9 protein-coding genes and 1 pseudogene (2 of these 10 only partly in view) are annotated in these 57,671 nt (G+C 73.9%); 9 read left to right on the top strand and 1 reads right to left on the bottom strand.

Annotated features, from left to right (window positions below; all coding sequences use genetic code 11):
* From FHU34_RS20805 to FHU34_RS20775, 7 genes and pseudogenes are all read left to right on the top strand, one after another.
* On the top strand, nt 1-10,459 hold the 3' portion of the coding sequence (locus FHU34_RS20805) for a type I polyketide synthase (RefSeq protein WP_145783132.1). Its footprint begins 203 nt before the window's first position; only the last 10,459 of its 10,662 coding nucleotides appear in the window; its start codon lies beyond the left edge, outside the window; it ends in the stop codon at nt 10,457-10,459.
* Nucleotides 10,456-15,312 (top strand): type I polyketide synthase, encoded by a 4,857-nt coding sequence (locus FHU34_RS20800; protein ID WP_425280542.1) that lies wholly within the window; start codon nt 10,456-10,458, stop codon nt 15,310-15,312. Before FHU34_RS20805 ends, FHU34_RS20800 begins: the two co-directional genes overlap by 4 nt.
* A gap of 29 nt (nt 15,313-15,341) precedes the next feature.
* On the top strand, nt 15,342-24,590 hold the full coding sequence (locus tag FHU34_RS33395) for a type I polyketide synthase (RefSeq protein ID WP_145783128.1): 9,249 nt from the start codon (nt 15,342-15,344) through the stop codon (nt 24,588-24,590).
* 88 nt (nt 24,591-24,678) lie between these two features.
* A pseudogene (locus FHU34_RS20790) lies at nt 24,679-28,458 on the top strand (type I polyketide synthase); the annotation flags it as partial.
* 13 nt (nt 28,459-28,471) lie between these two features.
* Nucleotides 28,472-29,233 carry a thioesterase II family protein gene (locus tag FHU34_RS20785; RefSeq protein ID WP_145783124.1) on the top strand — a complete coding sequence of 254 codons (762 nt, stop codon included), beginning with the start codon at nt 28,472-28,474 and terminating at the stop codon, nt 29,231-29,233.
* A 43-nt stretch (nt 29,234-29,276) separates the two neighbouring features.
* Entirely contained in the window at nt 29,277-30,047 is a 771-nt protein-coding gene (locus FHU34_RS20780; protein WP_145783123.1) for an ABC transporter ATP-binding protein, read from the top strand.
* A complete protein-coding gene (locus FHU34_RS20775; protein WP_145783121.1) occupies nt 30,032-31,987 on the top strand; it encodes a hypothetical protein in 1,956 nt (651 codons plus the stop codon). Before FHU34_RS20780 ends, FHU34_RS20775 begins: the two co-directional genes overlap by 16 nt.
* Nucleotides 31,988-32,044: 57 nt before the next feature.
* On the opposite strand, the gene FHU34_RS20770 is transcribed toward FHU34_RS20775, so the two are convergent.
* A complete protein-coding gene (locus FHU34_RS20770; protein WP_145783119.1) occupies nt 32,045-33,286 on the bottom strand; it encodes a cytochrome P450 in 1,242 nt (413 codons plus the stop codon).
* 237 nt (nt 33,287-33,523) lie between these two features.
* Between FHU34_RS20770 and FHU34_RS20765 the strand changes: the two genes are divergently transcribed.
* Both FHU34_RS20765 and FHU34_RS33810 read left to right on the top strand, forming a co-directional pair.
* A complete protein-coding gene (locus FHU34_RS20765) occupies nt 33,524-50,116 on the top strand; it encodes a type I polyketide synthase (RefSeq protein ID WP_145783117.1) in 16,593 nt (5,530 codons plus the stop codon).
* Between the two features lie 28 nt (nt 50,117-50,144).
* Nucleotides 50,145-57,671, top strand: partial view of a type I polyketide synthase gene (locus FHU34_RS33810; RefSeq protein ID WP_244311758.1) — the start only. The gene runs 8,076 nt beyond the window's last position; 7,527 of the gene's 15,603 nt are visible here — the first part of the coding sequence; it begins with the start codon at nt 50,145-50,147; its stop codon lies off the right edge, out of view.

Raw genomic sequence — 57,671 nt, 5'->3', positions numbered from 1 at the left:
GTTCCCGGACGACCGGGGTTGGGACCTGGACGCCCTGTTCGGTGACGGCACCGGCGCGGCGGGCACCTCCGACGCCCGCCAGGCCGGCTTCGTCTACGACGCGGCCGACTTCGACGCGGCCTTCTTCGGCATCTCGCCACGAGAGGCCACAGCGATGGACCCGCAGCAACGGATGCTGCTGGAGGTCACCTGGGAGGCCCTGGAGCAGGCCGGGATCGACCCGGTCACGCTCAAGGGCAGCCAGACCGGTGTCTTCGCCGGCACCGCCGGCCAGGACTACGGCACGCTGCTGCTGGGCGCCTCCGAAGGGCTGGAGGGACACCTGCTCACCGGCAACGCGGCGGCGGTCGTCTCCGGACGAATCTCCTACTGTCTGGGGCTGGAGGGTCCGGCGGTCACCGTCGACACCGCGTGCTCCTCGTCGCTGGTGGCGTTGCACCTCGCCGCGCAGGCCCTGCGCCAGCAGGAATGTGGGCTCGCGCTCGCCGGTGGCGCCACAGTGATGGCCACCCCGGGCGCGTTCCTCGAGTTCTCCCGCCAGGGCGGTCTGTCCGGCGACGGGCGGTGCAAGGCGTTCGCCGCCGCGGCCGACGGCACCGGCTGGGCGGAGGGCGCCGGTGTGCTGGTCCTGGAACGGCTCAGCGACGCGCAGCGCAACGGTCACCCCATCCTCGCCGTGATCCGCGGTTCGGCGGTCAACCAGGACGGCGCGTCCAACGGGCTCAGCGCCCCGAACGGCCCGGCGCAGCAGCGCGTCATCCAACGGGCGCTGGCCAACGCCGGCCTCACCCCGAACCAGATCGACACGGTCGAGGCGCACGGCACCGGCACCAGCCTCGGCGACCCGATCGAGGCGCAGGCGCTCATCGCCACGTACGGGCAGGACCGCGACCCGCAGCGCCCCCTGTGGCTCGGCTCGATCAAGTCCAACCTCGGCCACACCCAGGCCGCCGCGGGCGTCGCCGGGATCATCAAGATGGTCCTCGCGATGCGCGCCGGCGTCCTGCCGCAGACACTGCACGTCGACGAGCCGACCCCGCAGGTCGACTGGTCCGAGGGCGCCGTCGAACTGCTCACCAGCCGGCAGCCGTGGCCACGGACCGACGAGCCGCGCCGGTCGGCGGTCTCCTCGTTCGGGGTCAGCGGCACCAACGTGCACGTGGTCCTCGAACAGGCCCCGGAGGTTGCCGACGACACCACGCCGGCGGCCAGCACCGCACCGGACGGACCGTGGCTGCTGTCCGGGCGTACCGAGCGGGCGCTGCGGGCGCAGGCGGCGAAACTGCTCGCGCGGGTGGCCGGCGACGACCGGGTCGACCTGCGTGACGTGGCGTACGCCCTGACGGCCGACCGCAGCACGTTCGACCACCGGGCCGTGATCCTGCCCGGTGACCGCGCCGACCTGGTGCACCGGCTCGCGGCGCTGGCGGAGGGGCGCCTCGACACCGGAGTGCTCACCGGCCAGCGGCAGCCCGCGCGTACCGCGTTCCTCTTCTCCGGCCAGGGTTCCCAACGCACCGGCATGGGCAGCGACCTCGCCGCCACGTACCCCGTCTTCGCCGCTGCGTTCGACGAGGTCTGCGACGCGCTCCAGCCGCACCTGGAGCAGCCGCTGCGTCGGGTGATAGCGGAGAACCCGGACGGTCTGCTGGACCAGACCGCCTACACCCAGGCCGGTCTCTTCGCCGTCGAGGTGGCGTTGTACCGGCTGGTCGAGTCCTGGGGCATCGTCCCCGACCACCTGATCGGCCACTCGATCGGCGAGCTGGCCGCCGCGCACGTCGCCGGTGTGCTGTCCCTCGCGGACGCGGCGACACTGGTCGCCGCGCGCGGCACCCTGATGCAGGCGTTGCCCGTCGGCGGGGTGATGGTCGCGGTGCGGGCCACCGAGGCGGAGGTGCTGCCACTGCTGACCGACGGCGTCTCGATCGCGGCGGTCAACGGTCCACGCTCGGTCGTGCTCTCCGGCGAACAGCAGGCGGTCGAGGCGGTCGCCGCGACCTTCGGCAGGACCAAGCGGTTGACCGTCAGCCACGCTTTCCACTCGGCGCTGATGGAGCCGATGCTCGACGACTTCCGCCGGGTCGCCGAGAGCGTCACCTATCACGAGCCGCGCATCCCGATCGTCTCCAACGTCACCGGCCGGCTCGACGAACGGCTGGACGCCGCCTACTGGGTGCGCCACGTCCGCGACGCGGTCCGCTTCGCCGACGGCATCGCCGCCCTGGTCGACGCCGGCGTCACCGCACTAGTGGAGATCGGCCCCGGCGGTGTCCTGACCGCCCTGGCCGAGGACTGCCTGACCGGCGGTCAGGTGGTCGTCGCCGCGTTGCGCAAGGACCGCCCCGAGCCGGCGGCGCTGCTCGCCGCGATCGGTCGCCTGCACGTGCACGGGGTGTCCCCGGACTGGCGTGCCGTGCTCCCCGCCGGACGGCCGGTCCACCTGCCCACGTACGCCTTCCAGCACGAGCGGTACTGGCCGGACACCTCCCGCCGGTGGACCGGCGATCTGACCAACGTGGGCGTCCGCCCGGCGGGGCACCCGCTGCTCGGCGCGGCCGTCGCGCTCGCCGACGGCGGCGGCTTCCTCTACACCGGCCGGCTCAGCCTGGAGCAGCACTCCTGGCTCGCCGACCACGCCGTGCAGGGCACCGTGCTGGTGCCCGGCACCGGCTTCGTGGAGCTCGCACTGCGCGCCGGCGAGCAGGTCGGCACCGGCCACCTGCGCGAACTCACCCTCCAGGCGCCACTGGTGCTGCCCGAGCGCGGCGACACCGAACTGCAGGTGTCGGTCGGCCCGGCGGAGGACGACGGCTCCCGCGCCGTCACCATCCACTCCCGAGCGGTCGACTCCACCGACCCGGACAAGCCGTGGACCTGCCACGCCGTCGGCGTGGTCCAGGCCGTCGAAGCGTCCACCACGGACTGGCGGGACTTCACCATCTGGCCACCGGCCGACGCCCGCCCCGCCGACCTGACCGGGTTCTACGACCGGCTCGCCGCGCAGGGCTTCACCTACGGGCCCGCGTTCCAGGCTCTCCAGCGGGCCTGGGTGGCCGGCGAGTACGCGTACGCCGAGGTGCGCATCCCGGACGGCAGCGGCACCGACCCGGCCGACTTCGGCCTGCACCCGGCGCTGCTCGACGCGGCCATGCACGCCACCGGCCTGCTGCCGGCCCGGACCACCGAGCAGGGCAACCGGCTGCCGTTCGCCTGGAACGACGTCGCGCTGCACTCGCCCGGCGCCACCGACCTGCGGGTCCTCGTCCGGATCGCGGAGAACGCCGACGTGAGCGTCGCCGTCGCGGACGCCACCGGCGAGCCGGTCGCCGAGGTGCGGATGCTCACGCTGCGTCCCATCTCCGCCGACCAACTCGCCACCACCGACGACACGCTCTTCCACGTCGACTGGCCGGCCGTCACGACCACCGCCGGCGACCCCGGCCGGATCGCGATCCTCGGCGACGACCTGCCCGAACTCGCCGACATCGCCGCGGACCGCTACCCGGACCTCGCGGCCCTCGGGGTCGCCCTGGCCGGCGGCGCGGACCGCCCGGACCTGGTCCTGGCCGGCTGCGCCGGAACGGACTCCGATCCCCGGTCCACCCACGCCACCACCATCGCCGCGCTGGTCACCGCGCAGCACTGGCTGGACGACAGGGCGTTCGAGGGGGCCCGGCTGGTAGTGGTCACTCGCCAGGCGATCGCCACCGGCCCGGACGAGGACGTGACCGACCTGTCCGCCGCCCCGGTCTGGGGCCTGATCCGCTCGGCCCAGTCGGAGAACCCGGAGCGGTTCGTCCTGGCCGACCTGGACGGGCACCCGGCAAGCGCGGGCCGGCTGATCGAGGCGGTCACCTCCGGCGAACCGCAGGTCGCCGTCCGCCGCGGCACGGTACGGGTGCCCCGGCTGGCCCGGCTCGCCCCGCCCCGGGAGCCGAACCCCCCGCTCGACCCGGACGGCACCGTCCTGATCACCGGCGCCACCGGCACCCTGGGCGGCCTGCTGGCCCGACACCTGGTCACCCGGCACGGCGTACGGCACCTGCTGCTCACCAGCCGCCGGGGCAGCGCCGCCGAGGGCAGCGCCGAACTCTGCGCCGAACTGACCACACTGGGCGCCGCGGTGACCCTGGAAGCCTGCGACACCGCCGACCGTGCCGCAGTGGCCGCGCTGCTCGCCTCCGTGCCCGCCGAGCACCCGCTGACCGCCGTGGTGCACGCCGCCGGGGTCTCCGACGACGGCGTGGTCAGCGCGCTCACCCCGGGCCGGGTCGGCGCGGTGCTGCGACCCAAGGTCGACGCCGCCCACCACCTGCACGACCTGACCCGGGACGCGAACCTCAGCGCGTTCGTCCTGTTCTCCTCGCTCGCCGCGACCCTCGGTGGCGGTGGCCAGGGCAACTACGCGGCGGCGAACGCCTACCTGGACGCGCTCGCCCAGCACCGACGGGCGGCCGGGCTGCCCGGGGTGTCCCTCGTCTGGGGCCTCTGGGACGCCCGCAGCGGCATGTCGGAGCACCTCGACGACACCCACTTCTCCCGCATCGCGCGCGGCGGCATCGTCTCCATGCCGTCCGCCGACGCGCTCGCGCTCTTCGACCGGGCGATCGCCGCGTCGGTGCCGGTGGTAGCGCCGGCCCGGCTGGACTTCGCCACGCTGCGGGCCCAGAGCGCCCAGGGCGGCGTACCGGCGCTGCTGCGCGGGCTGGTCCGGGTGCCGGGAGGCAAGCCGGGTGCCAAGACCCGCGCCGGCAACGCGTTCCTCACCCACCTCGCCGCCCTCGCCGAGGCGGACCGGGAGCGGGCCCTGCTCGATCTCGTACGCGGACAGGCAGCCGCCGTCCTGGGCCACGGCGGGCCGGCGGCCGTCCCGCCGCAGCAGCCCCTCTCCGAACTCGGCGTCGACTCGCTCACCGCCGTGGAGATCCGCAACCAGTTGGGCGGCGCGACCGGGCTGCGCCTGCCGGCCACCCTCATCTTCGACTACCCGACCCCGCAGGCCCTCGCCGGATACCTGCACGAACAGCTCGGCGGCATCGAGGCACCGACGGCGGCGAGCACCGAGGCCGCGCCGGTCGCGGCCGACGAGCCGATCGCCATCGTCGGCATGGCCTGCCGCTACCCCGGCGGTGTGCGGACGCCGGAGGACCTGTGGCAGCTAGTCGACCTCGGCGCCGACGGCATCACCGGCGTCCCGGAGGACCGGGGCTGGGACATCGCCGGTCTCTACGACCCGGAGGCGGACCGACCGGGCGGCTTCTACGTGCGTGAGGGCGGCTTCCTCGACGGCGCCACGGACTTCGACGCCGCGTTCTTCGGGATCAGCCCCCGCGAGGCGGTCGCGATGGACCCGCAGCAGCGGGTGCTCCTCGAGGTCTCCTGGGAGGCGATCGAGCGGGCCGGTATCGACCCGGTGTCGCTGCGCGGCAGCCGGACCGGTGTGTTCGCCGGCACCAGCGGCCAGGACTACGGCGGCGTCCTCGGCCGTGACCCGTCCAGCGTCGGCGGCTTCGGCCTGACCAGCACCACAGCGAGCGTCATCTCCGGGCGGGTGTCGTACGCGCTCGGGCTGGAAGGGCCATCGCTGTCGGTGGACACCGCCTGCTCGTCGTCGCTCGTCGCCCTGCACCTCGCGGCCCAGGCGCTGCGGCAGGGGGAGTGCTCCCTCGCGCTGGTCGGTGGCGTGATGGTGATGGCGACCCCGGCAGCGTTCGTCGCGTTCAGCCAGCAGCGCGGACTGGCCCCGGACGGGCGCTGCAAGTCGTTCGCCGGATCCGCCGACGGGATCGGCTGGGCCGAAGGCGCCGGCGTCCTGGTGGTGGAACGGCTCTCCGACGCGCGGCGCAACGGCCACCACGTCCTGGCCGTGGTCCGCGGCAGCGCGATCAACCAGGACGGCGCCTCCAACGGCCTGACCGCCCCGAACGGCCCGTCGCAGCAACGCGTCATCCGCGCCGCCCTTGCCAACGCGGGCCTGAACAGCGCCGACGTCGACGTGGTGGAGGCGCACGGCACCGGCACGGTGCTGGGCGACCCGATCGAGGCGCAGGCGCTGCTGGCCACCTACGGTCAGGGTCGGCCGGCGGACCGGCCGCTGCGGCTCGGCTCGATCAAGTCGAACATCGGCCACGCGCAGGCCGCCGCCGGTGTCGCCGGGATCATCAAGATGGTCGCGGCGATCCGCCACGAGACGATGCCGCGCACCCTGCACGTGGACGAGCCCACACCCGAGGTGGACTGGTCGGCCGGTGCAGTCGAGCTGCTCACCGACGCGAGGCCGTGGGAGACGTACGGGCGGCCACGGCGGGCCGGCGTCTCGTCCTTCGGGGTCTCCGGCACCAACGCCCACGTGATCATCGAGGAGGCGCCGGCTACGCCGGCCGACGAGTCGACAGTCGTGTCGCCGGACGTGCCATGGGTGCTGTCCGGGCGTACCACCAAGGCCGTCGCCGATCAGGCCCGCCGACTCGCCGGCCTGGAGTCGGAGGCCGCCGAGGTCGCCCACTCGCTGCTGGGCCGATCCGAATTCGTCCAGCGGGCTGTGGTGCTCGGCCCTGATCACCGTGCCGGTCTGGCCGCGCTGGCCGACGGGTTGCCGTCCAGCGCTGTGGTGTCCGGTGTGGCCCGTTCCGCCGGTGTGGTGTTCGTCTTCCCCGGTCAGGGCTCCCAGTGGGTCGGGATGGCCGCCGGGTTGTTGGAGTCCGAGCCGGTGTTCGCGGCCCGGATCGCCGAGTGTGCGGCGGCGCTGGCGCCGTTCGTGGACTGGAACCTCCTGGACGTGCTGCGCTCCGACGATCCGTTGGAGCGGGTGGACGTGGTGCAGCCGGTCCTCTGGGCGGTGCATGTCGCGTTGGCCGAGGTGTGGCGGTCCAAGGGTGTGACCCCCGATGCGGTGATCGGTCATTCGCAGGGTGAGATCGCTGCGGCCTGTGTCGCCGGAGTCTTGTCGCTGAGTGACGCGGCGAAGGTCGTGGCGTTGCGCAGTCAGGCGCTGCTCGCGCTGTCGGGCAGCGGCGGGATGGTGTCGGTCAACGCCGGCCTGGACGTGGTCACCCCGCTGCTGACCGACGGGGTCAGCGTCGCGGTGGTCAACGGCCCGACCAGCGTCGCCGTCGCCGGTGCCGACCTGGAGCCGTTCCTGGCCGCCGCCGAGGCGGCCGGGGTGCGGGCGAAGCGGGTCAAGGTCGATTACGCCTCGCACTGCGCTCTGGTCGAGCCCGTGGAGGCGGAACTGGCCCGACTGCTCGACGGGGTGCGACCGCTCCCGGGCTCGGTGCCGGTGTTCTCGACCGTCGAGGGCGGCGGGGAGATGGACGCCGGTTACTGGTACCAGAACCTGCGCCAGCCGGTCCGGCTCGACCAGGCCGTGCAGGCCGCGTACACCGCTGGGCACCGGATCTTCGTGGAGATCAGCGCGCATCCGGTGCTGACCGGGGCGATCGCCGACAGCGTGGACGCTCCGGCCGTCGGGACGCTGCGTCGAGGCGAGGGCGGCCCCGCTCAGATCGTGCGGGCCCTGGCCGAGGCGTGGGTGCAGGGCGCACCCGTCGACTGGACCACGGCCATCCCGGCAACGCGGACCGTCGACCTTCCCACCTACCCCTTCCAACACCAGCGGTTCTGGGTCGACGAGGTCAACCTCCCGATCAGCGCCGACATCGCCACCGCCGGCCTCAACGCGGCGAGCCACCCGATGCTCGGCGCCGCCATCCCGCTGCTCGACTCCGACGCGGTCCTCTTCACCGGCCTGCTCTCCGTCGAGGCCCACCCCTGGCTCGGCGAACACAAGGTGATGGGTGCCAACGTCATGCCCGGCACCGCCTTCGTCGAACTCGCCCTGCACGTCGCGGGTCAGACCGGATGCCGGCGGCTGGAAGAACTCACACTGCTCACCCCGCTGATCGTTCCCGAGCGCGGCGCCCGCCAACTACAGCTCTGGGTGGGACCGCCGGACGGCAACGGCCGGCGCGCCATCAACGTCCGCTCCCGCTCCGACGAGGGCGAGGCCGGCGACCCGTTGGACGCCACCGGCTGGGTCCACCACGCCACCGGCGCGATCAGCACCGCCGCCGACCCGACCGGGCCGGCCGACCTCACCACCTGGCCGCCACCCGGCGCCCGGCCGGTCGACCTCTCCGAGTTCTACGAGGCCGTCAGCCGAACCGCGTTCGACTACGGGCCGATGTTCCAGGGCCTGCGCGCCGCCTGGGTCACCGAGGACGACGTCTACGCGGAGCTGTCCCTGCCCGAGTCCGGCCGGGCCGCCGCAGGCGCGTACGGCATGCACCCGGCCCTGCTCGACGCCGGCCTGCAGGCCATGTCGCTGAACACCTTCCTGACCCGGATGGGCGACGGCGAACCGGCCGAGCGCAGCCGCCTCCCGTTCGTGTGGAGCGGCATCTCCCTGCACACCACCGGCTCCTCCAGCTTCCGGATCCGACTCAAGCCGGCCGGCGCCGTCGGCGTCTCGTTCACCGTCGCCGACAGCACCGGCGCCCCGGTCGCCGAGATCGACTCGCTGATCATGCGGCCGGTGTCGGCGGACCGGCTGGCCAGCGCCCGCGGCGGCGACCACGAGTCGCTGTACCGGCTGGACTGGACCCCGGTGCTGCCCGGGACGGCCCCGGCCACCGCTGTCGTCGGCGTCGACCCGTACCAGCTCACCCGCGTCGCCGGGACCGGATACCCGGACCTGGCCGCGTTGGCGGACGCCCCGGCCGTACCCGACCTGGTCTTCGTGACGCTCGAAGCGGATCCGCAGGCGGCGGCCGAGCCCGGCGTCGGCGCGCGGCACCGCACCACCCTCGCGCTCGACCTGGTGCAGCGATGGCTCGCGGAGCCCGCGTTCGGGGCGTCGCGACTGGTCGCCGTCACTCGGGGCGCGGTCGCGGCGAACACCGGCGACCCGGCCGGTGACCTGGCCGCAGCCGCCGCGTGGGGCCTGATCCGCACCGCGCAGGCGGAGAACCCGGACCGCTTCGTCCTCCTCGACCTCGACGACGATCCCACCTCGCTGACCGTGGCCGTCCCGGCGGTCGCCTCCGGTGAGCCGCAGGTGGTCGTCCGTGCCGGTCGGCCGCTGGCCCCGCGACTGGCACCGGTCCCGGTGGCCCCGGAACCGCGTACCGACATCGCCGGCGGCGACCCGGACGGCACCGTTCTGATCACCGGTGGCACCGGCACCCTCGGCGGGCTGCTCGCCCGACACCTGGTCACCGAGCACGGGGCCCGGCGGCTGGTGCTGACCGGACGTCGCGGACGCGCCGCCGACGGGGTGGACGCCCTGGTCACCGACCTGACCGAGCTCGGCGCCCAGGTCGTCGTGGAGGCCTGCGACGCCACCGACCGGGACGCCCTCGCGGCGGTCCTCGACCGGATACCCGCCGACCAACCACTGACAGTGGTGCACGCGGCAGGCGCACTGGACGACGGCGTCGTCACCGCGCTGACCCCGGACCGCATCGACGCCGTGCTGGCACCGAAGACCGACGCCGCGTGGAACCTCCACCTGCTGACCAGGGACCGCAAGGTCGCCCGGTTCGTGCTCTTCTCCTCGGCGGCCGGCGTCCTCGGCGGCGCGGGACAGGGCAACTACGCGGCGGCCAACGCCTTCCTCGACGAGCTGGCCCGGCACCGGCGGGCGCTCGGCCTGCCCGCCGAATCCCTGGCCTGGGGCCTGTGGGAGCAGGCCAGCGGCATGACCGGGCACCTGGACGGCGCCGATCTGCGCCGGGTGGCACGCGGCGGCGTCCGTCGACTGCCGACCGCCCGTGCGCTCGCCCTGTTCGACACGGCAGGCGTACTCGACGAGCCGTTGCTGGTCCCGGCGGACCTGGACCTGGCCGGGCTGCGCCACCAGCCGGCGGAGACCGTGCCGGCGCTGCTGCGCGGTCTGGTCCGAGGCGCGGCCCGGCCGGTCGCCGAACCGGCCGGCGGCCCGTCGGTCGTGGGCCTCGCCCAGCGGCTCGCCGGTCTCGCCGACGAGGACGCCGACGCCCTGGTCCTCCAGGTGGTACGCGCCAACGTCGCCGCCGTCCTCGGCTACCCGGGCCCCGACGACGTGGACCCGACCCTGCCGTTCAAGGAACTGGGCTTCGACTCGCTGACCGCCGTCGAGCTGCGCAACCGGCTCAACGTCGCGACCGGCCTGCGGCTGCGCGCCACCCTCGTCTTCGACTACCCGAACGCCCACTCGCTCGCCGCGTACCTGCGGGCGCAGGTGGTGCCGGACGAGGCCGGGGCGGCCGAGCCGCTGCTGGCCGAGCTGAGTCGGATCGAGGCCGCCGTGGCCACGTTGCCCGGCGACGGATCGGTACGCGAGCAGGTGACCAGCCGCCTGCGTGACCTGCTGGCCGGGCTGGAGCCCACCGGCGCCGCGGACGTGACGCAGGACCTCGAGTCGGCCACCGACGACGAGATGTTCGAGTTCATCACCCGAGAGTTCGGAGTGTCGTGATGGCAGACGACGAGAAGCTTCGCCATTTCCTCAAGAAGGTCACCACCACCCTTCAGGAGACCAAGCAGCAGTTGCACGAGGCCGAGAACCGTGACCGGGAGCCGATCGCGATCGTCTCGATGAGCTGTCGGTTCCCCGGAGGCGTACGCGGGCCGGACGACCTCTGGCAGATGCTCATCGGCGAGCGCGACGCGCTCGGCCCCCTGCCCGCAGACCGGGGCTGGGACCTGGAGTCGCTCTACAGCCCGGACGCGGACGCACCCGGCCAGAGCTACGTGCGGGAGGGCTCGTTCCTGGACGACGCCGCGGACTTCGACGCCGCGTTCTTCGGGATCAGCCCGCACGAGGCGCTCGCCATGGACCCGCAGCAGCGGCTGCTGCTGGAGGCGTCCTGGGAGGCGATCGAACGGGCCGGCGTCAACCCGCAGAGCCTGCGCGGCAGCCAGACCGGCGTGTTCGTCGGCATCACCCAGCAGAACTACGGCACCGCGTTGCACGAGGCCCCCGAGGGCGTCGACATGTACCTCGGCACCGGCACCACCACCAGTGTCGCGTCCGGCCGGATCGCGTACAGCCTGGGGTTCGGCGGCCCGGCCGTCACCGTGGACACGGCCTGTTCGTCGTCGCTCGTCGCCATGCACTGGGCCGTCCAGTCACTGCGGTCGCGCGAGTGCGACCTGGCCCTGGTCGGCGGCGTCACGATCATGGCGGCACCGGGCGCGTTCATCCTGTTCAGCAGGCAGAAGGGGTTGGCGGCGGACGGGCGGTGCAAGCCCTTCGCCGAAGCCGCCGACGGCACCGCCTGGGGAGAGGGCGTCGGCATCATCATGGCCGAGCGGCTCTCCGACGCACAGCGCAACGGCCACCCGATCCTGGCGATCGTGCGCGGCAGCGCGACCAACCAGGACGGTGCCTCCAACGGCCTCACCGCTCCCAACGGGCCGGCCCAGGAGCGGGTCATCCGGGCCGCGCTCGCCAACGCGCGACTCACCCCGGACCAGGTCGACACCGTCGAGTCGCACGGCACCGGCACCACCCTCGGCGACCCCATCGAGGCGCAGGCGCTGCTGGAGACGTACGGCCGGGGCCGGCCGGCGGAGAACCCGCTCTGGATCACCTCGGTCAAGTCGAACATCGGGCACACCCAGTCGGCGGCCGGTATCGCCGGGCTGATCAAGGCAGTCCTCTCCATCCAACACGGGATCCTGCCGAAGACACTCAACGTCGACGCGCCCACCTCACACGTGGACTGGTCGACGGGTGCCGCGCAGGTCCTCACCGAGACGATTCCGTGGCCGGAGACCGGGCACCCGCGCCGGGCCGGGGTGTCGTCCTTCGGCGTCTCCGGCACCAACGGGCACATCATCCTGGAGCAGCCGCCGACCGAGGCCCCCGTCGACACCACCGACATGACCGACGGTCCGGTCGCCACCTGGCCGATCTCGGCACGCACCGAGGCCGGCCTCGTCGCGCAGGCCCGCCGCCTGCACGACCACCTGACGCGGCACCCCTCGCTCACGCCGTCGGACGTCGGCCACTCCCTGTGGAGGACCCGGGCCACCTTCGACCACCGTGCCGTGGTCGTCGGCGCCGACCGGGACGAGATGCTGACCAGCCTCGCCGAGTTTCCCGACGGCAGCGCACCCCGCGCCGACCGGCAGCTCGCCGGCAGACCGCTCTTCGTCTTTCCCGGCCAGGGCTCACAGTGGCTCGGCATGGCGACCGAACTGCTCGACCAGGAGCCGGTCTTCGCCGCCCGGATCGCCGAGTGCGCCGCCGCCCTCGAACCGTACGTCGACTGGTCGCTGCTGGACGTGCTGCGCTCCACCGACCCGACCGCGCTGGACCGCGTCGACGTGGTGCAGCCCGCGCTCTGGGCGGTGATGGTCTCGCTCGCCGAAACCTGGATCTCCCGTGGCGTACGACCCGGCGCGGTCGTCGGCCACTCACAGGGCGAGATCGCCGCCGCCTGCGTGGCTGGCGCGCTGTCGCTGACCGACGCCGCCAAGGTGGTCGCCCTGCGCAGCCGCGCCCTGCTCGCACTGTCCGGCACCGGCGGCATGGTCTCGGTGAACGCCCCACTCGCCACCGTCGAACCGCTGCTCACCGACGGGATCGCCGTCGCGGCCGTGAACGGCCCGTCCAGTGTGGTCGTGGCGGGCGCCGACGTCGCGGCCTTCCTGACCGCAGCCCAGGCGGCCGGGGTCCGCGCCCGGCAGGTGCAGGTGGACTACGCCTCGCACTGCGCCCAGGTGGAACCGATCGAGGCCGAGCTGGCCCGGCTCCTGGACGGGATCACGCCGACCACCGGCACCGTGCCGATCATCTCCACGGTCGCCGGCACGCCGATCGACGGCACCGCGATGAACGCCGCCTACTGGTACGACAACCTGCGCAACCCGGTCCGCCTCGACCTGGCCGTGCACACCGCACTGGAAGCCGGTCACGCCCTGATCGTCGAGATCAGCCCGCACCCGGTGCTGATCGCCGGGCTCACCGGCCTCGCCGAGGACCACGGCGGCGACGCCGTGGTCCTGGGCACGCTGCGGCGCGGCGACGGCGGGCTCCGGCGGTTCACCCACTCGCTGGCCTCCGCGTACGTGCACGGTGCCGCAGTCGACTTCGCAACCGTCCACCCGCAGGGGCGCACCGTGCCGTTGCCGACCTTCGCGTTCCAGGGCCGGCCGTACTGGCTGGGCGGCCAACGGCCCCCGGCTCCCGCCGTCGTGGCCGCGAGCACTGACGACGCGGTCTTCTGGAACGCCGTCGAGCAGCAGGACGCGGACGTGCTCGCCGAGACCATCGGCGTCGACCCGGCGGCGGTGGGAGACCTGCTCCCGGCGTTGTCGTCGTGGCGGCGGCAGCGGCAGACCGGCTCGAAGCTGGACAGCTGGCGCTACCGCGACGAGTGGGTCCGCGTCCCAAACCAACCGGCCCGTCTCACCGGCACCTGGCTGGTCGCCGTACCGGCCGGGATCGACTCGCCGCTGCCGGCCGAGGTCAGCTCGGCTCTGCGAGTCGGCGGCGCGCGGGTGGTGCCGGTGGAGATCGACCCGTTCGACGTCCACCGGACCGCGTTGGCCGCCCAGCTCACCCTGGCCCTCGACGCGGCCGACTGTGACCGTCCGGACGGCGTGCTGTCCCTGCTCGCCCTGGACGAGCGGGTCCTGGCCCGGTACCGCTCCACGCCGCGCGGTTTCGCCGCCACCGTCGTCCTGGTGCAGGCCCTCGGCGACCTCGGCATCGGCGCGCCCCTGTGGTGCGCGTCCCGGGGCGCGATCGGCACCGGACCGGACGACCCCCTGGCCAACCCGGCCCAGGCGCTGCTCTGGGGCTTCGGCCGGGTGGCCGCCCTGGAACACCCGGAACGCTGGGGCGGGCTGGTGGACCTACCCGCGACCCTCGACGAGCGCGGTGCCAACCTGCTCTGCGCCCTGCTCTCCGGCGCGACCGGCGAGGACCAGACCGCGATCCGTGCGCCCGGCCTCCTCGGCCGGCGGCTGATGCGCGCCCCGGTCGGAGGCCGCAGCCCGGCCCGCCGCTGGCAGCCGCGCGGCACCACTCTCATCCTGGGCGGCACCGGCGGTCTCGGTTCCCAGCTGGCCCGATGGTTGGCCGCGCACGGCGCCGAGCACCTGCTGCTGGTCAGCCGCCGCGGCCCGGACGCACCGGGCGCCGAGGCATTGCGCGACGACCTCACCACGTTGGGCGCGACGGTCACGGTGGCCGCCTGCGACGCCGCCGACCGCAACGCCCTGGCCGCGCTGATCGACGCGATCCCCGCCGAGACACCGCTGACCACAGTGGTGCACAGCGCCGCCGTCCTCGACGACTGCGTGATCGACGCCCTGGAGACCCACCGCGTCGACGGCGTCCTGCGCGCCAAGGTGGACTCCGCGCGCCACCTGCACGAGCTGACCCGGGACCTGGACCTGGACGCGTTCATCACGTTCTCCTCGTTCGCCGGCACGGTGGCCAGCTCCGGCGTCGGCAACTACGCTCCCGCGAACGCCTACCTGGACGCCCTGGTGCAGCACCGTCGCTCGCTCGGCCTGCCGGGCACCGCGATCGCCTGGGGCGCCTGGGGTGGCGGCGGCATGGCCGACGGGGAGTTCGGTGAGCTGCTGACCCGGCACGGCGTCGCCGAAATGGCACCCGAGCTGGCGATCACCACCCTGCGCCAGGCGGTGGAGCACGACGAGCCGTTCCTCACCGTCGCCGACATCCGGTGGGAACGGTTCTTCGTCGCGGTCACCGCGACCCGACCCAGCCCCCTGGTCAGCGCGATCCCGGAGGCGCAGCAGGTGCTCGCGGCGATCGCCCGCGACGGCGACGGAGCCGGCGAGAGCGCCGCCGCGCGCCTCGCGGGCCTGCCGCCGGCCGAGCGAGCCAAGGCCCTGCTCGACACGGTACGGGCGCAGGTGGCCACGGTGCTCGGGTACGCCTCCGCCGACGAGGTGCCGCCGAAGAAGGCGTTCCAGGAGTTGGGCTTCGACTCGGTGACCGCCGTGGAACTGCGCAACCGCCTGGGTGCCGCCACCGGGCTGCGGCTGCCCGTCACGCTGGTCTTCGACTATCCGAACCCGACAACGCTCGCCGCCTTCCTGGACAGCCTGTGCGGCGGGACGGGGGACACCTCCGCGGTGGACGACCTGGACCGCCTGGAAGCGGCCCTGGACAGCCTCGAACCGGACGACGTCACGTACGTCCGGCTGATGACCCGCATGCAGGCGCTCGTCGCGGACTGGAAGCACGGACGCGCCGAGCCGGTGGAGACCGCGGGCGAAGCCCTCGCCGACGCCACCGACGAGGAGATGTTCGACCTCCTCGGCAAGAAGTTCGGCATCGCCTGACCCGCACGCTCACAAGGGGAGACCTACCGATGGCCAACGAAGAGCGGTTGCGCTACTTCCTCAAGCGGGTCACCGCCGACCTGGAAACCGCGCAGGAGCGTATCCGGCACCTGGAGGTACGCGCCGACGAGCCGATCGCGATCATCGGCGTGGGCTGCCGGTTCCCCGGCGGCGTGGACTCTCCGGAGTCGCTGTGGAACCTGGTCGCGGGGGACGGGGACGGCATCACGCCGTTCCCGTCCGACCGGGGCTGGGACACCGAGGCGCTGTTCGACCCCGACCCGGACAACCCCGGGACGTCGTACGCCGCCGAGGGCGGGTTCCTGAGCGGGGCGGGTGACTTCGACGCCGGCTTCTTCGGGATCAGCCCCCGCGAGGCCCTGGCCATGGACCCGGCGCAGCGGCTCCTGCTGGAGGTGTCCTGGGAGGCGATCGAACGGGCCGGCATCGACCCGGCGTCGCTGTCCGGGTCGCGTACCGGCGTGTTCGCGGGCACCAACGGCTCGGACTACTCGGCCATCCTGATGGGCGCGTCCGAAGGGCTGGAGGGCTATCTGGCCACCGGCAACGCGGGCGCTGTCATCTCCGGCCGGGTGTCGTACTCCCTGGGTCTGGAGGGGCCGGCGGTCACCGTCGACACCGCGTGCTCGTCGTCGCTGGTGGCACTGCACCTGGCGGCGCAGGCGCTGCGGGCCGGTGAGTGCTCACTCGCGCTGGCCGGCGGTGTCACGGTGATGGCCACCCCGTCGCTGTTCGTCGGCTTCTCCCGCCAGCGTGGCCTGGCGGCGGACGGCCGGTGCAAGGCGTTCGCGGGTGCCGCCGACGGCACCGGCTTCGCCGAGGGCGCTGGGGTGCTGCTGGTGGAGCGGCTCTCCGACGCGGTCCGCAACGGTCACCGGGTGCTCGCCGTGGTGCGCGGAAGCGCGGTCAACCAGGACGGCGCGTCGAACGGGTTGACCGCCCCGAACGGGCCGTCGCAGCAGCGGGTGATCCAGGCCGCGCTGGTCGACGCCCGACTGTCGGCGGCGGACGTCGACGTGGTCGAGGCGCACGGCACCGGCACCACCCTGGGCGACCCGATCGAGGCGCAGGCGGTCCTGGCGACCTATGGCCAGGACCGGCCCGCCGGTCAGCCGCTGTGGTTGGGGTCGGTGAAGTCGAACATCGGGCACACCCAGGCAGCCGCCGGTGTCGCCGGGATCATCAAGGTGGTCGAGGCGCTGCGTCATGAGACGTTGCCGCGCACGCTGCACGTGGACGAGCCGACACCGCAGGTGGACTGGTCGGCCGGTGCGGTGGAGCTACTGACGTCGTCCCGGCCGTGGACGGTGGGGGAGCGCCCGCGTCGGGCCGGGGTGTCATCGTTCGGGGTGTCCGGCACCAACGCCCACGTGATCATCGAGGAGGCGCCGGCCACGCCCGTCGACGAGCCGGTCGTGACGGAGTCGAACGTGCCGTGGCTGTTGTCGGCGGCGGCGCCGGAGGCGCTGCGCGGGCAGGCCGAGCGGCTGTCGCGGGTGACGGCGGATCCGGGGGCGGTGGCGTACTCGCTGCTGTCCACCCGATCGGTGCTGAACCACCGGGCGGTCGTGCTCGGCCCGGACCACGGCGCCGGCCTGTCCGCCCTCCGGGACGGCCTGCCGTCGGGTGCGCTGGTGGCCGGCTCGGCCCACCCGGACGCGGGTGTGGTGTTCGTCTTCCCGGGCCAGGGCTCCCAGTGGGTGGGGATGGCGGTGGGTCTGCTGGACGCCGAGCCGGTGTTCGCGGCCCGGATCGCCGAGTGCGCGGCGGCCCTGGCGCCGTTCGTGGACTGGAACCTCCTGGACGTGCTGCGCTCCGACGATCCGTTGGAGCGGGTGGACGTGGTGCAGCCGGTCCTCTGGGCGGTGCACGTCGCGTTGGCCGAGGTGTGGCGGTCCAGGGGTGTGACCCCCGATGCGGTGATCGGTCACTCGCAGGGTGAGATCGCGGCGGCCTGTGTCGCCGGGGTGCTGTCTCTGAGTGACGCCGCGAAGGTCGTCGCCCTGCGCAGTCAGGCCCTGCTGGCGATCGCCGGTAGTGGTGGGATGGTGTCGGTCAGCGCCGGCCTGGACGTGGTCACCCCGTTGTTGACCGAGGGTGTCAGTGTCGCGGTCGTCAACGGTCCGACCAGTGTGGTGGTGGCCGGCGCGGACCTGGACGCGTTCCTGGCCGCCGCCGAGGCGGCCGGGGTGCGGGCCAAGCGGGTGAAGGTCGACTACGCCTCGCACTGCGCGTTGGTCGAGCCGGTGGAGGCCGAGCTGGCCCGCCTGCTCGACGGGGTGCAGCCCATGGCCGGCGCGGTGCCGGTGTTCTCGACAGTCGAGGACGGCGGTGTCATGGACGCCGCCTACTGGTACCGGAACCTGCGTCAGCCGGTGCGCCTGGATCTGGCGGTGCAGGCCGCGCAGGCGGCGGGGCATCGGATCTTCATCGAGGTCAGCGCGCACCCGGTGCTCACCGGTGCGATCGAGGCCACCACCGTCGGCACGCTGCGCCGCGACGAAGGCGGCCCCGAGCGGTTCGTGCGGTCGCTGGCCGAGGCATGGGTGCAGGGCGCACCCGTCGACTGGACCACCGTCATCCCGGCCACCCGGACCGTCGACCTGCCCACCTACCCCTTCCAACACCAGCGCTACTGGCCCACCCCCGGCGGCGCGACGAGCCTGGCGGACCCGGTGGACAGCGAGTTCTGGCGGGCCGTCGAGAACGGCGACCTCACCCCGCTGGGCATCACCGGGGACGGCACCGAGCTGCTGCCCGCACTGACCGCCTGGCGTCGCCGCACACGCCAGCACCACATCCTCGACGACTGGCGGTACCGGATCACCTGGCAGAGCCGGACCACACCGGCCGAGAGCACCCACACCGGCACCTGGCTGGTTCTGCGCCCCACCGGCGAACAGTGGTCGGACGCCGTCGAGGACGCCCTCCGGCAGGCCGGTGCCCGGACCGTACCGGTGACCATCGAAGAAGGCCCGATCGAGCGGACCACCGTCGCCGACGCGGTCGCCACCGCCGTTGCGGGAACGCCTGTCGACGGAGTGTTGTCCCTGCTCGCGCTGCCCTTCGCCGAGGCGACCGCCGCCGACGCGGTGCACGACACGTCCACGGTGCTGCACGGGCTCGCGGACGCGGGCGTCACCGCCCCGCTCTGGCTCGCCACACGGTCCGGTGTCCGGGTCGGCCGATCCGACGCCGCCCCGTCACCCACACCGGCGGCGCTCTGGGGCTTCGGCCGGGTCGTCGCCCTCGAGGAGCCGCACCGCTGGGGTGGCCTGGTCGACCTGCCCGCGCAGCCCGACCCCCGCTCGGCCACCCGGCTCGTCGCGGCACTCACCGCCGGCGACGACGAGGACCAGTTCGCCGTCCGCGCCTCGGGCCTCTACACCCGCCGGCTGACCCGCGCCCCGCAGACCGGCGCGGCCGGCTGGTCGCCGTCCGGCACCGCGCTGGTCACCGGCGGCACCGGCGCGATCGGCGCGCACACGGCCCGCTGGCTGGCCCGCAACGGCGTCGAGCACCTGGTGCTCGTCAGCCGCCGTGGCCCCGACGCCCCCGGCGCCGACGACCTGCGCGCCGAACTGGAACAGGCCGGCGTCCAGGTGACGATCACCGCCTGCGACATCGCCGACCGGGACGCCCTGCGCACAGTGATCGACGGCCTGGACGACCTGACCTCCGTCTTCCACACGGCCGCCGTCCTGGACGACGGCACCCTCGGCAGCCTCGACCGGGACCGGATCGACCGGGTCCTGGCCCCGAAGGCCGTCGCCGCCCAACACCTGCACGACCTCACACGGGACCGGGACCTGAGCGCGTTCGTGCTGTTCTCGTCGTTCGCCGGCACCCTCGGCAACGCGGGACAGGGCGCATACGCCGCCGCCAACGCGTACCTCGACGCCCTCGCCGAGCAGCGGGCCGCCGACGGCCTACCGGCGACCTCGATCGCCTGGGGCCGTTGGGGCGACGGCGGCCTCGCCGAGGAGGCCGTGCGTCGGGAGCGGCTCAGCCGAGGCGGCCTGGGCGCGATGGACCCGGAGTTGGCCCTCGCCGGTCTCGCCCAGGCGATCGGCGGCGGTGAGCCGGTCCTGGCCCTGACCGACGTCGACTGGGAGCGGTTCGCCCCCGGCTTCACCGCGGTACGCCCCAACCCGACCCTCGCCACCATCCCGGAAGCCGCCGCGACCACCGCTACCGACCCGTCCGGCGACCTGACCCGACAGCTGCGGTCGATGACCCCCCGGGACCGCGCCACCGCGCTCGTCGACCTGGTCCGCGGGCACGCCGCCGCGGTCCTCGGCCACCCCGACGCGGACGGCGTGGAAGCGGAACGCGCCTTCCGTGACCTCGGCTTCGACTCGCTCACCGCTGTCGAGCTGCGCAACGCGCTCGCCGCCGCCACCGGCCTGCGGCTACCCGCCACCCTGATCTTCGACCACCCGAGCGCGCTCGCCCTCGGCGGCCACCTCAGCGGCCTGCTCGGCGCCGACAGTGACACCGAGCCCGCTACCGCCGACCAGGGCGTCTCCGTCGGCGCTGCCGACCCAGTCGGCGCTGCCGACCAGGACGACCCGATCGTCGTGGTGGGCATGTCGTGCCGCTTCCCCGGCGGCGCCGACAACCCCGACCAGTTGTGGCAGCTCGTGCGCGACGACGTGGACGCCATCTCCACGTTCCCCGCCGACCGTGGCTGGGACGTCGACAGCGTCTACGACGCCGACCCGGACAACGCCGGCACCAGCTACGTCCGCGAGGGTGGCTTCCTCTACGGGGCCGCCGCGTTCGACCCGGAGTTCTTCGGCATCTCGCCGCGCGAGGCCCTGGCCATGGACCCGCAGCAGCGGCTCCTGCTGGAGACCGCCTGGGAGGCGTTCGAGCACGCCGGCATCGACCCGTCGACCGCCCGCGGCGAGCAGGTCGGCGTCTTCGTCGGCTCGAACGGCCAGGACTACGGCGCGCTGCTCTACGGCTCCACCGAGGGCGTCGAGGGGCACACCATGACCGGTAACGCCGGCAGCGTCGCCTCCGGCCGGATCTCCTACGCGCTCGGTCTGGAGGGCCCGGCCGTCACCATCGACACCGCCTGCTCGTCGTCGCTCGTCGCGCTGCACCTCGCCGCCCAGTCGCTGCGCCGGGGCGAGTGCCGGCAGGCGCTGGCCGGCGGCGTCACGGTGATGGCCACCCCGGGCCGGTTCGTCGAGTTCAGCCGCCAGCGCGGGCTCGCCGCCGACGGTCGCTGCAAGGCGTTCGCCGACGACGCCGACGGCACCGGCTGGGGCGAGGGCGCGGGCATGCTGCTGCTCGAGCGCCGATCCGCGGCGCTGGCCGCCGGTCACCAGATCCTCGCCACGGTACGCGGCAGCGCGATCAACCAGGACGGCGCGTCGAACGGGCTGACCGCCCCCAACGGGCCCGCCCAGCAGCGGGTCATCCGGGCCGCCCTCACCGACGCCGGCCTGCGACCCTCCGACGTGGACCTCGTCGAGGCGCACGGCACCGGCACCCGACTCGGTGACCCGATCGAGGCCCAGGCCTTGCTCGCCACCTACGGGCAGCACCGACCCGCGGACCGCCCGCTGCGGCTGGGCTCGATCAAGTCGAACATCGGCCACACCCAGGCCGCCGCCGGTGTTGCCGGGGTGATCAAGGTGATCCAGGCGATGCGGTACGGGGTGCTGCCCCGAACGCTGCACGTGGACCAGCCGAGCGCCGAGGTGGACTGGGAGTCCGGTGCGGTCGCGCTGCTCGACAGGTCCCTGCCGTGGGAGGGCGACGGACCACGCCGGGCCGCCGTCTCGTCGTTCGGCATCAGCGGGACGAACGCCCACGTCGTGTTGGAGGGCGACCCGATCCCGGCAGCCCCGGACCCCGCCACGAACCCGCAACGGCCCTGCGTCTGGCTGCTCAGCTCGCGTACCGAGGAGGGGCTGCGGGACCAGGCCGAGCGGCTGCTCGGCCACCTGGACGAGCACCCGGAGCTGGACCCCTACGACGTCGGGTTCTCCCTCGCCACCACACGTACCCCGCATCGGCACCGGGCCGCGGTGTTCGGCCGTGCCGAGCTGGCGGCGACGGCCGCCGGATCACCGGCTCCGATCACGGGGTCGATCGTGCGGGGCCGGACGGCGTTCGTGTTCTCCGGTCAGGGCTCACAGCGGCCGGGGATGGGCCTGGAACTGGCCACCACCTACCCGGTCTTCGCCGACGCGTTCGACGCGGCCTGCGCCGAGTTGGACCTGCATCTGGACCGACCGCTGCGTTCGGTGATCGCCGACGGCGACGAGCTGGACCAGACGGTCTACACCCAGGCCGCGTTGTTCGCGGTCGAGGTCGCGCTGTACCGCCTGGTGGGCGCCACCCCCGACTACCTGGTGGGCCACTCGATCGGCGAGATCGCCGCCGCCCACGTCGCCGGTGTGCTGACCCTGGCCGACGCCGCGAAGCTGGTCACGGCGCGCGGCCGCCTGATGCAGGCGTTGCCCGCCGGCGGGGTCATGGTCGCGGTGCGGGCCACCGAGGCCGAGGTGGTGCCGCTGCTGGTCGACGGGGTTTCCGTCGCGGCCGTCAACGGTCCCCGTTCGGTGGTGCTGTCCGGTGCCGCCGACGCGGTGGCAGCCGTCGCCGCGCACTTCGCGAAGTCCAAGCGGTTGACGGTCAGCCACGCGTTCCACTCGGTGCTGATGGAGCCGATGCTGGCGGAGTTCGCGTCGGTCGCCGCGACGTTGACGTACGCGCAGCCGCGGATTCCGATCATCTCCAACGTGACGGGGCAGGTCGCCGAGACACCGGACGCGGCTTACTGGGTGCGGCACGTGCGGGAGGCGGTCCGGTTCGCCGACGGCATCACCACCCTGGAAGGCCTCGGCGTCAGCACCTTCGTGGAGATCGGCCCGGATGGGGTGCTCTCCGCGATGGGCGCGGACTGTGTGTCCGACGCGGTGTTCGTACCGCTGCAACGATCCGACCGCGACCAACCGACCGCCCTGCGCGCCGGGCTCGCCCAGCTCCACGTCCGCGGCGTCGCGGTGGACTGGGTCGCCGTGCACCCCGGGGCGCGGCGGGTCGAGCTGCCCACCTACGCCTTTCAGCGGCAGCACTACTGGCCCGGGTCGGTTTCCTGGGCCCTGCCGGCCGCCGCGTCCGACGACGCGCACCTGTGGGACCGCATCGAGCGCGCGGACCTCGCCGGCATCGGCGCCGAACTCGCCCTGCCACCGGACGCCACCCTCCCGGCGGTCGTCCAGGCGCTCTCCGTCTGGCGGCGACAGGCCCGGCGGAGCTCGACGATCGACGGGTGGCGGTACGGCGTCCGCTGGCGGCCCCTGTCCTCCACCGGGACGCCCACGCTGACCGGCACCTGGCTGCTGGTCAGCACCCCTGACCATCCCACCGCCGAACTGGCCGCCGTGCTGCGCAGGCACGGCGCGGCGACCGGATCCGTCACGCTGACGCCGGCGGACCTGACCCGCGCCGGCACCGCCGCGCGGCTCAGCGCGGCCCTGGACGAGTACGGCCCGGTGCACGGCATCGTGTCCCTGCTCGCCCACGACGAGGCCCCGCACCCCACGCACCCGATCCTCACCAGGGGTGTCGCCGGCACTGTGACGCTGGTCCAGGCGCTCGACCAGCTCGGGGCCACCGCTCCGGTGTGGAGCGTGACCCGCGGGGCCGTCGCGATCGGCGGCTCGGAGCGGGTCGCCGCGCCCGCCCAGGCGCAGGTCTGGGGTCTCGGCCGGGTCGCCGCCCTGGAGCAGCCGCGACTGTGGGCAGGTCTGGTCGACCTGCCGCCCCAGCTCGACGACCGGGCCGGCTCGCGGCTCTGCGCCGTGCTGGCCGGCGCCGGTGCCGGCGGCGGTGAGGACCAGGTGGCGATCCGCGCCTCGGCGATCTTCGGCCGCCGGTTGGTCCGCCATCCCCGCGGCACGACCCCCGGGCCACAGTGGCGTCCCCGCGGGACGGTCCTCGTCACCGGCGGCACCGGAGCGCTGGGCGGGCGGGTCGCACGCCTGCTCGCCGAACGGGGCGCCGAGCACCTGCTCCTGCTCAGCCGCCGAGGCGCCGACGCACCAGGCGTAGCCGATCTGACCGGTGAGTTGACCGCGCTCGGTGCCCGGGTGACAGTCGAGGCCTGTGACGTCGCCGACCGGGACGCGCTGGCCGGCGTGCTCGACCGCGTCCCCACCGACCTGCCGCTGACCGCCGTGGTGCACGCCGCCGGCGTCGGCACCCCCGGATCGCTGCGGGACACCGGCCTGGACGAGTTCGCCGCCGTGGTCCGCGCCAAGATCGCCGGCGCGGTGCACCTGGACGCGCTGCTCGGGGAGCGACAGCTCGACGCGTTCGTGCTCTTCTCCTCCATCGCCGGGATCTGGGGCAGCGGCGGGCAGGGCGCCTACGCGGCAGCCAACGCGTACCTCGACGCCCTCGCCGAAGCCCGACGAGGCCGCGGCCTCGCCGGCACCGCCGTGGCCTGGGGGCCGTGGGGCGACGGTGGCATGGCCGAGGGGCCGGCCCAGGAGCAGTTGCGCCGCCGCGGCCTGCCCGTGATGAACCCGGACTCGGCGATCGACGCGCTGGCCGCCGCCATCGACGACCGCGAGGTGGCGCTCGCCGTCGCCGACGTCGACTGGGCCCGGTTCGCGCTGCCGTTCCAGGCGGTCCGCTCCGGCCGGCTGCTCGACGAGATCGACGAGGCGCGGGCCGCGCTCACCGCCGGTACGCCGGGGGCCGAGAACGACGCCGACGCCGACGCCCTGCGACGCAGTCTGACCGGCCTGCCGGCAGCCGAGCGGGAGCGGGTCGTGCTCGACCTGATCCGCAAGAACGCCGCCACCGTCCTGGGGCACACCGCCCCCGGCGGTGTCGACGTCGACCGCGGATTCCTGGAACTGGGCTTCGACTCGCTGACCGGTGTGGAGCTGCGCAACGCGCTCTCCGCCGAACTCGGCCTGCCGTTGCCCGCGACCCTGATCTTCGACTACCCGTCACCGCTGGTCCTGGCCGAGCACGTCCTCGACCAGTTGGCTGGCCCGGAGGCGGCGGGGGACCCGGAGGAGCAGCAGGTCCGCGAGGTCCTGTCCCGGATCCCGGTGGAGCGGCTGCGCGCGGCCGGCCTACTGGACACCCTGCTCGGCCTGGCACAGACCGGGCCGGAGGCGCCGGACGCGCCGCCGGCCACCGACGACGACGGTGAGGACCTGGCGGAGCTCGACGTCAGCGAGCTGGTCCGCCTCGCCCTCGACGGCACCGAGAGCTGACGGGGAGTAGACGATGGCCACGAGTTACGACGAGGTGGTGGCGGCGCTGCGTGCGGCGCTCGCCGACAACAAGCGGCTCAAGCAACGCGCCGCAGCCCCGGCGGCCCCGCCCGCGCCCGAACCGATCGCGATCGTCTCGACGGGCTGCCGGCTGCCCGGTGGAGTCCGGGGCCCCGATCAGCTCTGGGACCTGGTGACCGAGGGCCGGGACGCGATTGGTGAGTTCCCGTCCGATCGCGGTTGGGACCTGGCCGCCCTGTCCGAGCTCAGCACCGCGGGCTCCGGTGCCTTCCTCTACGACGCCGGTGACTTCGACCCCGGCTTCTTCGGCATCTCGCCGCGCGAGGCGATCGCCATGGACCCGCAGCAGCGGCTGCTCCTGGAGATCGCCTGGGAGACCTTCGAGCGGGCCGGGATCGACCGGGTCGCCGCCCGGGGCAGCCGTACCGGAGTCTTCGCCGGCACCAACAACCAGGACTACACGGGTGTGCTGGTCGCCGCCCTGGCGCAGGGCTTCGACGGGCACCTCGGCACCGGCAACTCGGCGAGTGTGGTCTCCGGGCGGATCTCGTACACGTTCGGCCTGGAAGGGCCGGCGCTCACCGTGGACACCGCCTGCTCGTCGTCGCTCGTCGCGGTCCACCTGGCCGCCCAGTCCCTGCGCGACGGCGAGTGCGACCTGGCGCTGGCCGGCGGCGTCGCTCTGATGGCCACACCGTCGGTCTTCGTCGAGTTCTCGAAGCAGGGTGGACTGGCCGCCAACGGCCGCTGCAAGTCGTTCGCCGCAGCGGCCGACGGCACGGGCTGGGGTGAGGGCGCCGCGATGGTCCTGCTGGAACGGCTGTCCGACGCCCGCCGCAACGGTCACCCCGTGCTCGCCGTGCTGCGCGGCAGCGCCGTCAACCAGGACGGCGCGTCCAGTGGCCTGACCGCCCCGAACGGCCCCGCCCAACAGCGGGTGATCCGGGCCGCGCTGGCCAACGCCCGGCTCACCGTGGCCGACATCGACGTCGTCGAGGCGCACGGCACCGGCACCCGACTCGGCGACCCGATCGAGGCGCAGGCGCTGCTGGCCACCTACGGTCAGGACCGCCCCGCCGACCGGCCGCTGTGGCTCGGCTCGATCAAGTCGAACATCGGCCACACCCAGGCCGCCGCCGGCGTCACCGGCATCATCAAGATGGTCGAGGCGATGCGGCACGGCGTGCTCCCGGCCACCCTGCACGTCGACCGACCCACCCCGCAGGTGGACTGGTCCGCGGGCGCCGTCGAACTGCTCACCTCGTCGCGCCCATGGCCCGCCGAGGGTCGGCCGCGCCGCGCCGCGGTCTCCTCGTTCGGGGTCAGCGGCACCAACGCCCACGTGATCCTCGAACAACCCGAGGAGACCGCGGGCCGGCTCGCCACCCCGGGCACCCGTGCCACCCACGGCGTCCTGGCCTGGCCGGTGTCGGCCCGCGAGCCCGCCGGGCTCCGCGCCCAGGCGGCGCAGCTGCTGGCGTACCTGCGGGAGCACCCCGGTCTGGATCCGGCCGACGTGGCGGGGTCGCTCGCGGTCACCCGCTCGCACTTCGAGTACCGGGCGGTGGCGGTCGGCACCGAGATGGACACGGTGACCGCGGCGCTGACCCGGATCGCCGACGGGACCGATCCCGGCGATCTCGCGGCGGCCCGACCGCAGGTGGCCTTCGTCTTCTCCGGTCCGGGCGCGCAGCGGGTCGGCATGGGCCGGGACCTGTACGCCACCTTCCCGGTGTTCGCCGAGGCGTTCGACGCGGCCTGCGCCGAACTCGACGTGCACCTGGACCGGTCGATCCGGGAGGTCGTCCTCGACGACGAGGCCGCCCTGGGCCGCACCGGGTACGCCCAGGCGGCGCTGTTCGCCGTCGAGGTCGCGCTGTACCGCCTGGTCGCCTCGTTCGGAGTGGTCCCGGACCAGCTCATCGGCCACTCCACCGGCGAGGTCGCGGCGGCACACGCGGCCGGAGTGCTGTCGCTGCCCGACGCGGCGGCGCTCGTCGCGGCACGAGGACGGCTCATCCAGGCACTCCCGGCCGGCGGCGTGATGGTCGCCGTCCGGGCCACCGAGGCGGAGGTCCGGGAGGCGCTCGCCGGATTCGAGGCGGTGGCGTCCGTCGCCGCCGTCAACGGCCCGAAGTCGGTGGTGGTGTCCGGCGCGGCGGAGGCGGTCGAGCAGGTGGTCGCGCGGTTCGGCAAGACCCGGAAGCTGGACGTGGAGCACGCTCTGCACTCACCGCTGATGGCGCCGATGACCGCTGACTTCGCCCGGGCCATCCGAGGGCTGACCCATGCCCCCGCCCGCATTCCGGTCGTCTCCACGGTGACCGGCGGCGTCGCGGAGTTCGACACCGACTACTGGGTCGACCAGGTCCGCGCCACCGTCCGCTTCGCGGACGGCGTCCGGACCCTGCACGAGCGGGGCGTCACCGCCTACCTGGAGATCGGTCCGGACGCGGTGCTCACCCCGTTGGGCGCCGACTGCGTCGAGGGCGCCGACCGGGACAGCGCCCCGCTGTTCGTCGCCGCACAGCGCCGCGCCGGGGGCGACGTCGAAGCCCTGGTAACCGCGCTCGCCCGACTGCACTGCCGGGGCGTACGACCGGACTGGGCGGCACTGCTGCCCGGAGCCGCGCGGGTCGACCTGCCCACCTATCCGTACCAGCGGCAGCACTACTGGCCGGCGCTGGAACCGGTCACCATGCCGACCGCAGCGGCCCCCGCCGAGCAGCCGTCGGCCGCGTCGGCAGCGCCGGTCCTGTCCCGGGACTCCACGTTCGAGGAGGTCCGCGACCTCATCCGGCTGGAGACCGCTGAGGTCCTCGGCTACCCCGGCATCGAGTCCATCCGGCCCGGCCGGGACTTCCTCGAACTCGGCGTCGACTCGGTGATCGGGCAGGAGATCCGCCTGCGGCTCAACACCGCCGCCGGCCTGAACATGCCTCCCGGCCTGCTCTTCACCTATCAGGACCCGGACCGGTTGGCCCGGCACCTGATGGCGGAGATGGCCGGGACGACGCCGGCCACGCCGGCCCCCACCCTGGACGCGCTGTTCCGGCAGGCGCGGCAGAACGACGACCTGCACGAGTACACGACGCTACTGATGCGGCTGGCCGAGTACCGGCCGACCTTCACCGCCGACGACGTGGACGCCGGGCGGGTGGCCGTACCCGCACTGGCACGCCTGGCCGAGGAGGGCGACGGCCCGCGGATCATCGCGTGTTGCACGACCTCGCTGATGGCCGGTCCGCAGGAGTACGCCCGACTGGCCGGCGCCCTGCGCGGCCGGTACCGGATCTCCGCCCTGGTCAATCCCGGTTACCAGGCGGACGAGCCGGCCCCCGCCGACCTGGCCGCCGCGCTGCGCCTGCAGGCCCGGGCGATCCGCGAGGACGCCGGCAGCGAGCCGTTCATCCTGCTGGGACACTCGGCCGGCGGTCTGGTCGCCAACGCCCTCACCGCCGAGCTGGCGGCCGGTGGCCTCACACCGGCCGCCGTGGTGCTGCTCGACTCCTACCCGCCGGCCGACGCGGTTCTCGGCCAGTGGATCCCCGAACTGCTCAACGGGCTGGAGATGGACGACGCCGGAGTGCCCGACGAGCGGTACCTCGCCTGGGCGTCGTACATCCGCCACTACGGCGAGTTCGAGCCGTTGCCCAGCACCGCACCCACCCTGCTGGTCCGCGCCGGGGAGCCCCTCGGCGTGGTGCCGGAGGACCGCGACTGGCGGCCGTCCTGGCAGCACCCGCACACGGTGGCGGACGCCACCGGGAACCACTTCACGATGCTCGGCGACCAGGTCGGTCGCACCGCCCAGACGGTGCACGACTGGCTGACAACGACCCTGTGAGACGGAGACTTCGATGACAATCACCACTGCCACTGCCACTGTCGACACCAGCCTGTGGCTGCGCCGGTTCCACCCGAAGCCGGACGCGCCGGTGCGTCTGGTCTGCCTGCCGCACGCCGGCGGTTCGGCCAGTTACTATCACCCGGTCTCGCGCGCCCTGACCGGCGTCGAGGTGCTCGCGGTGCAGTATCCCGGCCGGCAGGACCGTCGCGCCGAGCCGTGCATCGACACCGTTCACGGCCTGGCCACCCGGGTCGCGGAGCAGGTCGCCACCCTCGCCGACCGCCCGATCGCCCTGTTCGGTCACAGCATGGGAGCCTCGGTCGCCTTCGAGGTGGCGCGGCTCCTGGAGGAGGACGGCATCGTCCTGAAGCACCTGTTCGCCTCGGGGCGGCGCGCGCCGTCACGTCACCGCGACGAGCACATCCACCAGTTGGGTGACAACGGTCTGATCGCGGAGATGCGCCGGCTCAACGGCACCGAGGGCAAACTGCTCGACGACGACGAGCTGATCCGGATGATCATCGGTGCGATCCGCAACGACTACAAGGCCGCGGAGACCTATGTGTACCGGCCCGGTCCGCCGCTGTCCTGCCCGATCACCGTCCTGACCGGCGATTCCGACCCGAAGGTGACGGTGGACGAGGCCGATTCCTGGCGGACGCACACGACCGGCCCCTACGCCATGAAAGTTTATAGGGGTGGTCACTTCTACCTGAACAACCACCAGACGGACATACTGGAGACCATTGTGGATCGCCTGACGTCAGGCTGACGGCGACGCCGGCTTGAGCAGTCCGAGACTTCCGGAGGTACCAGTGACAACCCCGACACCCACGCCGGCTCTGCGGCTCATCGGGCTGTCCAAGGCATTCGGTGACAAGCGCGCCGTCGATCACGTCGACTTGGAGGTTCCGGGCGGCTCGTTCTTCGGGCTGGTCGGTCCCAACGGGGCCGGCAAGACCACATCGTTGTCCATGGCCGTCGGGCTGCTGCGCCCGGACAGCGGTCGCGCCGAGATCTTCGGTGTCGACGTCTGGGCCGACCCGGTCCGCGCCAAGGAGCTGATCGGCGTCCTGCCCGACAGCCTCGGCATGCCGGAACGGCTCACCGGCCGGGAGGTGCTCACCTACCTGGGTCTGCTGCGGGGCATGGAGCCCGAGGCGGTCGCCAAGCGCAGCCAGGAGCTGCTGGAGGTCCTCGAACTCGACCGGGCCGACAGCACCCTGGTCCTCGAATACTCGACCGGCATGCGGAAGAAGATCGGCCTGGCCACGGCCCTGCTGCACGCACCGAAGCTGCTGATCCTCGACGAGCCCCTGGAGGCCGTCGACCCGGTCTCGGCGGCGACGATCAAGGTGATCCTCCAGCGGTTCGTCGCCGCCGGCGGCTCGGTGGTCTTCTCCAGTCACGTCATGCCGGTCGTCGAGCAGCTCTGCGACCACGTCGCGGTCGTCACCGGCGGCCGGGTGGTCGCCTCCGGGCCGCTCGACGAGGTACGCGGCGGCAGCACCCTGGAGAACCGGTTCGTCGACCTGGTCGGCGGCCAGCCGGTGAGCGCAGGGGAGCTGTCATGGTTGGCATCCTGATCCGGATGAAGCTGGCCGTCCTGCGGCACTCGATGACCGGGCAGCGCGCCGCCGACATGATCGGTGGCGGCGTGCTGGGCCTGGTCCTCGCCGGAGGCACGATCTGGCTTGCCCTGCACGACTGGCCGGTCGACGGGCTACCCCTCGACCTGGTCGGCGCGGCGTTCGCGATCTGGACGATCGGCTGGCTGTTCGGCCCGGTGCTGTTCGGTGGCGGCGACGAGACGCTGCGCCCGGAGCACCTGGCGCTGCTGCCGATCCCACCGCGCCGGCTCGCGTTCGGCCTGCTCGCCGTCGCGTTCGTCGGCGTCGCCCCGGTGGTCAGTCTGGTGGCCTTCACCGCGCTGATCGTCGTCGCCCTCCCGGTCGGCGGCGCCGCCGCCCTGATCGCGGTGCCGGTGGTGTTCCTCCAACTGCTGTTCGTGGTGCTCGCCTCCCGGTTCGTCACCGCAGCGCTCAGCACGCTGATGCGCGCCAAGATCGGTGCGGTGCTGGCCGCCGTCATCAGCGGCGGCATCCTGGCGCTCACGCACACCGGCTGGGTGCTCAAACCCACCATCCAGTACGCCCTCACCGCAGGCTTCCCGGACAACCTGGCGGCCTGGGTGCGCCGGTTGCCGTCCGGCTGGGGCATCGTCGCTGTGGAGGCCGCCGGCCGTGGTGACTGGCTGCTGGCCGCCGCCGTGCCGGCCGGGTTCGCCGTGCTCAGCCTGCTGGCCATGCTCGGTTGGTCCGCGCTGCTGGTCCGCCGGCTCAGCCACCGCAGCGCCAGCGGTCGCCCGGCGCGCGGTCGCACCGCAGCCCAGAAGATCCGGGGTGGCGGCGTACAAGCCGTCGTCGGTCGGGAGCTCCGCACCGCGTCCCGCGACCTGATGCGCTTCCACTACCTGGTCTTCTCGCTCGTCTACGCCCTCGCGTTCTGTCTGCTGCCGCTCCTGGTCGACCTGCCGATCTTCGTGCCGTTCATCGGTGTCGCGTTCGGCATCTGGGCCGCCGCCATCTCCGCCAACCTGTACGGCGAGGACGGCACCGTGATCTGGCAGACCGTGCTCACCCCCGGGGCCGCCCGCCGGGACGTCCGTGGCCGCCAGCTCGCCTGGCTGCTGCTGACCGCCCCGGTGGTCGTGGTCCTCAGTGTCGTGCCCACGCTGCTCAGCGGGCAGACGTGGGCCTGGCCCTGGCTGGCCGCCCTGGTGCCGGCCCTGGTCGGCGGTGGCGCCGGCGTCATCGTGCTGATCTCGGTGCTGCGTCCGGTGCCGATGACCGACCCGCACAAGCGCAGCGGCAACCTCCTGGAAAACGGCACCGACTTCACCCAGGTCCTGCTCATGCTGGTGCTGGTCGCGGCCACCGCGGCCCCCGCCTACCTCACCGTCCGCTACGGCCCCGACTGGGCGGGCGCCGGCGTCGGCCTGGTCACCGGCATCCTGCTGGCCTGGCTGCTCGGCGACCTCGCCGCCAAGCACCTGGAAGCCACCGGCCCTGATCTGCTGGCCACCATGCGGGCCTCCACCTCCCGCAAGAGCAACCTCACCGGCGACGTCGACTGGGACCAGATCACGGCGTCCCTCGGCGGGGTGGATCTCGGCGAGAGCCGCCTCGGCATCGAGAAGGCGTCGCCGGCCCGCCGCGCCGCCGTCTACGTGTGCTTCATCATCTGCTGGGTCCCACTGATCGCACAGGGTGTGGTCCCGGCCTTCCTGAAGTACACCGACCCCGACCGGGACTCCTGGTTCGTGGCTCGCCTCGTCCCCGAGGCGCTGCACTGGCCGGTCGTGGGCGTCATGGTCCTGCTCGGCCTGGGCCTCATCGCCGCGGGCTTCCACCAGCTCCGGTTGGCCCGCAGGGAGAGCCGGCAGGCAACCGTGGACCGCGCCGGCCTCGCCGCCGCCCCGGTGGTGACCCGGCACCCCGAGAAGGTCGACGAACTGAACCATTGAGCACGACGACGAGGGCTCGGCCACCGCGGTGGCCGAGCCCTCGTGTGTGCCTGGACGTCACCAGGAGACGGGCAGCTCGCGGACGCCGTAGATCAGCGACTCGGAGCGGAGCGGGACGTCGTCCGCCGCCCCGTGCAGGCGCAGCCCGGGGAAGCGGGTGAGCAGGGCCCGCAGGGCGATCCGGAGCTCCGCGCGGGCGAGTTGCTGGCCGATGCACAGGTGTACGCCGTGACCGAAGGCGAGGTGCTGGTTGCCGGTCCGGGTCACGTCGAAGACCCCCGGGTCGGCGAAGCGGGACGGGTCGCGGTTGGCGGCGGACAGCGAGAGGCTGACGCTCTCACCGGCGCGGATGAGCTGACCGCCCACCGGCACGTCCTCGGTCGCGAGGCGCGTCACGCCGAACTGGAACGTCGGCAGGTAGCGGAGCAACTCCTCGACGGCGTCCGGAACCCGGTCCAGGTCGGCGCGTAGGACGGCCAGCTGCTCGGGATTGGTGAGCAGCGCGAACACGCCGAGGCTGAGCTGGTTGGCGGTGGTTTCGTGGCCGCCGACGAGCAGCAGCATGGCGATGCTGGTCAGTTCCTCGTCGGTGAGCGGGTCGTCGTCCGAGTCGTGGATCAGGCCGGAGATCAGGGCGCCGTCCGGCTCCTCGTGTTTGGTCGCCACCAGAGCCGCCAGGTACTGCCGCAGGTTCCAGGCCGACATCCCGACCTCCATCGGGGTGGCGTCGGTGCGCAGCATCGCAGCGGTCAGCGTCTGGAACTGCTCACGTTCGGCGTACGGCACGCCGAGCAGCTCGCAGATGACCAGTGAGGGGATGGGCAGGGCGAAGTCCCGGACCAGGTCGGACGGCGGGCCGGCGGCCTCGATCGCGTCGAGGCGATCGGTGACGATCTCGCTGATCCGCGGCTCCAGGGCGCGGACCCGGCGCATGGTGAACTGACCCATCAACATCTTGCGGTAGCGGGTGTGGTGCGGCGGGTCGACGTGGATGAAGAACGCCGGATCGGGCGGGAGTTGCTTGGCCTCCTCGGGGATCACCTGGATCGGGTTCGACGCCTTGAGGATGTCCGCGCTGAACCGGGTGTCGGCGAGCACCGCCCGGACGTCCTCGGCCCGCGTCACCAGCCAGCCGACCGACCCGTCCGCCATGATCAGCGGACTGACCGGGTGCTCCTCGGCGCGCTGGAGGAGTTCGTCGGGTGGAGAGAACGGACACTTGCCGCGCTGCCGGGGCAGCGGAGCCGGCTCCCCGGTGCCCGATCCGGCCGGGGCGGGATGTTGCGTCGCACTGGTCATCGTCACCACTCATTTCCGCATGGACATTGTCTCCACGATAGGAAGAACGGGTCTTCGGGAAATGCGCCACGACCCGGATCGGGGGTCGATCCAGGGGGATAGGGGCCGCCCTCCATGTCGGCCCCGGCCCGGGGTGCGCTCGATCCCGTAGGGGTGTCCGGCCGCTGCTGGCGCTCATTACCGTCCGAATCGAACGCGCCATCGGGCCGTGTGGACGAGTGGGGGCCGCGGATCGTCATGAAGAGCGAATCAGCATTCACCGATGGAAATGCGGAATCTGACGGTGTCGCCATTGTCGGTGTCGCGTGCCGACTTCCTGGCGCCAACGATCCCGCCGCGTTCTGGCGCCTGTTGGCGGACGGCCGCGACGCCATCACCGAGGCACCGGCCGGGCGCTGGGGGAGCGCCGAGGACCGTCCACACGGGGGCTTCCTGGACCGGGTCGACGGCTTCGACCCCGGCTTCTTCGGCATCGCCCCGCGCGAGGCGGCCGCCATGGACCCCCAGCAACGGCTCATGCTGGAGCTCGGCTGGGAGTCCCTGGAGGACGCCGGCATCGTCCCGGACGCTCTCGCCGGCACACGAGCAGGTGTCTTCGTCGGCGCGATCGGCGACGACTACGCCACAGTGATTCGCCGCCTCGGGGTCGACGGCATCACCCCGTGGACACTCACCGGCACCAACCGGGGCATCATCGCCAACCGGCTGTCGTACGTGCTCGGGCTGCGCGGTCCCAGCCTCACCGTCGACGCCGCACAGGCATCCTCGCTGGTCGCCGTCCACCTGGCTGCGGAGAGCCTGCGCGAGCGCCGCTGCCATGTCGCCCTGGCCGGTGGGGTCAGCCTCAACCTGGTCCCGGAGAGCACCCTCACCGCCGCCGCGTTCGGTGGCCTGTCGCCGGACGGCCGCTGCTACACGTTCGACGCCCGGGCCAACGGCTACGCGCGCGGCGAGGGCGGCGTCGTCCTCACCCTCAAACTCCTCACCGACGCACTCGCCGACGGCGACCAGATCTACGGCGTGGTCCGGGGCAGCGCGGTCAACAACGACGGCGGTGGCGACAGCCTCACCACACCCACCAGCGACGGCCAGCGGGACGTGCTGCGCGAGGCGTACCGGCAGGCCGGTGTGGACCCGGCGGCGGTCCAGTACGTGGAGCTGCACGGCACCGGCACCCGGGTCGGCGACCCGGTGGAGGCCGACGCGCTCGGCACGGTCCTCGGGGTGGCGTCCGGCCGGCGTCATCCGCTGCTGGTCGGGTCGGCGAAGACGAACGTCGGGCACCTGGAGGGCGCGGCGGGCGTGGTCGGGCTCCTGAAGACCGTGCTGGCCCTGCACCACAGGGAACTGCCACCGAGCCTGAACTTCGCCACGCCGAACCCACGCATCCCGTTCGACGAGCTGCGGCTGCGGGTGCGTACGGAGCACGGGGCGTGGCCGGAGTCGGAGCGGCAGCTGGTCGCCGGGGTCAGCTCGTTCGGCATGGGCGGAACGAACTGCCACGTCGTGCTGTCGTCGGCGCCGACCCGGCCGCCCGTGACCGACGAGCCGGCGACAAACGAACCCGTGGCGTGGCTGCTGTCCGGGCGTACCCCGGCCGCCGTGCGCGCGCAGGCCGGACAGTTGCGGGACGCGGTCGCCGAGGACGCGCGGCCGGTGGACGTGGCGTACTCCCTCGCCCGGCACCGCAGCGACTTCGACCACCGGGCGGCGGTCGTCGGAGCGGACCTGACCACCCTGACCGAGCGCCTGGCCGCCCTCGCCGCCGACGACTCGCCGGTGCAGCGGGTCGGCGATGGCCGGCTCGCGTTCCTCTTCGCCGGCCAGGGGTCGCAGCGGGTCGGGATGGGCCTCGAACTCGCGGACACCTACCCGGTGTTCGCGGCAGCCTTCGACGCCGCCTGCGCCGACCTCGACGCGCACCTGGACCGTCCGCTGCGCGAGGTCGTCGCGGACGGGTCGGAGCTGGACCGGACCGTCTACACGCAGGCCGCGCTGTTCGCCTTCGAGGTGGCGTTGTTCCGGCTCGTCGAGTCGTTCGGCGTCACAGCGGACTACCTGGTCGGGCACTCCATCGGCGAGATCGCCGCAGCCCACGTCGCCGGGGTGCTGTCCCTGGCCGACGCGGCGACGCTGGTCACGGCCCGGGGCCGACTGATGCAGGACCTGCCGACCGGCGGCGTGATGACCGCGGTGCAGGCGTCCGAGGCCGACGTGACACCGCACCTCACCGACGGCGTGGACATCGCGGCGGTCAACGGCCCCCGCTCGGTGGTGCTGTCCGGCGCCGCCGACGCGGTGGCCGGGGTCGCGGCGAGGTTCGAGAAGACCCGGCAGCTCCGGGTCAGCCACGCCTTCCACTCGGCGCTGATGGAACCGATGCTCGTGGCCTTCGCCGAGGTCGCCGAGACGCTGACGTACGCGCCGCCGACCATCCCGATCGTCTCCAACGTGACGGGGCGGATCGCCGAGACCCAGGACGCCGCCTACTGGGTGCGGCACGTGCGGGAAGCGGTCCGGTTCGCCGACGGGATCGCGACACTGGAGAGCGAAGGCGTCACCACGTTCGTCGAGATCGGCCCGGACGGGGTGCTCTGCGCGATGGGCGCCCACTGCGTGTCGACAGGCGCGTTCGTCCCGGCCCAGCGCCCGGACCGCCCGCAGGCGGAGACGGTCGTCGCCGCCCTGGCCCAGCTGCACGGCCGGGGGGTCGCCGTGGACTGGACGCCGTCGCTGGCCGGCGGCACGCGCGTGCCGCTGCCCACGTACGCGTTCCAGCGGGAGTCCTACTGGGTCTCCGAGACCGCCGACGAGCCCGCGACGCCGGCCGCGCGCAGCGCCGCGCGCTCCGAGGACGACCTTCTCGACCTGGTACGAACGCACGCCGCCTCGGTGCTCGGCCACCCGGACCCGTTCACCGTCGACACCACCCACTCCTTCAAGCAGCTCGGCTTCGACTCGCTGACCGCCGTCGAACTCCGCGACCGCCTCAGCTCCGCCCTCGACCTCGCGTTGCCGGCCACCCTGCTCTACGACAGCCCCGACCCGGTCACGCTCGCCCGGTGGCTGCATACCGCCTCGGGCGGCGTCGACCCCTCGACCGTGGAGGATTCCCCGCAGCCGGGGCGGCCCGACGCCGACGAGCCGATCGCTGTCGTCGCGATGGCCTGCCGCTATCCCGGTGGCATCACCGACCCCGACGAGCTGTGGCACCTGGTGTCCAGCGGCGGTGACGCCATCACCGGCTTCCCCACCGACCGGGGTTGGGACCTGACCGCCCTCTACCACCCGAACCCCGGTCACCCGGGCACCAGCTACACCCGCTCCGGCGGTTTCCTGCACGACGCCGCCGAGTTCGACCCGGGCTTCTTCGGCATCTCCCCGCGCGAGGCGTTGGCCATGGACCCGCAGCAGCGACTGCTGTTGCAGGCCTCCTGGGAGGCGGTGGAGCGGGCCGGCATCGTGCCGGGCGCGCTGCGCGGCAGCCGCACGGGGGTCTTCGTGGGCGCCACCTCCCACGAGTACGGCGCACGCCTCGCCGAACCCGCCGACGGCCTCGACGGCTACGTGTTGACAGGCAGCACGATGAGCGTCGCCTCCGGCCGCATCTCGTACGTGCTCGGCCTCGAAGGGCCGGCGCTGACAGTCGACACCGCCTGCTCGTCGTCGCTCGTCGCGCTGCACCTGGCCGCCCAGTCGCTGCGCCGGGGGGAGTGCGAACTGGCCCTGGCCGGCGGTGCCACGGTGATGGCTGGCCCCGGCATGTTCGTCGAGTTCAGCCGCCAGCGCGGCCTGGCCGGCGACGGCCGGTGCAAGGCGTTCGGCGCGGGCGCCGACGGCACCGGGTGGGGCGAGGGCGTCGGAGTCCTGGTCCTGGAACGGCTGCGCGACGCGCAGGCGAACGGTCACCAGGTCCTCGCCGTGATCCGGGGCAGCGCGATCAACTCCGACGGCGCCTCCAACGGCCTGTCCGCCCCGAGCGGCCCGGCCCAGCAGCGGGTCATCCGGGCCGCCCTCGCCGACGCCGGACTCACCCCGGCCGACGTCGACGTGGTCGAGGCACACGGCACCGGCACCACACTGGGCGACCCGATCGAGGCGCAGGCGCTGATCGCCACCTACGGTGTCGACCGACCCGAGGACGACCCGCTGTGGTTGGGCTCGCTGAAGTCCAACATCGGCCACACCCAGGCCGCCGCCGGCGTCGGTGGCGTGATCAAGATGATCCTCGCGATGCGCGCCGAGGTGCTGCCCCGCACCCTGCACGCCGACGAGCCGTCACCGCACGTCGACTGGTCCGCCGGCACCGTCCAACTGCTCACCGAACCCCGCGACTGGCGGCGGAACGACCACCCCCGTCGGGCCGCCGTCTCCTCCTTCGGCATCAGCGGAACGAACGCCCACCTGGTCCTCGAAGAGGCGCCCGACGTCGACGTCCCGGACCGCCCGACCGTGCCGCGGACCGTGCCGGTGCTGGTGTCCGCCCGTACGCCGGACGCCCTGCGACGCCAGGCCGCGCGTCTGCGCGACCGCATCGGAAACGACGACACCCACCTCGCCGACCTCGCGTACACCCTCAACGCCACCCGGACCCGGTTCGAACACCGGGCGGTCGTCCTCGCCACGACACCGGACGACCTGCGCGACGCGCTGGCCGCCCTGGCCGACGACCGGTCGGAGGCGAACGTCATCACCGCCCACCCGGCCGAGCCCGGCCGGATCGCGTTCGTCTTTCCGGGACAGGGCTCCCAGTGGCTGGGCATGGCCGTCGAACTGGCCGACGCCGACCCGGTGTTCCGCGACCACCTGACCGCCTGCGGCGCGGCGCTGCTCCCGTACACCGGCTGGGATCTTCTCGCCGCGCTGCGCGGCGACGACGACGCGCCGTCGCTGGACCGGGTCGACGTGGTCCAGCCCGCGCTGTGGGCGGTGATGGTCTCCCTGGCCCGCCTCTGGCAGGCCGCCGGTGTCCGACCGGCCGCGGTGATCGGGCACAGCCAGGGCGAGGTCGCCGCCGCGCACATCGCCGGCGCGCTCACCCTCGACGACGCCGCCCGGATCGCGGCCCGCCGCAGCCAGGCGATCGTCGCGCTGGCCGGGCAGGGCGGGATGCTCGCGGTCCAGGCGTCCGCCGCCGCCGTGGAGCAGATCCTGGCCCGCTGGGGCGGCCGGATCAGCGTGGCCGCCGTCAACGGTCCGACCGCCGTGGTGGTCGCCGGGGAGCCCGCCGACCTGGACGACCTCGAACCGGCGTTGACCACCGTGGGCATCGAGGCGAAGCGCATCAAGGTCGACTACGCCTCGCACTCGGCACACGTGGAGGCGATCCGCGACGAGCTGCTGCACGCGCTCAGCGGGGTCGAGCCGCGCGCCGCCGACATCCCGTTCTACTCCACCGTCTACGGCTCGCGGCTGGACACCACCGAGCTGGACGCCGACTACTGGTACACCAACCTGCGCCGGCCGGTCCGCTTCGCCGAGACGGTGGACGTGCTGCTGTCCGACGGGTACCGGGCATTCGTCGAGGCCAGCCCACACCCGGTGCTCGTCGCCGCCGTGCAGGACTCGGCCGACGAGGCCGGAGTGGACGCCGCCGTGCTCCGGACGTTACGACGCCACGACGGCGGCCCGGACCGGTTCCGGGTCGCGCTGGCCGAGGCGTACGCGCGCGGGCTCACCGTCGACTGGACGGACCTGACCCCGGACGGCTCGCTGGTGGCGCTGCCCACCTACCCGTTTGAACGGGAGCACTTCTGGCATCACCCGGTCGTGCCGGGCAGCGCCGACGACCCGGCCAACGACCCGTTCTGGGCGGCCGTGGAGCGTGGCGACGCCGCCGCGCTCGCCACCGACCTGGCCCTGGCCCCGGGCGCACTGGACGAGATCGTGCCGGTGCTGGCCGCCTGGCGGCGTGAACAGCGGATCCGCGCCGGGGCCGCCGGTTGGCGCTATGTGGTCGAGTGGAAGCCGCAGCCGGACGCCACTGTCACCGCCGACGGGCACTGGATCGTCGCCGTGGCCGGGTACGACCCGGGCACCACCGCCGTCCTCCAGGCTCTCGGCGACGCCGGGCTCACCCTCGACGTGGTGGTCGTCGCGGACGACGCCGACCGGGCCACCCTCGCCGGGCGGCTCGCCGGTGACGCCGACGGTGTCCTCTCCCTGCTCGCCTTCGCTGAGGGGCCCCTCGGCGAAGGTCTGCGTCGCACTCTGACCCTCACCCAGGCACTCGGTGACGCCGGCGTCGACGCCCCGCTCTGGCTGGTCACCCGCGGTGGCGTCGACACCGGGCCGGCGGACCGGGTGGACGACCCCGAGCAGGCCCTGATCTGGGGTCTCGGCCGGATCGTCGCCCTGGAACACGCCGAGCGGTGGGGCGGCCTGGTCGACCTGCCCACCGACCTCGACGAGCGGGCCGCCGAGCGGCTGCTCGCCGCGGTGGCCGGTGAGGACGGCGAGGACCAGGTGGCCATCCGGGTCGACGGTCGCTACCTGCGCCGCCTCGGCCACGCACCCCGCCCGGCCCGACTGGCCGGCGGCCTGCGCCTGGACGGACCGGTGCTGGTCACCGGCGGTACGGGTGCCCTCGGCGGCACTGTTGCCCGCTGGCTCGCCGAGCGTGGCGCGCCGCACCTGATCCTGCTCAGCCGGCGCGGCCCGGACGCGCCCGGCGCCGCCGACCTGGTCGCCGAACTGGCCGAACTGGGTGCCACCGCCTCGGTCGTGGCCTGCGACGCCGGTGACCGTGACGCCCTCGCGGCGGTCCTCGCCGTGCATCCGGTCAGCGCTGTCGTGCACGCCGCCGGGCTGCTCGACGACGGCACCGTCGACACCCTCACCGCCGACCAGGTCGACCGGGTGCTCGCCGCGAAGGTGGCCGCCGCCCGTAACCTCGACGACCTCACCCGGGACCGGGATCTCAGCGCGTTCGTGCTGTTCTCGTCGATAGCGGCGAGCATCGGCATCCCGGGGCAGGGCAACTACGCGCCGGGAAACGCGTACCTCGACGCCCTGGCCGAGCAGCGCCGCGCCGACGGCCTGACCGCGACGTCGATCGCCTGGGGTCCGTGGGCCGGCGGCGGCATGGCCGCCGACGCCGCAGTCGGCGATCTCATGCAACGCCACGGCATCACCCCGATGGACCCGCAGATCGCGCTCGCCGCCCTGCAACAGGCCCTGGACGACGACGCCACCACACTCACCGTCGCCGACCTCGACTGGGACCGGCTGGCCCTCGCGCTCACCGCCGGCCGCCGCCGCCCGCTGATCGAGGACCTGCCGGAGGTGCAGCGCGCCATCGGCGCCGGCGCTGTCACGTCCCGCCCGGCCGGTGGCCCCGCCGAGAGCCTCGCCGCCGCACTGGCCGCGCTGCCCGAGGCGGCCCGCGAACGGGCACTGGTCGGCCTGGTCCGCGAACAGGCGGCGCTCGTACTCGGCCACACCGGCCCGGACGCCGTCGACCCGAACCGCCCGTTCCGCGAGCTGGGCTTCGACTCCCTCGCCGGCGTCGAGCTGCGCAACCGCCTGCGCACGGTCACCGGCCTGCGCCTGTCGACCACCCTGGTCTTCGACCACCCCACCCCGGCCGCCCTCGCGGCGCACCTGCACGATGAGCTCACCGGTACGCTGCCCGCCCAACCGGCTGACGACCCCGCCACGGTACGGGTACCCGACGAGCCGATCGCGATCGTCGCGATGGCCTGCCGCTACCCCGGGAACGTCACCTCGCCCGGCGACCTGTGGCGACTGCTGGACGACGGCGGTGACGCGATCGGTGGCTTCCCCACCGACCGTGGGTGGGACCTGGCCGCCCTCTACGACCCGGACCCGGATCACCCGGGTACCTCGACCACCCGGCACGGCGGGTTCCTCTACGACGTCGCCGACTTCGACCCCGCCCCGTTCGGCATCTCCCCCCGGGAAGCCCTGGCGATGGACCCGCAGCAGCGGCTCCTGCTGGAGACCTCGTGGGAGGCGTTCGAACGGGCCGGCATCGACCCCGCGACGCTGCGCGGCCGGCACGCCGGGGTCTACGTCGGCCTCACCTACCAGGACTACGCGTCCCGGGTCCGGCAGGCGCCCGCCGACCTGGAGGGCTACCTGCTCACCGGCAGCACCGCGAGCGTCGCCTCCGGCCGGATCGCGTACGCCTTCGGCCTCGACGGCCCGGCCGTCACCGTGGACACCGCCTGCTCGTCGTCGCTCGTCGCGCTGCACCTGGCCGTACGGGCGCTGCGGGCCGGTGAGTGTGACCTGGCGCTGGCCGGTGGCGTCGCCATCATGTCCACCCCGCACATGTTCGTCGAGTTCAGCCGCCAGCGTGGTCTCGCCCCGGACGGCCGCTGCAAGCCCTTCTCCGCCGACGCCGACGGCTTCGGCTCCGCCGAGGGCGTGGGCATGCTGCTGGTAGAGCGTCTCTCCGACGCCCAGCGGCACGGTCACCCGGTCCTCGCCGTGGTGCGTGGCACCGCCGTCAACTCCGACGGCGCGTCGAACGGCCTGACCGCCCCGAACGGCCCCGCCCAGCAACGGGTGATCCGGGCCGCGCTCGCCGACGCGGTGCTGACGCCCGGCGACATCGACGTGGTGGAGGCGCACGGCACGGGCACTCCGCTAGGCGACCCGATCGAGGCACAGGCGTTGCAGGCGGCGTACGGGCCGGACCGCCCGGCGCAGCGGCCGTTGTGGCTCGGCTCGGTCAAGTCGAACCTGGGGCACACCCAGGCCGCGGCCGGTGTCGCCGGCATCATCAAGATGGTCGAGGCGATGCGCCACGAGGTGCTGCCCCGCACCCTGCACGCTGGGACGCCCAGCCCGCACGTCGACTGGGCGGACAGCCCGCTGCGGCTGCTGGACACGGCCCAACCGTGGCCGGCGGACGTGCCGCGTCGGGCCGCCGTGTCGTCGTTCGGCATCAGCGGCACCAACGCCCACGTGATCCTGGAGGCGCCCGCCGGGGTCGGCCGCGTACCGGCCCTTCCGCAGGCGTCCTCTCCCGTCGTACCGCTGGTGCTCAGCGGGCAGTCGACCGACGCGCTGCGCGCCCAGGCGCGTCGCGTCGCGGACCGGCTGGCCGAACCGGGCACACCCACACTGCTCGACACCGGCTGGACCCTGGCCGCCGCCCGGACCGCGTTCACGCACCGGGCGGCGCTGCTCACCAGCGAGAGCGACGCGGTGGGCGCGCTGCGCGATCTGGCCGCAGGCCGCGACCACACAGGCGTGCACACCGGTGAGGTACGGGCCGGAGGTCTCGCCTTCGTGTTCTCCGGTCAGGGTTCGCAACGACCGGGCATGGGCCTGGCCCTTTATGAGACGTTCCCGGTGTACGCGGAGGCGTTCGACGCGGTCTGCGCCGAGCTGGACCGGCACCTGGACCGGCCGATCCGGAACGTGATCGCCGAGGGTGACGACCTGGACCAGACCATCTACACGCAGGCGGCGTTGTTCGCCGTCGAGGTGGCCCTGTTCCGGCTGGTGGAGTCGTTCGGTGTCACCCCGGATTACCTGGTCGGGCATTCGATCGGTGAGATCGCCGCCGCGCACGTGGCCGGGGTGCTGTCCCTGGCCGATGCGGCGACGCTGGTCACCGCCCGAGGCCGGTTGATGCAGGCGTTGCCGGTCGGCGGTGTCATGGTCGCCGTACGGGCCACCGAGGCGGAGGTGCTGCCGCTGCTGACCGGCGGGGTGTCGGTCGCGGCGATCAACGGCCCGCGGTCGATCGTGCTGTCCGGTGTGGCCGACGAGGTCACCGATGTAGCAGCGCACTTCGAGAAGTCGAAGCGGTTGCGGGTCAGTCACGCGTTCCATTCGGTGTTGATGGAGCCGATGCTTGCCGAGTTCGCCTCGGTGGCGGCTGCGCTGACCTACGAGTCGCCGCGTATTCCGATCGTGTCGAACGTGAGCGGGCAGGTCGCGTCGACACAGGATGCCGCCTACTGGGTGCGGCACGTCCGCGAAGCGGTCCGCTTCGCCGACGGCATTGCCACACTGGAGAGCCTGGGTGTCAGCACGTTCGTGGAGATCGGCCCCGACGGGGTGCTGTCCGCGATGGGCGCGGACTGCGTCAGCGACGCGGTGTTCGTACCAGTGCAACGCTCTGACCGGGACCAACCTGCCACGCTGCTGGCCGCTCTCGCGCAGGTCTTCGTGCGCGGTGTCGCTGTCGACTGGACGCCCTGCCTGACCGGCGGGCGGCTGGTCGACCTGCCCACCTACGCCTTCCAACGGCAGCGCTTCTGGCTGGAGGACGACACCGCTGCCCCCGACACCCCGTTCTGGCAGGCCGTCGACCGCGGCGACCTCGCCGACCTGCTCGGCGTCGCTGACGACCGCCCGCTCGACGAGGTCCTTCCCGCGCTGCGCGCCTGGCGTCGCCAGGGCACCGACCCCGGCCTGCGCTACCGCGTCGACTGGCCGGTCCGGGACGTCACCACCGCCCCCCGCCCCGGCCGCTGGCTGATCGTCGTCCCCGACCTCGACCTCCCGATGTCCGCAGGCCTCCTGGCCGCCGGCGGTCCGGACGTGATCGCGGTGCCGGCCGGCGCACTGCCCACCATCGACCCGGGCCAGATCGGCGGCGTGCTGTCCCTGCTCGCCCTGGACGAGCGTCCCGACCCGGACCACCCACACCTGTCCCGTGGCCTGACCGGCACCTCGGCGTTGCTCCGCGACCTTCCGCAGGGCACCCCGCTCTGGGCCGTCACCACCGGCGCGGTACGCGTCGGCGGCGAACCCCGGATCAGCCCGCACCAGGCCACCGTGTGGGGGTACGGCCGGGTCGCCGCCCTCGAACTCCCCGACACCTGGGCCGGCCTCGCCGACCTGCCGGAGAACCCCGACGCGCACACCCTCGCCCGGCTCTGGGCGGTGGTACGCAGCACCACCACCGAGGATCAGGTCGCCATCCGGGACACCGGAGTCCACGTCCGACGCGTCGTACCGGCCGCCCCGCCAGCGACCCCGACCACTTGGTCGCCCCGCGGCAGCATCCTGATCACCGGCGGCACCGGCGCGCTCGGCGCGCACGTGGCCCGCTGGCTCGCTGGCGCGGGCACCCCCCACCTGGTGCTGACCAGCCGGGCCGGCGCCGACGCCCCCGGCGCGGACCAGCTGCACAGCGAACTGACCGCGCTCGGCGCCCGCGTCACCATCGCCGCCTGCGACGTCGCCGACGCCGACGCCCTCAGCGACCTGCTCGACACCATCGGGGACCTGACCGCCGTCTTCCACACCGCCGGCGCCCTGCGATTCGCCGCAACGCTCGACGACGACCCGGCCGGGCTCGCCGAGGTCGCCGCCGCCAAGGTCGCCGGCGCCGCCCACCTGGACCGGCTCCTCGCCGAGACCCCGCTCGACGCATTCGTGCTGTTCAGCTCGATCGCCGCGCTCTGGGGCAGCGGTGAGCAGAGCGGGTACGCCGCCGCGAACGCCTACCTGGACGCCCTCGCCGACGATCGGCGAACCCGAGGCCTGACCGCCACCTCGGTCGCCTGGGGCCCGTGGGGCGACGGCGGGATGGTCGACGCCGGCACCGAAACCCTGCTGTTCCGGCGCGGACTGCCGGTCCTCGACCCGCAGACCGCTGTCGCCGCGCTGCGTCAGGCCGTGGACGGCGACGAGACCTACGTGGCGGTCGCCGACGTCGACTGGTCCCGTTTCGCCCCCATCTTCAGCGCCGCCCGACCCCGGCCGTTGATCGACGACCTGCCGCAGGTGCGGGCGCTGGTCGGTCAGACCGTCGAGCAGACCACCACGCCGCTGGCCGAGACGCTGGCCGCGCTGGCCCCGGCCGAGCAGGAACACCACCTGCTCACCCTCGTCCGTGGCGTCACCGCCGCCGTCCTCGGTCACGCCGGGCCGGACGCGGTCGGCGCGGAGCAGGCGTTCCGCGAGATGGGTGTCGACTCGCTCACCGGCGTGGACCTGCGGGACCGGCTGCGCCGCGACGTCGGCTTCGCGCCGCCCGCCACCCTCGTCTTCGACCACCCGAACCCGCTCGCGGTGGCCCGCTACCTACGCGACCGGCTGCTCGACCAGCCCGCCACCGCAGCACCGGTCCCGGCGTCGACAGTGGCACCCGACGACGACCCGATCGTCGTGGTCGGCATGTCCTGCCGCTTCCCGGGCGGCGTGCAGGGACCCGACGACCTGTGGCGGCTGGTCGCCGACGAGGCCGACGTCATTTCCGGCTTCCCCGCCGACCGTGGCTGGGCACTCGACGCGCTCTACCACCCGGACCCGGACCACCAGGGCACCGCTTACACCCGCTCCGGCGGCTTCCTGCACGACGCGGCGGACTTCGACGCCGACCTGTTCGGGGTGAACGGCCGCGAGGCCCTGGCGATGGACCCGCAGCAACGGCTCCTGCTGGAGACCGCCTGGCAGGCGCTCGAAGACGCGGGCCTGCCGCCACGGGCCCAACGCGGCCAGCGGACCGGCGTCTTCGTCGGCGGCGCCCACCTCGGGTACGGGGAGGGCGCACCGCCACCACCCGGGGTCGAGGGGTACCGCCTCACCGGCAACGCGACAAGCGTGATGTCCGGCCGGGTCGCCTACACCTTCGGCTTCGAGGGGCCGGCCGTCACCATCGACTCGGCGTGTTCGTCGTCGCTCGTTGCCCTGCACTGGGCGGCCCGCGCACTGCGGCAGGGGGAGTGCACGCTAGCCCTGGCCGGCGGTGTCGCGGTCATGTCGAGCCCGGCGGTCTTCGTCGAGTTCAGCCGGCAGGGTGGACTCGCCCCGGACGGCAGGTGCAAGGCCTTCGCCGCCGGTGCCGACGGCACCGGTTGGGCCGAGGGCGTCGGGTTCGTGGTCCTGGAACGGATGTCGGACGCCCTGGCCAACGGGCACACAGTGCTCGCCGTGATCCGGGGCACCGCGGTCAACCAGGACGGCGCGTCCAACGGCCTGACCGCCCCGAACGGGCCCGCGCAGCAGCGGGTGATCGTCGAGGCGCTGGCCGACGCCGGCCTGTCCACGGCGGACGTCGACGTGGTCGAGGCGCACGGCACCGGCACCACGCTCGGCGACCCGATCGAGGCGCAGGCGCTGCTCGCCACGTACGGGCGGGGTCGGCCGGCCGAGCAACCACTGCTGCTCGGCTCGCTCAAGTCGAACATCGGGCACGCCCAGGCCGCCGCCGGCATCGGCGGGATCATCAAGATGGTCCAGGCGATGCGGCACGGCCTCGCGCCACGGACCCTGCACGTGGACGAGCCGACACCGCACGTGGACTGGTCGGCCGGTGCGGTGCGGCTGCTGACCTCGGCGCAGCCGTGGCCGGAGACCGGTCGGGCGCGCCGCGCGGCGGTCTCGGCGTTCGGGGTGAGCGGCACCAACGCCCACGTCATCCTCGAACAACCGGAGCCCGCCGCCCAGCCCGACGTGACCGCCCCGGACCCGGTCCCGTCGACGCGACAGCTCCCTTACGTTCTGTCCGGACGCTCCGACCGGGCGCTGCGGGCCCAGGCGGAACAGCTTCTCGCCGCCGGTGTGGACCGGCACGTCGAGGCCGGGACCGGCGTGACCCTCGCCCGTTCCCTGGCCACCACCCGCTCCGCTCTGGAGCACCGGACCGTCGTCCTGGCCGCCGACGCCGACGCTCTGCGGTCCGGGCTGCACGCCGTCGCGGCCGGTGAGCCCGGCCCGTCGGTCATCGGTGGAACCGCCACCGCCACCGGCAAGCTCGCGTTCCTCTTCACCGGCCAGGGCAGCCAACGCCCGGGTGCCGGCCGAGACCTGTACGCCACCGAACCGGTCTTCACCACAGCGCTCGACGAGATCCGGGCCGCGTTCGCCCCGCACCTCGACCGCCCGCTGCTCGACGTCATGTTCGCCGAGCCGGGCACCGGTGACGCGGCCCTGCTGGACCGCACCGAGTTCACCCAGCCGGCGCTCTTCGCCCTCGAAGTGGCCCTGTACCGCCTCCTCGAAACGCGCGGCGTGACAGCCGACTACCTGCTCGGCCACTCCATCGGTGAGCTCGCCGCCGCGCACGTCGCAGGCGTCCTGTCCCTGCCCGACGCCGCACGGCTGGTCGCCGCGCGGGGCCGGCTGATGCAGGCGCTCCCCTCCGGCGGTGCGATGGTGGCGATGCAGGGCACCGAGGCGGAGATCCGGCCACTGCTGACCGGCGACGTGTCGATCGCCGCGGTCAACGGCCCCGACTCGGTGGTCGTCGCCGGCGACGCGGACACCGTCGACCTGCTCGTCGAGCGGTGGCGCGCGGACGGGCGACGGGCCAAGCGGCTCAACGTCAGCCACGCCTTCCACTCCGCGCACATGGACCCGATGCTCGCCGAGTTCGGCCGGATCGCCGCCGAACTCACGTACGCGCCGCCGACGATCCCGCTGATCTCCGACCTGACCGGCGAACCGGTCGGCCAGCCGGACGCCGACTACTGGGTGCGGCACGTCCGCGAGGCAGTGCGCTTCGCCGACGGGATCACCGCACTGGACGCCCGGGGTGTCACCGCGTACTGCGAGGTCGGCCCGGGCGGGGTGTTGACCGCGCTGGCCCGGGAGTGCCTGCCCACGGCGAGGCAGGCGGACGCCGTCCTGGTCGCCGCACTGCGCGGTGACCGGGCCGAACCCGCCGCGGTTGCCGAGGCGGTGGCCGGCCTGCACGTCGGCGGGGTGCCCGTCGACTGGGCGAGCGCGCTGCCCGGCACGGCAACCGTGCCGTTGCCCACCTACCCGTTCCAGCGCCGCCGGTTCTGGATCGCCCCGGCACTGCCCGGCAGCACCGGCGCTGACTCGTCGGACGACCCCTTCTGGTCCGCCGTGCAGCACAACGACCTGGAGACGCTCGGCACGATGCTCGGCGACGCCCGGGTGGCGGAGGTGGCGCAGGCGCTGCCGGTCCTGGCCGACTGGCACCGGGGCCGTCAGGCCCGCGACACCGCCGACCGACAGCGGTACCGGGCACAGTGGGAGCCCGTCGCCATGCACGGCACCGCCCGTCTCGGCGGAACCTGGCTGGTCGCGCTTCCCGGCCCGGCGGACGCGTACGCCCGTACCCTGATCGAGGCCCTGACCGACGCTGGCGCCCAGCCCTGGCCGGTGGTGGTGGACGGCCGCGACCGGGCGGCGATCGCCGCCGAGCTGGACTCCGCGACCGGGGTCACCGGTGTCCTGTCGCTGCTCGCCCTGGACGACCGGGAGTTGCCCGGCCACCCCGGGGTGCCCAACGGGCTGGCCGCCACAGTGGCCCTGATCCAGGCGGCCGGGGACGCCCACCTCGACGCGCCACTGTGGGCCGTCACCCGGGGTGCGGTCTCCGCTACCGCCGAGGTCACCGACCCGTCCCAGAACGCCGTGTGGGGCCTCGGCCGCGTCGCCGCCCTGGAGCACTCCGCCCGCTGGGGTGGGCTGATCGACCTGCCGGACCGCGTCGACGGCCTCGCGCTCTGCCGGGTGCTCGCCGACGGCGGCGTGGACCAGGTGGCTCTGCGCGACGCCGGCACGTTCGTCCGCCGCCTGGTCCGGGCACCGCTTCCGCCCGCCGCACCGATCCGCTGGACACCCCGCGACACCGTCCTGATCACCGGTGGCACCGGCGCGCTCGCCGGGCACGTGGCCCGCCGACTCGCCCAGGACGGCGCCGGCCATTTGGTCCTGGCCAGCCGGCGCGGTGCCGACGCCCCCGGCGCGGACGACCTGACCCGGGAGCTGACCGCGCTCGGTGCCAGGGTCACTGTGGTGGCCTGCGACCTGACCGACTCCGACGACGTCGCCGAACTGCTCCGCCGGGCCGACGCCGACGCGCTGCCGCTGCGCGCCGTGGTGCACACCGCCGGCATCGGTGACTCGGCCCCGCTCGACGAGACCACCCCGGAGCTGCTGGCCCGCATCGTCGCCGCGAAGATCGGCGGGGCCCGGCACCTCGAGGACCTCCTCGGCGACCGGGACCTGGACGCCTTCGTCTGCTTCTCCTCCATCTCCGGCGTCTGGGGCAGTGGCGGTCAGGCCGCCTACGCCGCGGGCAACGCCTTCCTCGACGCGTTCGCCGAACGGCGTCGCGCCAGAGGCCTGGCCGGCAGCGCTGTCGCCTGGGGGCCGTGGGGCGAGGGCGGCATGGTCGCCGACACCGGGACCGAGGAACACCTGCGACGACGCGGCCTCACTCCCCTGGTCCCGTCCGCGGCTGTCGACGCCTTCGCCCGCGCCCTCGACCACGGCGACGTCACCGTCGCGGTCGCCGACGTCGACTGGGCCCGCTTCGCACCCGCCTTCACCGCCGCCCGCCCCAGCCCCCTGCTGGACGGCGTCGAGGAGGCCCGCGCGGCGGTCGCCGCACCGGCCGTACCGGTGCAGGCCGCCGGGCCGATCGACGGGCTCACCGACCTGCCCGACGCCGAACGCGGGCACCTGCTGCTCGACCTGGTCCGGACCGAGACGGCCACCGTCCTCGGCCCCGGCGGCGGCTTCGAGGCGAACCGCGCCTTCCGCGAACTCGGCTTCGACTCGTTGACAGCGGTCGAGATGCGCAACCGGCTCACCGCGGTCACCGGGCTCAACCTCCCGGCCACCCTGGTGTTCGACCACCCGACCCCGGCGGTCCTCGCCGCGCACCTGGACACCCTCCTGATGCGCGAGCACCGCCCGGCCGCGCCGACAGTGGAGGGTCGGCTCGACGACCTCGAGGCGGCCCTCGCCGCCACCGGTGTCGACGACGCCGACCGGCCCGCCCTGGTGGCCCGCCTCCAGGCGCTCGCACACCGCTGGGCCGCCACCGAGGAACCGGCGGAGGTGGGCGGCGACGAGATCGGCGACGCGACCGCCGACGAACTGCTCCAGATCATCCAGAACGAATTCGGCAGATCTTGATCCGCGCAGCGGGAACGGGGTACGTGTGATGGCGAACGACGAGAAGCTGCTCGACCATCTCAAGTGGATGACCGCCGAGCTGCGACGCAGCAAGCGGCGCCTCGAAGAGGTGGAGACGGCGGCCGGCGAACCGGTCGCGATCGTCGCGATGACCTGCCGCTACCCCGGGCGGGTCGACACGCCGGAGCAGCTCTGGGAGCTGATCGCCGCCGGCGGTGACGCGATCGGCGACTTCCCCCAGGACCGGGGCTGGGACGTCGACGGGCTCTACGACCCCGACCCGGACGCGAAGGGCAAGAGCTACGCCCGCGAGGGCGGCTTCCTCGCCGAGGCGGCCGACTTCGACCCGGCGCTGTTCGGCATCTCGCCACGCGAGGCCCTGGCCATGGACCCGCAGCAGCGGTTGCTGCTGGAGACCGCCTGGGAGGCGTTCGAGCGGGCCGGCATTCCCGGTGACAGCGTGCGCGGCAGCCGGACCGGCGTGTTCGTCGGGATCAGCGGCCGCGACTACGACACCCTGTTGCAGCGGCACACCCAGGACGGCATCGAGGGCTACCGGTTGACCGGCAGCGCGGCCAGCGTGCTCTCCGGGCGGATCGCGTACCAGTTCGGTCTGGAAGGGCCGGCGGTCACCATCGACACCGCCTGCTCGGCCTCCCTGGTCGCGCTGCACCTGGCGGTCCAGTCCCTACGCCAGCAGGAGTGCTCCCTCGCCCTCGCCGGTGGCGCCACGGTGCTCGCCACCCCGGAGGCGTTCGTCGAGTTCAGCCGCCAGCGCGGCCTCGCCCCGGACGGCCGGTGCAAGCCGTTCGCCGCCGCCGCCGACGGCACCGGCTGGTCCGAGGGCGCCGGCCTGCTCCTGCTGGAGCGGCTCTCCGACGCCCACCGCAACAACCACCCGGTGCTCGCCGTCATCCGGGGCACCGCGGTCAACCAGGACGGCGCGTCCAACGGCCTCACCGCCCCCAACGGGCCTGCCCAGCAACGCGTCATCCGGGCCGCGCTCGCCAACGCCCGACTCACCGCCGCCGACGTCGACCTGGTCGAGGCGCACGGCACCGGCACCCGGCTCGGCGACCCGATCGAGGCGCAGGCGCTGCTCGCCACCTACGGTCAGAGCCGTCCGGCCGGCGAACCGCTCTGGCTCGGCTCGCTCAAGTCCAACCTCGGCCACACCCAGGCCGCGGCCGGGGTCGGCGGCGTGATGAAGACGGTGCTCGCCCTGCGGGCCGGTGTCATGCCGCGCACCCTGCACGTCGACGAGCCCACCCCGCACGTGGACTGGACCGCCGGCAACGTCCAACTGCTCACCGCCGAGCGCCAGTGGGCGCCGGGGGAGCGGCCCCGACGGGCGGCGGTCTCCGCGTTCGGCATCAGCGGCACCAACGCCCACGCGATCATCGAGGAGGCTCCGGCGACGGACGCCCCGGCGACGGACGCCCCGGCCGTCACCGACCCGGTCTGGGTGCTCAGCGGTCACACGCCGGAGGCGCTGCGCGCCCAGGCCGGTCGGCTCGGCGCCTTCACCGCCAGCTCCGGGGCCAGCCCCGTCGACGTCGCCCACTCGCTCGCCGCTACCCGCTCACCGCTGCCCGTCCGGGCGGTGGTCACCGGCGCCGACCTTCCGGCCGGCCTGGCAGCCCTGGCCGACGGGAACGCCGCCGCCGGGCTCGTCACCGGCACCGTCCAGGAGGGCCGCACCGCCTTCCTCTTCTCCGGTCAGGGATCCCAGCGGCAGGGCATGGGCCTCGACCTCGCTGAGCGGTTCCCGGCGTACGAGCAAGCATTCGACACGGTCTGCGCGGAACTGGACCCCCACCTCGACCGTCCGCTGCGGGAGGTGATCGCCGACGGCGTGGACCTGGAACAGACCGTCTACACGCAGGCCGCCCTGTTCGCGGTCGAGGTGGCCCTGTTCCGTCTGGTCGAGTCATTCGGGGTCACCCCGGACTACATCGTCGGGCACTCGATCGGTGAGATCTCCGCCGCCCACGTGGCCGGCGTGTTGTCCCTTGCCGACGCCGCGACGTTGGTGACGGCGCGAGGCCGGCTGATGCAGGCGTTGCCGCCCGGCGGGGTGATGGTGGCGGTACGCGCCACCGAGGCCGAGGTGCTGCCGCTGCTGTCCGCCGGTGTGGACATCGCCGCCGTCAACGGTCCCCGGTCGGTGGTGCTGTCCGGCACCGCCGACGCCGTGACGGCGGTCGCCGCCCACTTCGACACGTCCAAGGCGCTGACGGTCAGCCACGCGTTCCACTCGGCGTTGATGGAGCCGATGCTGGCCGAGTTCGCCCAGGTGGCGAGCGCCCTGACCTACCACGAGCCGGTCATCCCGGTCGTGTCCAACCTGACCGGGCAACTCGCCGGCACACCGGACGCCGACTACTGGGTCCGGCACGTGCGCGGGGCGGTCCGGTTCGCCGACGGCATCGCCTGGCTGCGCGGCCGTGGCGTCACCCGGTTCCTGGAGATCGGCCCGGACGGCGTCCTCACCGCGATGGCCCGGGACAGCGACGACACCGAAGCCACCTACGTGCCCCTGCTGCGCCGGGGCCGCCCCGAGGTGACCGCCCTGGTCACCGGGCTGGCCGAAGCGTACGTGCGGGGCGCCGCGGTGGACTGGACCGTGCTGGCCCTCGGTGGTCGCCGCGTCGACCTGCCCACCTACGCGTTCCAACACCAGCGGTACTGGCCGTCCACCGGCACCGCCACGGCCGGCGACACCCGGGCGCTGGGCCTCACCGGTGTCGACCACCCGCTGCTCGGTGCCGCCGTCGCCCTGGCCGGCGTCGACGAGCACCTCTTCACCGGTCACTGGTCCGCCGCCGGGCACCCGTGGCTCGCCGACCACCAGGTCGCCGGGGACCTCGTCGTGCCCGGCACCGCCCAGCTCGAAGCGGTGCTCGCAGCGGGCGCCGAGGTCGGCTGCCCGACGGTCGAGGACCTGGTCCTTGCCACCCCGCTCGTCCTGCCGCCGGCGGGGGTGCGGGTTCAGGTCCGGGTCGGCGCGGCGGACGCCGACGGCCGGCGCAGCGTGAGCGTGCACAGCGGGGACGGCGAGACGTGGACCGTGCACGCCTCCGGCACCCTCGGCGTCACCGGCACCGCGCCCCCGACCCTCACCGAGTGGCCGCCGCCGGGGGCCGAACCCGTCGACATCGGCGACCTCTACCCGGGGATCGTCGAGCGCGGCCTCACCTACGGGCCCGCGTTCCGGGGCCTGGAAGCGGTCTGGCGCGGCCCGCTGGGGGAGACCTTCGCCGAGGTACGCGGGCCCGAGAGCGTCGACGCCTCCCGCTTCGGGCTGCACCCGGCGATCCTCGACGCCGCCCTGCACGCCCTCGGTCACACGGTCACCGATGCCGAACCGGCCGCCGTCCCGTTCGCCTGGAACGGTGCCACAGTGCACGCGGTCGGCGCCGACACGATCCGGGTACGGCTGCGGGGCACCGACACCGTCGCCGTGGACGTCTGGGACACCACTGGGCAGCCGGTCGCCACTGTCGGTTCCCTGGTGCTCCGGCCGTACACCCCACCCACCACCAAGACCCTCCCGGTCGCCGACGCCCTGCACCGCCTCGCGTGGACACCGGTCGCCGCCGCCCCCGCCGCACCGGCCACATCGGCGCAGATCTGGCACCCGCCGACCACCGGTGCCGACCCGCTGACGGCCACGCACTCGGCGACCGCCGCCACGCTCGACGTACTCCAGCGGTTCCTGCGCGACGCCACCGACGCGGACGCCCGGCTCGCCGTGGTCACCTCCGGCGCGGTGGCGACCTCACCCGACGGGGACGTCACCGACCTGGCCGCCGCCGCGGTGTGGGGGCTGGTCCGCACCGCGCAGACCGAGAACCCGGACCGCTTCGTCCTGGTCGACCTGGACCGCCCCGACGACGGCGTGCTCGCCGCCGCGCTCGCCACCGGGGAGCCGCAACTCGCCGTCCGCAACGGCACAGTGCTCGCCCCACGCCTGGCGCGGGCCGCGACCGGGCCCGCCCTCATCCCGCCCGCCGGAGTCCCCTGGCGACTCGACGTCCCGGTCAAGGGCACCCTCGACAACCTCACCCTCGTCCCGTGCCCCGAGGTCGACGAACCGCTCGGCCCGGGCCAGGTCCGGATCGCGGTCCGCGCCACCGGCCTCAACTTCCGGGACGTCCTGATCGCCCTGGACATGTACCCCGACGTCGCCCAACTCGGCAGCGAGGGCGCCGGTGTCGTCACCGCGATCGGCCCCGGTGTCGACGGGGTGGCCGTCGGCGACGCGGTCATGGGCATGTTCTACGGCGCGTTCGGCCCGGTGACCGTCACCGACCACCGACTGGTCACGCCGATCCCGGCCGGCTGGACGTTCGAGCAGGCCGCCGCCGTGCCGATCGTCTTCCTCACCGCCTACTACGCACTGGTCGACCTGACCGGCCTGCGTGCCGGGGAGTCGCTGCTGGTGCACGCCGCCACCGGCGGCGTCGGCATGGCCGCCGTGCAACTGGCCCATCACCTCGGCGCCACCGTCTACGGCACGGCCAGCCCGGCCAAGTGGGAGACGCTGCGCGGTCTGGGTGTCGACGGCGACCGGATCGCCTCGTCCCGCACCACCGGCTTCGAGGAGAGGTTCCGCGCCGCGACCGGCGACCGTGGGGTCGACGTGGTGCTCAACTCGCTCACCGGCGAGCACGTCGACGCCTCGCTGCGGCTGCTCGCCCCGGGCGGCCGGTTCGCCGAGATGGGCAAGAACGACGTCCGCGACCCGGCCGAGATCAGCGCGGCGCACGGCGTCAGCTACCAAGCCTTCGACACCATCCAGGCCGGACCGGACCGGATCCAGGAGATGCTGCGGGCCCTGGTCGACCTCTTCGAGGCCGGCGCGCTGCGGCCGCTGCCGGTGACCACCTGGGACGTACGCGCGGCGGGTGCCGCGTTCCGGCACGTCAGCCAGGCCGCGCACGTCGGCAAGGTGGTTCTCACCGTCCCGACCGCCCTCGACCCGGAGGGTGCCGTCCTGCTCACCGGCGGCACCGGCGCGATCGGAGCGGCCGTCGCCCGGCACCTGGTCACCACCCACGGCGTCCGGCACCTGGTGCTGGCCGGCCGGCGTGGCCCGGACGCGCCCGGCGCGGCCGACCTCGCCGACGAACTGCGTGGCCTCGGTACCAACGTGACATTGGCCGCCTGCGACGTCGCCGACCGCAGCGCGGCTGCGGCCCTGATCGCGGCCAGCACCACGGACCGGCCGCTCACCGCCGTCGTCCACCTCGCCGGCGTCCTCGACGACGGTGTCCTCGGCGCGATGACAGCGGACCGGTTGAGCAGCGTGCTACGCCCCAAGGTCGACGCGGCCTGGCACCTGCACGACCTCACCCAGGATCAGCCGCTCGCCGCCTTCGTGCTCTTCTCGTCGCTGTCCGGGCTGCTCGGCGCGGCCGGGCAGGCCAACTACGCGGCCGCGAACGCGTTCCTGGACGGGCTCGCCGCGCACCGCCGCGCCCAGGGCCGGACGGCGATCTCGCTCGCCTGGGGCCCCTGGACCGCCACGGCCAGCATGGCCGGGCGGCTGGACGACACCGACACGCGGCGCATGGACCGCACCGGTGTGCTCGGCTTCAGCACCGGTGAGGGGCTGGCGCTGCTCGACGCGGCGCTCGGGGTCGACGAGTCGTTGACCGTTCCGGTGCGACTCGCCCGTACCGTCGCCGCCGGCACCACCCCGCCGCCGCTGCTCCGTGGCCTCGTCCGTGGTGTGACCCGCCCGGCCGGCAGCGCCGGACCGGCCGACGCGGCGACCGCGCTGCGCCGTCGGCTGGCCACCGCACCGGCCGAGGCCGAACGGATCCTCCTGGACATCGTCGTGGCGGACGTCGCCGCGGTCCTCGGGCACGCCCCGTCCGATGTCGTCGCCGGCCGAGCTTTCAAGGAACTCGGGTTCGACTCGTTGACAGCCGTCGAACTGCGCAACCGGCTCACCGCCGTGACCGGGCTCCGGCTGTCCGCGACACTCGCCTTCGACCACCCGAGCCCTCTCGCGCTCGTCGCCCACCTGCGCGACGAACTGCTCGGCGGTGCCATCCCGGAGGCACCCCAACCCTCCACCGCCGCCATCGGGGACGACGACGATCCGATCGCGATCGTCGCGATGGCCTGCCGCTACCCGGGTGGCATCAGCACCCCGGAGGAGTTGTGGCGACTGGTCGCCGACGGCGCCGAGGGCATCAGCGCGGTCCCGGTGGACCGGGGGTGGCGGGCCGACCTCTTCGACACCGACCGGGACGGCGGCTCGGCCACCGACCGTGGGGGCTTCCTGCACGACGCCGCCGACTTCGACGCCGACTTCTTCGGCATCTCGCCGCGCGAGGCACTGGCCATGGACCCACAGCAGCGGCTGCTGCTGGAATCCACCTGGGAGGCCCTGGAACGCGCCGGCATCGACCCGGAGACGGTCCGCGGCGAGCAGGTCGGCGTCTTCGTGGGGGCCTCGGCCCAGGGGTACGACACGCTGCTGCAGGGCCGGGACGCCAGCACCGGCTACCTGCTCACCGGCACCGCCGCCAGTGTCATCTCGGGCCGGCTCGCGTACACCTTCGGCTTCGAGGGCCCGGCCGTCACGGTGGACACCGCCTGCTCGTCGTCACTGGTCGCGCTGCACCTGGCGATCGGTGCGATCCGCAACGGCGAGTGCGCGATGGCCGTCGCCAGCGGCGCCGTGGTGATGGCCACGCCGACGATGTTCCTGGAGTTCTCCCGACAGGGTGGGCTCGCCGCCGACGGGCGCTGCAAGGCGTTCGGGGCGGGCGCCGACGGCACCGGCTGGTCCGAGGGCGTCGGTGTACTGCTGGTCGAGCGGCTCTCCACCGCCCGCCGGCGCGGTCACCCGGTGCTCGCGCTGGTCCGGGGCACTGCCGTCAACCAGGACGGCGCGTCGAACGGCCTGACCGCCCCGAACGGCCCCGCCCAGCAGCGGGTGATCCGGGCCGCGCTCGCCGACGCCGGTCTGTCCACCGCCGACGTCGACGTGGTGGAGGCCCACGGCACCGGCACGGTGCTGGGCGACCCGATCGAGGCGCAGGCGTTGCTCGCCACCTACGGGCAGGGCCGCGCCGCCGACCGGCCGCTGTGGCTCGGCTCGATCAAGTCGAACCTGGGTCACGCGCAGGCCGCAGCCGGAGTCGGCGGCATCATCAAGATGGTCATGGCGATGCGGGCCGGACTGATGCCCCGCACCCTGCACGCCGACGAGCCGACCTCGCACGTCGACTGGTCGTCCGGCTCGGTCGCCCTGCTCACCGAGGCCCGCGAGTGGACGGGCGACGGGCGTCCCCGCCGGTCGGCGGTCTCCTCGTTCGGGGTCTCCGGCACCAACGCGCACGTCATCCTCGAAGCGGCACCCGAACCGGACCCCGCACCCGATGGGCCGGCACGCGAGGCGACCGTCGACGTACCGCTGCTCCTTTCCGCCCGTACCCCGGAAGCGCTGACCGCGCAGGCCACCCGGCTCCTAGCCGACGGCGACGTGGACCTGCTCGACGCCGCGTACACCCTCGCCGGGCGGGCCCGCCTCCCG

Source organism: Micromonospora taraxaci, from assembly GCF_007830095.1.
In the GTDB taxonomy this organism is placed as follows: domain Bacteria; phylum Actinomycetota; class Actinomycetes; order Mycobacteriales; family Micromonosporaceae; genus Micromonospora; species Micromonospora taraxaci.
The sequence above is the reverse complement of the archived record's forward strand: the minus strand, read 5'-3'. Positions and strand labels throughout refer to the sequence as shown.

Bases quoted from the DNA above. Each gene is read 5' to 3' on its own strand.
- FHU34_RS33395 (WP_145783128.1), top strand. From the start codon at position 15,342: ATGGCCAACGAAGAGCGGTTGCGCTACTTCCTCAAGCGGGTCACCGCC.
- FHU34_RS20785 (WP_145783124.1), top strand. From the start codon at position 28,472: ATGACAATCACCACTGCCACTGCCACTGTCGACACCAGCCTGTGGCTG.
- FHU34_RS20775 (WP_145783121.1), top strand. From the start codon at position 30,032: ATGGTTGGCATCCTGATCCGGATGAAGCTGGCCGTCCTGCGGCACTCG.
- FHU34_RS20770 (WP_145783119.1), bottom strand. From the start codon at position 33,286: ATGACCAGTGCGACGCAACATCCCGCCCCGGCCGGATCGGGCACCGGG.
- FHU34_RS20765 (WP_145783117.1), top strand. From the start codon at position 33,524: ATGAAGAGCGAATCAGCATTCACCGATGGAAATGCGGAATCTGACGGT.